Raw genomic sequence first — 57,275 nt, 5'->3', positions numbered from 1 at the left:
CGACCAGGCCGACCAGGTCGGCCAGCGGCACCAGGCGGTCACCCTCCACCGCGACCACCACGGTCGGCGGCAGGATGGCGGCGGGGTCCACGCGGTGCAGGTCGATCGATTCGGACAGGCGCAGGTAGGCGGTCACCGGCGTGCGCGCGACGTACTGCGCGCCGGCGGCGTCCAGATAGTCCTCGGCGGCGACCCGCACGCGGCCGTTGATCACTTCCGGCGCGGCGTCGAAGCGCTCGCCGAACTCTTCCGGGGTGCGGTAGCTGAGCATGGCGAACTGCCGGGCCAGCGCCAGGCCGTGGTCTTCGCCGCACTGCAGTTGGCCGAGGGCGACGGCGCGGCGCTGCAGTGCGCGCCAGGCCGCGGCATACGGGTGCGGACGATGCGCGCCGCTGGCCAGCACCAGCTGGCGCACCCGGGCTCGATGACGGATCGCGAACTGCTGACCGACCAGCGCGCCATACGAGTAACCAACGAAGGCCTTCAGCGTGCGGATACCCAGATGATCCAGCAGCAGTGCCAGCGCATCGGCCTGGTCAGCGGTATCGATCGGTACGTCCAACGCACCGTCGGCCCCGATGAAGTCGAACGCCAGTACGCGCAACTGCTGCGGATCCAGCGTGCGACCACTGCCGACCAGGTCTTCGGCCCAGCCCTTCTCGCTGAACTGTGCGTTGGACGCCACATGGCGATGGGCGGAAATGCCGCCGGCCAGCACCACCACCGGCGCATTGGCCGGGCCGACCCACTCATAGCGCAGGCGCACCGGGCTGGGGCCGGCGTGACGCATCGACAGCACCGCGGCGAACTCACCGCGCTCGGCATGCACGCGGTCTTCGACCGGCACGCTGACGGGGACAAAGGGTTCGGGGCGAACGGCGGCACTGGCAGCGAAGCTCATGGCGGGATCCGGTTGGGGAATCGGCCATCGAGCCTTCGCGGGGCTCGCGTTCGAGATGCACGTGCGGTGCATGGATCGAACCATCTTTCGGTGGACGCCACGGTCCCCGCAGGATTTGGCACCTACGCGAACGCTTTCGCATCCGCGGGCTGCCCCGGCTTCAAAGGGCCTGTCCCTCTGCCGGTCTCGATGGTGAGGCCACGATGCCAGCGCTTCCGGGCGCTGTCAATCCCTTCATGCGGATAAAGCGATGAATATTTTCGCAACAGGTATGCGAGAGGCGTCGCGGTCGCTCCGTTCAGGATCGGGTACAGTCCGGACGGTCCGTTTCCCTGAATCCGCTGATGCCACGCCTGCCCTTGACCTGCCTGCTCCTGCCGCTGCTGGCCAGCGCCTCTGCCGGCGCCAGCCATTGGCGCCAGGGCTGGGGGATGCTGCCGAAGGCGCCTGCCCCCGCCAGCGCGGACGCGAAGGCCCCCCTTCCGATGGCCCAGCTGCGCCTGCAGTCGATCGGCGAACAGTGGCAGGCCCGGATCGACAACACGCTGGCCGGGCCGTTGCAGATCGAACTGCGCGCCGCCCCTGGGCACCCGGTCGACGGCTTGCCGGTGCAGTCACTGATACAGGGCGACAGCAGTCTGGTCGTCGGCCACCTCCCCGCGCCGGTCAACGGCCGGATGCTGGACCTGCGCCTGCAGTCGGTACCAGGCAACCCCGCCGCACAGGCCGAGGATGTGGCCTACCGCCTGCCCTTCGATGATGCACGCCCGCGCGTGGACCAGGCGCCGCAGGGCCGGTTCAGCCACGACGACGAGGCAAACCGCGACGCGGTCGACTTCGCACTGCCGGAGGGCACACTGGTGCTGGCCGCGCGCGAGGGCACGGTGATGCAGATCCAGGATGGCTTCCGAGGCAACGGCCAGGACCGCGAACGTGATGGTGCCCGCGCCAACTTCATCCGCGTGCTGCACAGCGACGGCAGCATGGCCCTGTACGGCCACCTGCAGGCCGGCGGCATGCGCGTGCGTCGCGGCCAGGCGGTGGGCGCCGGGCAGCCGATCGGCCTGTCCGGCAACAGCGGCTTCAGCAGCGCACCGCACCTGCACTTCGTGGTGCAGGTCAACCGCGGCATGGGCCTGCGTTCGGTGCCGGCACGCATCTTCGCCGAGCAGGGCCAGCTGCAGTTCGCCCGCCAGGGCGAGGCCGAGGGCGGCATCGGGCGCTGAACGGCCCCGGCCGGTATAATCGGGCGCTTATCTCTTTGAAAAGCGCCCCGGGCGGGCGCCACTGCCATGTCCGAAGTCGCCAACGAAGCGTCGCGTCGCCGCACCTTCGCCATCATTTCCCACCCTGACGCCGGCAAGACCACGCTGACCGAAAAGCTGCTGCTGTTCGGAGGCGCGATCCAGATGGCCGGTTCGGTCAAGGGCCGCAAGGCCGCCCGCCACGCCACCTCCGACTGGATGGCATTGGAAAAGGAACGCGGCATCTCCGTCACCTCTTCGGTGATGCAGTTCCCGTACGAAGACAAGATCGTCAACCTGCTCGACACCCCCGGCCACGCCGACTTCGGCGAGGACACCTACCGCGTGCTGACTGCGGTGGACTCGGCGCTGATGGTGATCGACGTGGCCAAGGGCGTGGAAGAGCGCACCATCAAGCTGATGGAAGTGTGCCGCCTGCGCGATACCCCGATCATGACCTTCATCAACAAGCTCGACCGCGAGGGCAAGGACCCGATCGAGCTGCTGGATGAAGTGGAAACCGTGCTGGGCATCCAGTGCGCGCCGGTCACCTGGCCGATCGGCATGGGCCAGCGCCTGAAGGGCGTGGTCCACCTGCTGACCGGCGAAGTACACCTGTACGAGCCGGGCCGCAACTTCACCCGCCAGGACTCGACCATCTTCCCGTCCATCGACGCCCCCGGCCTGGCCGAGAAGATCGGTGCGCAGATGCTGGCCGACCTGCGCGACGAGCTGGAACTGGTGCAGGGCGCCAGCCATCCGTTCGACCTGGAGGCCTACCGCGCCGGCAAGCAGACCCCGGTGTTCTTCGGCTCGGGCGTGAACAACTTCGGCGTGCAGCCGCTGCTGGACTTCTTCGTCGAGCATGCGCCGTCGCCGCAGGCACGCTCCACGACCGGCCGCGAGATCGCCCCGGAAGAGAACAAGCTGACCGGCTTCGTGTTCAAGATCCAGGCCAACATGGACCCGCAGCACCGCGACCGCGTCGCGTTCATGCGGGTCTGCTCGGGCCGCTTCAGCGCTGGCATGAAGACCTTCCACGTGCGCACCGGCAAGGAAATGAAGCTGGCCAACGCACTGACCTTCATGGCCAGCGACCGTGAGATCGCCGCCGAAGCCTGGCCGGGCGATGTGATCGGCATCCACAACCACGGCACCATTTCCATCGGCGATACCTTTACAGAAGGCGAAGCGGTCACCTTCACCGGCATCCCCAACTTCGCCCCGGAACTGTTCCGCCGCGCGCGACTGCGCGATCCGCTCAAGCTCAAGCAGCTGCAGAAGGGACTGGCCCAGCTGTCCGAAGAAGGCGCGACCCAGTTCTTCCGCCCTCTCACCAGCAACGACCTGATCCTGGGTGCGGTGGGTGTGCTGCAGTTCGACGTGGCGGCCTATCGCCTGAAGGACGAGTACGGCGTGGAAGCCACCTTCGAGCCGGTCAGCGTGACCACCGCGCGTTGGGTCCACTGCAGCAACGAGAAGAAGCTGGAAGAGTTCCGCGAGAAGAATGCGCTGAACCTGGCACTGGATGCAGCCGGCCACCTGGTCTACCTGGCACCGACCCGGGTCAACCTGCAGCTGGCGCAGGAACGCTCGCCGGACGTGCGTTTCTCGGCCACCCGCGAAGCGGCGCATACCGTTTCGGTGGGCTGATGCCACGGGGTCGGATCCCTTTCCGGCAGGAAAGGGCTCTGACCCCAGCCAACGCAAGGCCGGCATTCACCCACCATACGGTGACCGGCGTGCACGCATCGCCCATCGCGGCGATGATAAGGGGGTGCGGGTCCCCCTCCCCGCGAACAATGCCTACGCCATGTCCACGACGTCCATTGCTTCGATCCGTGAAGAAATCGCCAGCGCCCTGACCCATGGCCTGGGCGCGGTATTCGCCCTGGCCGCCAGCGCGGTGTTGATCACCCTGGCTGCGATCTACGGCGACGGCTGGCAGCTGGCCAGCGCGATCGTGTTCGGTATCGCGCTGTTGCTGCTGTACACCGCCTCCACGCTGTACCACGCCATCCAGCATCCGGTCGCCAAGGGCCGGTTGAAGGTATTCGACCACTGCGCGATCTATGTGCTGATCGCGGGCACCTATACCCCGTTCACCCTGATCGGCCTGCGCGGTCCGTGGGGCTGGGGCCTGTTCACCGCGATCTGGGCGCTGGCGCTGGGCGGCGTGGTGTTCAAGCTGTTCTACACCGGCCGTTTCAAGGTGCTCTCAACGGTGATCTACATCGCCATGGGCTGGCTGGTGGTCGTGGCGATCAAGCCGATGTGGGCCTCGATCGATGGCGGCACCCTCACCTGGCTGTTCGCCGGCGGCCTGTCGTACACGCTGGGGACCTACTTCTACCACCGTGAATCGATCCCGTACTCGCATGCCATCTGGCACCTGTTCGTGATCGGCGGCAGCGTCTGCCACTTCGTCGCGGTCACCATGCAGGTGCTGTAAACGGCCGCTCGAGGGCGGCGTGTGCACGCCATGCACATGGTCGCTTCGCGCCCTGTCCACGAACAGAGGGCAACCATGGCAGCGTGAATGCTGCCGCCTCCCCTGCCGCAAGGCGCACGCCCCGCTGGCGCCTCCGCCGCCCCGGCCCACGAGGCCGGCGCTGGCTCACGATCCTGGTTTTCCTGCTGGCGGCGATCCTGGTACTGCTCGCGTTGTGGGACTGGAACTGGTTCAAGGGACCGGTGGAGCGCGCGGTGCAGGCACGCACCGGCCGAGTGCTGCACATCGGGAACCTTGATGTCGACCTCGGCCGCACCAGCACGATCCGCGCCGATGCGATCACCTTCGCCAATGCCAGCTGGGCGAAACAACCTGAGATGGCCAGCGCAGACCGCGTCGAGATCGACGTGCGGGTCTGGCCCCTGCTGCGCGGCAGCGTGCAGCTGCCCGAGGTGCGCCTGACCCGGCCGGACGTGCTGCTGGAAACCGCCCCGCGCAAGGGCGAGCCGGGCAACTGGGACTTCCTCGGTGACAGCGCCGGCGGCACAAGCCCGCAGCTCAAACGCCTGCGCATCGACGATGGTCGGCTGCAGTTCATCGATGCATTGGGCCGCACTGACATCCGCGTGGGCGTGCGCAGCGGTCAGCCGAAACAGGCCGATGCCTCGCCGCCGCTGCTGGTGCAGGGCAAAGGCCACTGGCAGGGCAACCCGTTCACCCTGCGCGGTGGAACCGAATCACCGCTGGAACTGACCGACAGCGACCACCCGTTCCGCATCCACCTCGACGGTCGCGCCGGCGCTACCCACGCGGTGGCCAGTGGCACGCTGACCAATCCGTTCCAGCTGCGGGTGTTCGACCTGCAGTTCGCACTCAGCGGGCAGGACCTGTCGGACCTGTACCCGCTGCTCGGCATTGCCATCCCGCCCTCACCGCCCTACGCCTTGGACGGACGGCTGAAGCGCGACCACAACGTCTGGCGCTACGACAGCTTCACCGGCAAGGTCGGTGACAGCGACCTCGCTGGCAACCTGCAGTTCGAGGTGGGACGCGACCGTCCACGGCTGACCGCGACACTGGAATCCAGGCGCCTGGACTTCGATGACCTGGCCGGCTTCGTGGGAGCGCCACCGAAGACCGGCGGCGGCGAAACCGCGAACGCGGAACAAAAGGCACAGGCCGCCCGCATCGCCGCCAGCAGCCGGGTATTGCCCGACACGCCCTACAATCTGGGCAAACTGCGTGCGATGGATGCCGACGTGCGCTGGAAGGCCCACCGCATCAACGCGCCCTCGTTGCCACTGGACGACATGGACGCGCACCTGCTGCTGGATGACGGCGTGCTGCGGCTGGACCCGCTGAACTTCGGCGTGGCCGGCGGCGATATCCGCAGCACGGTCCGCATGGATGCACGCCAGGCGCAGATTCGCACTGCGTTGAGGGCCAGCGTACGCGGCGTGCAGCTGGGCCAGCTTTTCCCGGATGCGAAGCTGGCCGAGCAGGCCAAGGGCGGCATCGGCGGCGAAGTGGACCTGAGCGGGCACGGCAACTCGATCGCCGCCATGCTCGGCAGCAGCAGCGGCAAGGTCGGGCTGGCGATGGGCCGTGGCCATGTCGGCAACCTGGTGATGGAACTGGCCGGGCTGGATATCACCGAATCACTGAAGTTCCTGGTGACCGGTGACAAGCAGATTCCGCTGCGCTGCGCCTTCGCCGACTTCGGTGTGCAGGACGGCCTGATGACCAGCCAGGCACTGGCGGTGGACACCACCGATACCATCCTCATCGGCGAAGGCACGGTCAGCCTGCGCGACGAGACCCTGGACCTGCTGCTGAAACCGCGCCCGAAGGACAAGAGCATCCTGGTACTGCGGTCACCGTTGCATATCAGCGGCACGTTCAAGGACCCGTCGTTCCGCCCTGACTTCAAGGCGTTGGGTATTCGCGGCGCGGTGGCCCTGGCACTGGGCAGCATTGTCCCGCCGGCAGCGCTGCTGGCTACGATTGAACTGGGGCCGGGCAAGGATGCCAACTGCGGTGGGCAGTATGCGAAGTAGGGTTACAGCGTTGTTCGCGGCGCCTCCCTTCCCGCGCGTAGAGCCGGAGCAAGGCGACAGGCAGGACACGCCGTAAATACGTCCCTGTAGGCTCGGTCGGCGCATCCATGCGCCTCACGGTCCTGCCTGCCGCCTTGCTCCGGCTCCGGACAGTTTCCTGCGCGCGCGGAACGAGAGCGAAGTTCAAAGTCAAAAGAAAGAGCAGAATCAAAAGCCAATGCCAACCAAGGTTGGCATCTACCAGGAGCGGGGGATCGGCACTGAAACGCACCGCGCTCGTGGGAACGTGTCCAGAGGCGGAGGCCCCTGCCCAGCCGCACCCTCCGCCTCCCAACGTATCAGGAAGGCGCTGCTTTGGCTTTGAGCTTCGAAAAGCGGGCCGGCGGGCCGCAGGCCCGCCAGCGAAAAACTCATCCCGCCACGATGTACTGCTGCAGCTGATCCAGCTCCCTGCGCTGCGCATCGATCACCGACTTCACCAGGTCGCCAATGGAAATCACCCCCAGCACCTGCGCGCCCTCCACCACCGGCAGGTGGCGGATGCGGTAGTCGGTCACCAGCTGCAGGCAATGCTCCACCTGTTCGCCCGGCGACACCGTCACCACCTGCTTCGTCATGATCTCGGCCACCGCCGTATCGCGCGAAGAACGATCACGCAACACGATCTTGCGCGCGTAATCGCGCTCCGAAAGGATCCCGACCAACCGCGGCCCGTCCATCACCAGGACCGCGCCAATGCCCTTTTCCGCCATCAACCGGATCGCATCGATCACCGCCGCATCCGGCGCGACCGCATGTACTTCAGGAGACTTGCCGTCCAACAGTTGCCGTACCGTGGTCATCTGCCTGCCCTCCGAGGGTGGGTTGCAGGGCCGAGTCTGCCACGGCGGATGCTAGCCACGCGTCAACCAGGTACAACGGCCGCTGCTTGGACTCTTCGTACAGGCGCCCCAGGTACTCACCGATCAGGCCCAGCGCGATCAACTGCACCCCGCCCAGGAACAGGATCACCGCCATCATCGTCGGCCAGCCCGCCACCCGGTCGCCGTACAGCGCGGCCTTGACGATCACCCACATGCCGAACACGAAGGCCACCGCCGCGGTTGCCAGCCCCAGGTAGGTCGCCGCGCGCAGAGGCACGGTCGAGAACCCGGTAATGCCTTCCAGGGCGAAGTTCCACAGCCGCCACAGGCTGAACTTGCTGGTGCCGGCCACGCGTGCGTGGCGGTGATAGGGCACCGCCACGCGCTTGAAACCCACCCAGCTGAAAAGCCCCTTCATGAAACGATGGCGCTCACGCATCTCGCGCAGCGCACTCAGCGCGCGTGGTGACAGCAGGCGGAAATCCCCGGTATCGGCCGGGATCGGCGTACGCGAAAGGCGCCCCATCACGCGGTAGAAGATCGCCGCCGTGGCACGCTTGATCCAGGCCTCGCCATCGCGCGCCAGGCGCGTGCCATAGACGTTGTCATGGCCCTCGCGCCAGCGCGCGACGAACTGCGGGACAATCTCCGGCGGGTCCTGGCCATCGGCATCCAGGATCATCGCCGCCCCTTCGCGCACCAGGTCCAGGCCAGCGGTCAGTGCGGCTTCCTTGCCGAAATTGCGCGACAGCTTCAGCGCGGAGACCCGCGCGTCGGATTGGGCCAGGCGGGCGATCACCTCCCAGGTCCCGTCATGGCTGCCGTCGTCCACGTACAGAATGTGGCCGTCGATGTCGGGCAGCGCGTCGAGCACCGCGCACAACCGCGGATGCAGCAACGGCAGTGCCAGGGCCTCGTTGTAGGCGGCGATGACGAAAGTGAGCCGTTCGCGGGTCATGCCCGGATTGTACGTTGCCGCCGGCCGTAGATCAGGCGGCGCGCGCTCACTCTTCCGAAAGGTACGCGGCCCCGCCCAGCTGCCGTGCCTGCCGCTGGATCCAGGCGGCGCGCCGCTGCACGTACGGCCCTGGCTTTGCGGCGTTGTAGCGCCGCGGTGCCGGCAGCACCGCCGCCAACCGCGCGCTATCGGCCGGGCTCAACCTGGCCGCGTCCTTGCCCCAGAACTTCTGCGCCGCCGCCTGAGCTCCGTACACGCCATCACCGAACTCGGCGATGTTGGCGTACATCTCCAGGATGCGCTCCTTTGGCCACAGCGCTTCGATCAGCACGGTGTACCAGACCTCCAGCCCCTTGCGGATCCAGCTGCGGCCCTGCCAGAGGAACAGGTTCTTGGCCACCTGCTGGCTGATCGTGCTGGCGCCACGCAGTCGCCCGCCCTTGGCATTGTGGTCGCGGGCCTTCTCGATGGCCTGCAGGTCGAAGCCGTTGTGGTCGGGGAAACGCTGGTCCTCGGCGGCCACCAGCGAAATCGGCAGGCTCGGCGCCATCTGGTCAAGGTCGCGCCACTGGTAATGCAGGCGATAGGACCAATCGGCCTCGCCCAGCGCCTCGCCATAGCGCCACAGCATCACCATGGACACGGGCGGGTCGATGAACCGCAGCACCAGGACCTGCAGGCAGCTGAAAGCAGCCAGCAGCACCGGCAGCCACAGCAGCCGTTTCCAGCGCCTGCGGCGCGGGCCTTCTACGACAGCTTCCACCTTGTGCTGCTCTCCCCCTGCCCCCATTACTGGTGCATCCTTCTTCTATCTGGTTGTCGGCGCATTATCCGGCAACTGCCCCCGTTTACGCGCGATGTGAGCCGATGACCGCCAACTCCGATTCCCTGATCCGCTTCCTGCTCCCCGACGCCGGCGTCCGCGGCGTCCACGTGCGCCTGCAGGCTACCTGGCAGGAGATCCTGTCCCACGCCGAGTACCCGGATACCGCCGCCGAACTGCTCGGCGAGGCCTGCGTGGCCTCGGCGCTGTTCACCGGCCATACCAAGATCGATGGACGCCTGTCGATCCAGCTGCGCAGCAGCACTGCCCTGCGCACCCTGTTCGCCGAATGCACCGCCGCCGGCACCCTGCGCGGCATCGCCCAGCTCAGCGAAGGCGGCGACGCGCCGCGCGACCTGTCCAGCCTGGGCGATGACGCGATCCTCGCCATCACCATCGAGAACCCCGGCCTGGACCCGCGTGAACCACAGCGCTACCAGAGCCTGGTCGGACTGACCGCGCCGGAACTGGACGAGGCCTTCGAGGACTACTTCCGCCAGTCCGAGCAGCTGCCGACCCGCCTGCTGCTGGCGGCCGACCGCAATGGTGCCGCCGGCCTGCTGCTGCAGAAGCTGCCGGGCGACGAGGGCGACGAGGACGGCTGGGCGCGCGCCAGCGCCCTGTTCGAGACCCTGGGCAAGGCTGAACTGCTGGCCACCCCGGCCGAGCAGCTGCTGCACCGCCTGTTCCACGAAGAGAGGCCGGCGTTGATGGGCGAAAAGCCGCTGTCCTTTGCCTGCTCCTGTTCCCGCGAGCGGGTGGCGGCGATGCTGCAGTCGCTCGGTGAGGAGGAGGCCCGTGCAGCGGCTGCAGACACCGGCGCCGTCGAGGTCCGTTGCGAATTCTGCGGGCGTGAGTATCACTTTCCATTGACGGAGTTCGGCATACTGTTCCACGGCGCCCAGGGGGCTGTACCGGCGCCTGAACGGCTTCAATGAACGGCAGTCTTGTACCTGGGGAGGATCAAGGCTTGTTAAGAATTCATAAACACCCTAGGATCAAGTTCCCGTCCCCACGGGAACTTCCGTTGTCCGTCCCTGTCTGAACTGGTCCGATGCGTACCTTCCTGCGTCTACCGCTGGCCATGATGATCGCCCTTGGCGCGATCACGGGCGTGCATGCGCAGAGCAAGGACACCCGCACCGTGCTGCCGGTATGGAACAAGGGCAGCGGCAAGGTCGAGGCCCTGCTGTACCTGGAGCCGACCGGTGAGCAGGCGGCCGGGGCGCGCTGGCATTTCGGCCGCAACTCGCTGGATGCGGCCTTTGGCCTGTCCTCCGGCGATTCGCTGGGCCTGCTCTGCAGCAGCAGCGGGACCAGCATGAGCGGCCTGGCCAGCCACTGCATGCTGGCCAGCCTCGGCGACGAGGACGACCTCAACAGCCGGCGTTTCACCGGCACCGCCGCATTGAACCGTGGCAGCAGCCGCCTCGGCATCACCGCCGGCACCGGCCGTGAAACCCTGCCGGCATGGCTGGCAGGCCCGAACAAGACCCCTTCGCTGCGCGCCGAGCAGAATGACCTGACCGTGTTCGCGCAGAAGAACATCGGCCGCGAAGGCTTCGTGTCCATCGCCGGCACCTACGCCAAGGCCCGCCTGGTGCCGCTGGCCGACGCCTCGCCGGCCATTGCCGACCGCTGGGACAGCAAGAGCCTGAGCATCGGCGCCGGCTACGGCAATTTCACCGGCAGCATCATCGGCCGCGTCATCGACGTGCCCGGCAAGCCCGGCAAGTGGGAAGGCCTGGGTATCGGCCTGACCTGGCGCACGCCATGGTCCGGCCAGCTCACCGTGGGCGCCGAGAACGTGATCAGCCGCGGCAAGAATCCGTTCTCGCCACGCAACGAAAGCAACGACGACGGCACCGTGCCGTACGTGCGCTACGAGCAGGACCTGTAAGCTCCCTGCTGCCTCACCGCGACGTTTCCGCGCGCGCTCTCTTCGCCCATCCCCGTAATGACACCTCGCCGCCACCACGCGGCGATGCGCAAGCGCCTGTGCGCGGCCTGGTCCAGCACGGCTGCGCAAAGGCCTGCGCCATCAAGCCTGGCTGCCCCATGAAAAAAGCCACGCCCCTTTCGGGGCGTGGCCATGTCACACATACATATTACGCCGCGATCAGAAGCGCTGGGTGTACTTCATGTACAGGAAGCGACCGATGTCGAAGCCACCGTAGTAGGAGACGTTCGCGCTCGGCTGGCTGTACATGGTCGGGCCCACGCGGCCGAACACGTTGTTGGCACCCACGGCCACGGTCGCATTCCACGGTGCGTTCCAGCGCAGCTGGACGTCGTTGAACACGGTCGCGCCACGCTGGTTGGTCGCGCTGCCCACCGCCACGCCCTGGTTGTTCGGCGAAGCGTAGTTCGGCAGGTTGCACTCTTCCGGGAACGTCACGGCACTCAGGCACGCTTCCTTCATGCCGGAGAAGTAACGGACGGTCCAGCTGGCGCCGAAGTCACCCATTTCCCAACCCAGGTTCAGGTTCGAACGCACGCGGAAGGCGTAGCCAGCCCAGCCCACGCCGGTGCGGGGGTTCGGGTGGGTGACCGCGTTCTTGGTGGTGACCAGGTCATCACGCGAGGTGTAGGTGCTGGTCCACTGCGCGCTGAAGTTGCCGAAACGATCGGTCGGCAGGCGGTAGCTGACATCCAGGTCGAAGCCTTCCACCTCGCGGTAACCGGCGTTGATGCCGGTGCGCTTGAGGTTGTTGACGATGCCGGTCACCGGGTCACGCGTGAACGCCGAGCAGCGTGCCGCGATGTCGTTGATGTAGCAGTCGTTGAGGATCAGGTTGGCCGTGTCCGAGATGATGGTGTTCTCGACGCGGATTTCCCACCAGTCCAGCGACATGTTGAAGTTCTGGATGAAACCCGGGCTCCAGACGAAGCCCAGGGTCTTGGACGTCGAGGTTTCCGGGGTCAGCTGGTCGTTGGAGCCGGAGACGAAGGCCAGCGGGGTCTGCGACGATGCAGCGGTGGTCGGGGTGAAGCCCTGCTGCTGCTGGCGGAAGTTGGCTGCATTTACGCCGGCCGGCAGTGCGGCGGCGCAACGGGCACGCACCGCAGCGTTGGTGCGCGAAGCACCGTAGACCGAATCGCACGGATCGGTGAAGAAGTCGAACGACTGCGAACCGCCGCTGTACAGGTCGGCGATGGTCGGGGCACGGAAGCCTTCCGCCCAGGTACCGCGGATGAGCAGCGAGTCGATCGGCTTCCACTTGAAGCCGAACTTGCTGTTCAGCGTGGTGCCGAAGGTGTCGTAGTCCGAATGGCGGGTGGCCGCGTTGAGGCTCAGCTCGCGGGCGCCCGGCAGGTCGGCCAGGATCGGCACGTTGAACTCGGCATAGACTTCGTCAACCTTGTAGCCACCACCGGTGGGGAAGTTGGCCAGGCCGGAGGTGTTGCCCGACTGCACCAGCGCGTCCGGGCTGAAGCTGCCGGTTTCCTTGCGGTGCTCGACACCCACGGCGAAGCCCAGGTCGCCGGCAGGCAGGGTGAACAGGCTGCCGGCCAGGTTGGCGGTGATGACCTTGGTGGTGGTCTCGGCGGTGGAGTGCGCGGACGGGAACAGCAGGTTCTGCAGGGCGGTGTTGCCGGTCAATGCGCCGTTGGCGCCGTTGCTCTGGATGCCGGCGTGCAGGAACGGGTTGTACGGCACGCACTGGTTCAGCCCGATCGGGTTGGCCACGGTACCGCACTGCGCCACGCCGCTGCTGTTGATGAAGGACGGACCCACCGCCGCACGCAGCGCGGTCAGGTTGAGGTCGCCGGTGCTGGTCTGGACCAGCTTGTTGTTGTTGTACAGGTAGCCGACATCCCAGTCGAACAGGCGGTCGGAGAACTCGAAGCTGCCTTCCAGGCCGCCGCTGAAGCGGAAGGTGGTCAGCTCGGCGCGGGTGTTGCGCGGCACTTCCGAAGTACGACGCCACCAGTTGGCGATGTCAGCACCCAGCGGATTGAACGCACTGCTGGCCGAAATCGGCGAACCGAAGGCCAGTGCGCCGTACGGGTAGCCGGCGATCTGGCGGTTCGAATCGCGGAAGCTGTACAGCATGTTGGTGCGCAGGCGCACGTTGTCGGTCAGGTCGTAGATGCCATCGACGAACACTGCACGGCGTTCCTGCGGGGTACGCAGGTCGGTCTGCAGGTTGGTGTTGGTCTTGTCCTTGGTGGAGAAGCTGTTGACGTTCTGCGCGACGTAGTCGGCCTTGTTGTTCGCGTTGCCACCCTCACGCAGGATCACGCGCACTTCGCGGTTCGGGTTGGATGCGCTGGCGGCCGGATAGGTGACGCCCGGCAGGCCATCGGCCGGACGGCTGACGAAACCGCCGAACTCACCGACGGTGGTCCAACCGAAGTCCGGGTGGTTGGAGCTGCGCGGGAACGCACCGTACGGACGATCGGCCGCCCGCACCTTGTCTTCCTTGGCGTACTCGGCACCGATGGTCAGCGAACCGCGCTCACCCTTCACGCCCATGGTGAAGTCCATGGTGCGGGTGGCACCGTCGCCTTCACTGTACTGGCCGTAGTAGACGCTGCCGGTGGCGCCTTCGAAGTTGGTACGGGTGATGATGTTGATGACGCCGGCGATGGCATCGGAACCGTAGATCGACGAAGCGCCGTCCTTCAGCACTTCGATGCGCTCGATGGCCGAGACCGGCACGGTCGAGATGTCCTGCAGGCCACCGGTGGTGATGCCCAGGCGCTTGCCGTTGAGCAGCACCAGGGTGCGGGTGGCGCCCAGGTCACGCAGGCTGATGTAGGTGCCGCCGACGGCTTCGCCCGAGGACAGCGGCTGGGCACGGCTGATCGGCGGCGTACCCACGGCGCTGATGTTCTGCAGGATGTCAGCGACCGACGAGAAGCCCTGCTTCTCGATGTCAGCGCGGTTGAGGGTCAGGACCGGCTGGGCGGTTTCGACGTCGACGGTACGGATGCGCGAACCGGTGACTTCGATGCGGTCCAGGTTGGTGGCGGTCTGGGCAGACGCCACCCCGGTACCGGCAACGGATGCGGCGCTGGCGGCCAGCGCAACGCACACTGCATCGCGCAGCTTGTTGCTGTTCAACTTCATGGGCTCTCTCTCCATGGATCTTGGGTTGTGTGCTGAGTCCAACCGACGTGCCCCAAAAGGGAGGCACAAAAAACGGCTGGTGACCCGATAGTAGCCACACTTGATCTGGAATTAAAGAGTCGTTAAGAAAATGCCCAAATCGCGTGAAACCAGCCTCACCACGACATACGTTGGCGCATTGAGGTCGCCTGCAAGGCGCATTCGGCACTTGCAGGGCGCCATTCTCCCATTCAGCTGGGAATGAGCGTCTCGATCAGATGCTCGACATAGGCCTCGAAATCCTCGCGGGCCTGCTTGGGTTGCTGCAGCTGCAGCGACAGCTGCAGGAAGCCGACGTAGGCGGCATAGGCCAGGCGCGCGCGATGCCGTGCATCGGTGGAGCTGAGCCCGGCCTGGCGGAACGAAGCAACCAGGTAGTCGAGCCGGCGCTGCGAAACGCGGTCGATCACCGGGCGCACCATCGGGTGGTCCAGCGCCTTCAGCAGTTCGCTGTAGATGATGTGCGGCTGCACTTCGTGCGCGACCATCTGGAACAGCTGGCGCAGGCGCACGCGCGGATCCGGCACGTCCTCCAGGCTGCCGAACACCTGTTCCTGTTCGAACAGTTCCCAGCGTTCCAGCGCCGCCTGCAGCAGTGCATCACGCGAGGGGAAGTGCCAGTAGAAACTGCCCTTGGTCACACCCAGGCGCCGCGCCAACGGTTCCACCGCGACGGCCCCCACACCTTGTTCAGCAATCAGATCGAGAGCGGCCTGGGCCCAGTCTTCGGCACTCAGGCGGCTGTTGCGGCCGGCGCGCGGTTCGCCGGCGGAAGCGTCAGGTTGATTCATGGGCTGATTTAACCATACGCCGGGGTTCGTTGCAGTACGCGGTTGCGGCCGAAACCGTCGCGACGCCCGCCTGGGCACCTGCCGCAGCGCACCATACCGTGCAGTATTGACTTCCCTCACAAGCGATCCATACTAGCAAGTATGGTTACGTCCCCTACTCCCGCTGCGTTCCATGATCTTCGCCTGGAGGCCGCCCATGGCGCACGCCTGGCCGCAACCGCCAGCGACCACGGTCGCCGTGGCCGCGTGTTGTTCGCACATGGCTTCGGCCAGACCCGGCGCGCATGGAACGCGACCGCGCGGGCCCTGTCTGCGGCGGGGCTGCAGACGCTGGCCTACGACGCCCGTGGCCACGGCGATTCGGACTGGAATTCTGCCGAACTGCCCTATCACGGCGAGCAGTTCGCTGATGACCTGATCGTGCTGGCCGGGGAACAGCCACGCCCGCCGGTGCTGGTCGCAGCCTCGATGGGCGGCCTGTTCGGCCTGCTGGCCGAATCGCGCTGGCCGGGCCTGTTCTCGGCGATGGTGCTGGTGGACATCACCCCGCGTTGGGATACCGCCGGTGTTGAACGCATCCTGGCCTTCATGACCACCCATCCCGACGGCTTTGCCTCGCTCACCCAGGCCGCCGATGTGATCTCGGCCTACATGCCGCACCGTCCGCGCAAATCCGAGCAGTCGCTGCGCGCACTGCTGCGCGAGGACGGCCACGGCCGCTGGCGTTGGCACTGGGACCCGCGCCTGGTGGCCGAACTGGCGCGCGACAGCGAGCAGCACCAGGATGCGCTGGCCGAGGCCGCACGCCAGGTGAAGTGCCCGCTGCTGCTGGTCAGCGGCGGCCGAAGCGACCTGGTCACGCCACAGACCGTGGCCGAATTCCTGGCGTTGGCACCGCACGCGCGTCATGTACAGCTGCCGCAGGCCACGCACATGGTCGCCGGCGATGACAACGACGCCTTTACCGCTACTGTGTTGGACTATCTGGACGTGTTGCCCGCAGCGGATGCTGCAGCTTCGTCCGCCACAAACGAGCACGTCACCGGAGCACGCTCATGAGCATCGTTCTTCCCTTCCTCGCCCTGCTGCTGGCAGGCGCGTTCGTCGCCTACCACCGCATGCGGCTGGTTACCTGGACGCTGATCAGCGTGGCCCTGCTGGTCGCCTGCTGGTTCATTCCCTACGTCAACCAGACCGCCACGATCGTGGCTGCCGCCGTATTGGCCGTCATCGCCGTGCCGCTGCTGCCGTTCATCCGCAAGCCGCTGCTGACCGGCCCGATGATGAAGGTGTTCCGCAAGGTGCTGCCGCCGCTGTCGCAGACCGAGCGCATCGCGCTGGAAACCGGCTCGGTTGGCTTCGAGGGCGAACTGTTCACCGGTGATCCGGACTGGAACATCCTGCTCAATTACCCCAAGCCGCAGCTGACCGCCGAAGAACAGGCCTTCCTCGATGGCCCGGTCGAAGAGCTGTGCACGATGGTCAACGACTGGGAAATCACCCACGTCCACGCTGACCTGCCGCCGGAGCTGTGGGCCTTCATCAAGAAGAACAAGTTCTTCGGCATGATCATCCCGAAGGAATATGGCGGCCTGGGCTTCTCTGCGCTGGCCCACCACAAGGTGATCCAGAAGCTGGCCTCGGTGTCCTCGGTGGTCAGCTCCACCGTCGGTGTGCCCAACTCGCTGGGCCCGGGTGAACTGCTGGTGCATTACGGCACCCAGGAACAGAAGGACCAGTACCTGCCACGCCTGGCCGATGGCCGCGAAGTGCCCTGCTTCGGCCTGACCGGTCCGTTCGCCGGCTCCGACGCCACCTCGATTCCGGACTACGGCATCGTCTGCAGGGGCGAGTGGAACGGCGAGCAGGTGCTCGGCGTCAAGCTGACCTTCGACAAGCGTTACATCACCCTGGCCCCGGTCGCTTCGCTGATCGGCCTGGCCTTCCGCATGTACGACCCGGATGGCCTGATCGGCGACACCCGCGACATCGGCATCACCCTGGGCCTGCTGCCGCGCGACACCGCCGGCGTTGAAATCGGCCGTCGCCACTTCCCGCTGAACTCGACGTTCCAGAACGGCCCGATCCGCGGCAAGGACGTGTTCATTCCGCTGACCCAGCTGATCGGTGGCGCGGCCATGGCTGGCAAGGGCTGGAACATGCTCAACGAGTGCCTGGCCGTGGGCCGCTCGATCACCCTGCCGTCCACCGCCAGCGGCGGTGCCAAGGCCGGTGCCGCCGTGACCGGCGCCTATGCACGCATCCGCAAGCAGTTCGGCCTGTCGGTCGGCCGCTTCGAAGGCGTGGAAGAAGCGCTGGCCCGCATCGGCGGCAAGGCGTACAAGATCAGCGCGCTGTCGCAGGCCACCGCTGCTGCAGTCGACCGTGGTGACGTGCCGTCGGTACCGTCGGCCATCGCCAAGTACCACTGCACCACCATGAGCCGCGAAGTGATCTCGGACATGATGGACGTGATCGGCGGCAAGGGCATCATCCTGGGGCCGCGCAACTTCGCCGGCCGCAGCTGGCAGGCCGCGCCGATCGCGATCACCGTGGAAGGCGCCAACATCATGACCCGCAGCCTGCTGATCTTCGGCCAGGGTGCGATCCTCTGCCACCCGTGGGTGCTGAAGGAAATGAAGGCCGCGCAGGATCCGGATACCCGTGCCGGCCTGCAGGACTTCGACCGCAGCCTGTTCGGCCACATCCGCTATGGCATCTCCAATGCCGTGCGTTCGTTCTGGTTCGGCCTGACCGGCGCGCGCTTCGGCGCCGCCCCGGGTGACGCCTACACCCGCCGTTACTTCCGCAAGCTGGACCGTTACTCGGCCAACCTGGCGCTGATGGCCGACATCTCGATGATGACCCTCGGCGGCAAGCTGAAGTTCAAGGAATCGCTGTCCGGCCGCCTGGGCGACGTGCTGAGCCACGTCTACATGACCAGCGCCATGCTCAAGCGCTACCACGACGAGGGCGCACCGCAGGCCGACCAGCCGCTGCTGGCCTGGGCCTTCCATGACAGCGTGCACAAGATCGAGGAATCGCTGTCGGCGGCCCTGCGCAACTTCCCGATCCGTCCGATCGGCTGGCTGATGTGGGCGCTGATCTTCCCGCTGGGCCGTCGTGCCGAGGCCCCGGGCGACCGCCTGAGCCGCCGCGTCGCCGCCCTGCTGATGGCGCCGAACGAAGCCCGCGACCGCCTGGCCAGTGGCGTGTTCCTGACCCCGTGCGAGAACAACCCGGGTGGCCGCATCAACAGCTACCTGAGCAAGGCGATCATGGCCGAGCCGGTGGAGCGCAAGTTCCTGAAGGCGCTGAAGAGCAAGGGCATCGAGGCGCTGGACTTCAAGAGCCAGCTGGACGAAGCCGTGGCCGAGGGCGTGATCACCCAGGACGAGCGCAGCCTGCTGGAAGAGCTGCGCACGCTGACCCTGGATACGATCACCGTGGACGACTTCGACACCCACGAACTGCGCGCGGCCAGCTACTACGACCGCCAGCACAAGGATCCGCATTCGCAGGCCGCCTGATCGCCCGCGATACGCGTTGCCTTCGACGGCGGGCCTCGGCCCGCCGTCGCTCTATCCGACGACCGGAACACCGACCATGTCCACGCCTCTGCTCTCGCTCTACCACCGGCTGCAACGCTGGCCTGCCGGCACCTGGCTGTTCTCGCGCGCGGTCTGCTTCAAGGCGCCCTACTTCGCCAGCATCGCGCCGCGCATCACCCGCCTGGAACACGGCCGCTGCGAAGGCACGCTGGCCGACCGCCGCAGGGTGCGCAACCACATCGGCACGGTGCACGCGATCGCGATGTGCAACCTGGCCGAACTGACCGCCGGGCTGATGGTCGACGCCTCGCTGCCGAAGGGCATGCGCTGGATTCCGAAGGGGATGCAGGTGCAGTACCTGGCCAAGGCACGGGGCATGCTGCAGGCGGTGGCATTGCCGGCCCAGCCGATCGTGGCCGCTGCCGAGGGCTATGCACTGCCGGTGACGGTGAGTGTGCGCGACCGCGCGGGGACGGAGGTGTTCAGCGCGGTCATCGACATGTGGATGTCGCCGGCGAAGTAGTGTTCCCGCGAACGGCGCAGCCCCTCGTGGGTGGGTCGCGAAATGCGGTTTATCGGCTGGGCCGGAGGGGTGGGGCCGGGCGGGGACGCCGCAAGTACGTCCGTGTAGGCTTAGCCGCGCCATCCATGGCGCGGATACCCCGCCCGGCCCCCCCCCCCGACCTCTGACAGATCTCTGTGGCGTCCACCCACGCAAGAGAAAAAAGAAGAGCAAAAGCAAAAGCAAAAGCAAAAGCGGCCCTTCGGCCGCTTTTTTCATGCGCGCAGAACCCACGAGCGCAGCGACCCGCTGTTGCTCTTGATCTTCTTTTTCTTCTCCGTGGGCTGGCCGCACACGGAACCTGTCAGGGGCCGGGCGGGTTGGGTTCGCGGGGGTGTCCGCGGCATGGATGCCGCGGCCAAGCCTACACGGACGTACTTGCGGCGTCCCCCGCGAACCCAACCCGCCCGGCCAACCCCATGACAAGCATTACGCGACCAACCCACGAGGGGCTGCGCCGTTGGCTGGAAATCACGCCACCGCGCGAAACACCAACGCCAGGATCGCAGGCACCGCCTGGATCATGAAAATGCGCCGGCTCACGCTGTAGGCGCCATAGCACCCTGCCACCACCACGCAGGCCAGCGAGAACGTCACCAGCACCGGCTGCCCGATCACCAGCCCCACCACGATGCCTGCTGCCAGGAAGCCGTTGTACAGGCCCTGATTGGCCGCCAGCACCCGCGTGGTCTCCGCCTTCTCCGGCGTGTTGCGGAAGGTCTTCAGGCCCAGCGGGCGGGTCCACAGGAACATCTCCAGCACCAGGAAATAGACGTGCAGCAGGGCGACGAGCAACGTCAGGGTGAGTGCGATCCAGTACATGGGCAGTTCCTTGGACAGGGATGGGGATCGGGCCCCGGAAAATCAGCGGTCGCGCGGCAGTTTCTTTTCTTCGCGCAGTACACCGAACGCGGCTGCGGTCATGCACGCGGCCACCAGCATGCCGCCGATGAACACCACGTGCGAGCCGAACAATGAGAGGCCCTTGTGCACCCAGGCAAAGCTCAGGTCCGCACCGCGGTAGACCACGGTGTCGATCGCTGCGCCGGCCTTGTAGCGCCACTGCCGGTCCACGCGCGTGTAGATGGTCTCGCGCGCCGGCTTGGCCAGTGCAAATTCGCTGGCGCGGGTCATCACCTGCACCACCGCGACCATCAACGGCATCGGCGAGGCTGCCAGAACCGAGAAGCCGATCAGGATCGCGAAACCGGGAATCAGCAGCGCCGGCGCGATGCCGTGGCGCGACAGCAGCCAGCGGGTCAGGCCCACCTGCATCAGCAGCGCCAGCGCGTTCACCGCCAGGTCGATGCGCGAGAAGAACGCGGTACTGGCCGCCGGGTCAGTGAACGCCGCACGCACGATCGCAGCCTGCTGGTTGTAGAGCAGCGTCCCCACGCCCACGCCGAACACCACCATGATCGCCAGCCAGCGCAGCAACGGCTCGCGCACGATCAGTTTCAGGCCATCCAGCACGCTGCCGCCCATCGGCTTCTCACCCGACACCAACTGCTGCTCCTGCTCGCGCAGCACCGCCCAGTGCCGCAGGCGCCAGATGCAGAACAAGCAGATCGCCAGGAAACCGGCTGACACCAGCATCAGGTTGGCGATGCCCACGCGCTGCACCAGCGCACTGGTGATGACCGGACCAAGGAAGGCACCGACGGTGCCCGCCGCGCCGATGTAGCCGTAATACGCCCGCGCCTGCGCGTTGGAGAAGACATCGGCCATGAAACTCCAGAACACCGCCACCGCGAACAGGTTGAAGACGGTGATCCAGAAGAAGAAGGCCATGCCGCGGCCAGGCACGCCGCTGTCGAACATCATGTAGAAGCCAAGCAGGGTCACGATGAAGAACCCGTACACCGCCGGCAGGAACACCCGTCGCGGGAAGCGGCTGACCAGCCAGCCGTACACCGGCTGCAGCACCAGCATGATCACGAACACGCAGGAGAACAGGAACTGCAGGACGAAGTCCTTCAGCGCGATGCCGTGACTGGCGAACCAGGCAATCAGCATTGGCGGGAACACCGTTTCCAGGTCCGCCGAGGCGGCCATGGCTTCACGCACCGGACGCAGCACGTAGTAGCCGCTGAGCAGGCAGAAGAAGTACAGGAACGACCACCACAGCGCCGGGGACTCGCGCAGCGCCGCCATCAGCCCCTGCAGCGGGCCCTTCCCTCGTACCGCGCTCACGCGGCGTCCCTCGCCAGATGACGGCGGTTGGACAGCGGCATGGCAGGCTCCGGGGCGGTGAAGCGCGTACGTTATCCAATGCACTGCAACATCGCCAGCAGGTGGCCGTTTGAAGGCCGCAACGCGGTGTCATGACCGGGTCCGGATGACACGTTCCGATACACGCTTTCGAGGCGTCAAAATCCCAACTTTTTCAACGAGATGCGCATTCATCTTCGCTTTGTTTGTGCACAGAGGAAAAGCGGCGCTAGAATCGCCATCAGCAGTCGCGCACGGGTCCCACCGATGAAAAAGAACAGCCTGCGTCGTCCGATCCGTTCGGCGGCCACCGGTTTGCTGGGCATGTTGATGCCCGTTGCCTTGTCCACCACCGCGCAGACCCCGCCGCCGTTGCCGCCGATGCCGGCCAACATCGAGTCCGCTGCGGCCACCGCCGTTGCCCACACCCAGCCGGCGGCCTACCGTACCGGGCTGGTGCCGCAGGTGCAGGCGCCCGCCGCAGGCTTCAACGTCGCCAATATCGAATCGATGGCGCAGCAGCTCACCTATGGCGAGCGCGTGCCGGGCATGGCCGTGGCCATCGTGCAGGGCGGCCGCATCCTCAGCGCGCGCGGCTATGGCGTTACCGACGTCAACAATCCGCTGCCGGTCGACGCCCACACCGTGTTCCGCCTGGCTTCGCTGTCCAAGGCCTTCGCCGGCACCATGGCCGGACTGCTGGTCAACGACGGCACGCTGCGCTGGGACAGCAAGGTCACCGACTACGTGCCGGGCTTCCGCCTCAACTCGCCCGAAGCCACCGACCGCCTGACCGTGGCCGATGTGCTCAGCCACCGCGTCGGCCTGCCCTACAACGCCTACGACCGCGACATCGAAGGCAACGCCGAGTACTACGCGCTGACCCAGAAGCTGGCCAACACCAGCCTGAAGTGCCTGCCGGGCGACTGCTACGCCTACCAGAACGTGGCCTTCAGCCTGATCGGCGACGTCGTCTATGCCGCCTCCGGCAGCTTCTACGAGCAGTCGGTCGAGCGCCGCATCTTCAAGCCGCTGGGCATGAACGATGCCAGCCTCGGCCTGGCCGGCATCCAGGCCAGCTCGCGCTGGGCGCGTCCGCACGTGCGCAGCCGCAACGGCTGGGTGTCGCTGACACCGAAGCCGACCTACTACCGTGTTGCCCCGGCGGCTGGCGTCAACGCCAGCGCCAGCGACATGGCGCAGTGGCTGCTGGCGCACACCGGCCATCGCCCCGATGTGCTGCCGGCACCGCTGCTGGCCACCCTGCATTCGAGCCTGATCAACACCCCCGGCGAGATGCGTTCGGGCTGGCGCCGCGAGCGCCTGCACTCGGCCGGCTACGCGCTGGGCTGGCGCACCTTCGACTACGCCGGCCACGACGTGGTGTTCCATGCCGGTGCCGTACAGGGCTACCGCGGCCTGGTCGCGCTGGTCCCCGAACGCGATCTCGGCATCGCCATCATGTGGAATGGCGAGAGCGGCCTGCCCAGCGGCCTGCTGCCGACCGTGCTCGATTCCGCGCTCGGCCTGCCGGCACAGCGCTGGCTGGATGTGGACACCGACTTCGGCAGCGACAACCTGATGGCCGAAGGTGCAAGCCCGGCGCAGCAGGACAAGCGCAAGGGCAAGGGCGCTTCGAGCAACCGCGCGGTGGCGTCGCCGCGCTGATCAGGCGGGCGCGACCGTGAGCATGAAGGGCGGCCTGCAGGCCGCCCTTTTTGTTGGCTGTTGTGGAATCGAGCCGCGCTCGACTCTACAAACGGAGGGCTAATGCGCGAAGTAGTGCATGCCGCCGTCCACCGGAATCACCGCACCGGTGATGTAATCGGCCAGCGGCGAGGCGAGGAATGCCACCAGCGGCGCCACTTCTTCCGGCTCACCGAAGCGTCCGATCGGGATGTTACTGGCGATGAACGCGCGTCGGCTTTCCTCGGTGGGATGCAGGCGGTCCAGGATCTGCGGGCTGTTGATCCGACCCGGCGCAATGGCATTCACCGTGATGCCCTGCTCGGCCACCTCCGACGACAGCCCCTTGCTCCACAGATGCAGCGCTGCCTTCGCCGCGGTGGCGGCATTCACCGAACGGGGCTCCATCGAACCGCTGAAGTTGATCACCCGCCCCCATCCCTGCGCCTGCATCGCCGGCAGCAGTGCCTGGGTCAGCCGTCGTGCGGCAGAGAAGTTCAGCGCCAATGCCTCCTCCCAGATCGTGTCGGCTGCATCGACGGTCGTTGGCCGCGAACCGCCAGCCGCGTTGACCAGGATGTCCACACGCTGCAACGCCGCCAGCGACGCGTCAGCAATGCGTCGCACGTCCCCGGCGTCAGTGACATCGCCCAGCAGGATGATCGGCGCGGGTGCGCCCGCCGCTTCGATCCCTGCCGCCAGCGCCTGCAGCGGTGCCTGCCGCCGTGACGAGATGGCAACACGTACGCCCTGCGCGGCCAGTTGCCTGGCGACAGCGGCACCGATGCCACTGCCCGCCCCGGTGACCAGCGCTGTGCGTCCCTCAAGATTCAAATCCATCGTGTTCTCCTTTCAGCACGGCCGGTGGATCCGGCCCCTGCAGTGCATGCTGTTTGATCACCCGTGATTGATAAACTCCGCAAAAGTTTCAGCATTCAACACCCGGAGTGTCAGATGAACCTGCTGGAAAGCATGCAGGTGTACGTGCTGATCGTGGACAAGGGCAGCCTCAGCGCTGCAGCGGCAGCACTGGCCATCTCCCCGACGATGGCCGGCAAGCACCTGCGTGCGTTGGAGGCGCGGCTGGGCATGCAGTTGCTCAGTCGTACCACCCGGCGCCAGCACATGACGCCGTTCGGGGAGGACTACTACGCCCGCTGCCGGGAGATCCTGCGGCTGGTGGAGGAAACCGATGCTCAGGCCCAGTACCAGCACCTGGCACCCGCAGGCACGCTGCGCATCAGCGCGCCGGTGATCTTCGGCACGCATGCGCTGGTGCCGGCGTTGGCCGATTACATGGCGCGCTACCCCGACGTGCGTGTCGACGCGGTGCTGACCGACCGCGTGGTCGACCTCGCAGAGGAGGGTTTCGAAGCAGCCCTGCGCATCGGCACGCTGGCCGACAGCAGCGTGCTGGTGGCACGTGCATTGGCACCGTATCGCTTGATGATGTGCGCCTCGCCCGGATACCTCGCCCGGCACGGTACGCCCTCCGACCTGCTGGCGCTTGCCCGGCACCAATGCCTGTCCTTCGAACCCAGCGCGCTGGCGCAGTGGCTGCAGGCCGATGCTGGCGGGCTCGGCCATGTGCCCACAGGTCGACTGCAGATCAACAACGGCGAAGCGCTGCGTACAGCGGCGCTGCATGGGCTGGGCATCGTGCTGCAATCGGCACTGCTTCTGGCCGCGGATGTCGAGGCTGGGCGGTTGGTGCAGCTGTTTCCCGAACACGGCCACGCGGGGCGGCCGATGCACGTGGTCTACGCCCACGACCGCTACCCCTCGACCCGCCTGCGCAGCTTCATCGATTTCCTGGTGGAGCGCTTTCCACCGGCGCCGCACCGCTAGCATCGACCGTCAGCAAGGCGGTCGAGCATGGCTCGACGCTGCCAATGGCCCCATAAAAAAACCCCCTCCCCGCTGGGCAGCCAGGGAAGGGGTTTCAGGATGCGGCTATCGGGAAGTACTTAGATCAGCGGCGCCGGGGTTGCCGGCAGAGCGACCGGAGCGGCCTTCTTCTTGCGGGCGGCCGGCTTGCGCTTGGCAACCTTCTTCGCTGCCTTCTTCGGGGCAGCCTTCTTGGTGGCCTTCTTCGCGGTCTTCTTCACTGCCTTCTTGGCGGTCTTCTTGACGGCCTTCTTGGCAGTCGCCTTCTTCGCGACCTTCTTGGCCGGCTTGCGGGCCGTTGCCTTCTTGGCAGTCTTCTTGGTGGCCTTCTTGGCTACCTTCTTCGCGGTCTTCTTGGCAGCAGACTTCTTGGCTACCTTCTTCGCCGCCTTCTTCACTGCCTTCTTCGCAGTGGCCTTCTTGGCGACCTTCTTCGCAGCCTTCTTCACTGCCTTCTTGGCGGTCGCCTTCTTCGCGACCTTCTTCACTGCCTTCTTGGCAGCGGCCTTCTTCGCGACCTTCTTCACCGCCTTCTTGGCGGCGGGCTTTTTCTTCGCAGCTTTCTTGGTTGCCATGGGATGGCTCCTCGTCAGTGATAGGGAGTTGAAACGCCCAGGTGGATCAAACCCGCGGATGCTGCGTGCGGGGACCGCCGGCGCGTCAAGCGCGCCGTTACGGATGCGGCAATGCCCGCCTCGATCGGCGGAGCGGGCATCGGAACGGGAGGTGCCTTGCATTTCTCCGGGGGAAGCGGGGCCATGTCCACCGTCATCTGGGTCGCGGTGGTCTTGAAGGGGCTGCTTCGCATCGGACGATTGATTCTGCGCACTCGGTTTGGCAGGCAAGGTCTGCTGAGGCGAAACCTAATCACGGTTTTTTTTACTGTCAACAACCCCCGCGAAAAATTTTCACATCCGCGCCATCCGCGGTGTTGCCTGCAAGGTCGCGACGCTCCGCCCTCGACGACCAACAAAGCACCACGCACGCGCGTTGCCTGCAGCAACAACAACGCAAGCGTTGAACAAAAACCACTTGAAATAGGCACTCTGCGCAGATGCATGCATGTTGACGGCCACTGCATGCACGCAACGCCGGCACCGGCCGGCGCCGGCATCAGCGCCAGCACAACGGCACCGCAACGGGGGGCGAAAAGTTTTCACATCCGGACGCGTCGGCGCGGGGCGGAAAAGCGGATTTGCGCAAAACTGCGCACGCCCCTCGGTACCGTTCGCGGGTCTGCTGATGCCGCGTCGAGGGCGCGCAGCAAACCCTGCGTCATGAGCCGACGTACTCGCCAAAACAAAAACGGCCACCCGAAGGTGGCCGTTGCAGAACCCGTAAACGACGACTCAGTGGTCGTCGTTCTCCAGGGCTTCGGCGTACGCGTCCGGGTCCAGCAGCTCGTTGACCTCTTCAGCGTTGGTCAGTTCGACCACGAACATCCAACCTTCGCCGTAGGCATCTTCGTTGATGGTTTCCGGCTTGTCGGACAGGGCCGAGTTGACCTCGACAACCTTGCCGCTGATCGGGCTGTAGACGTCCGAGGCGGCCTTCACCGACTCGACGACGGCGATCTGTTCGCCGGCCTTGGCGTCGGCGCCGACTTCCGGCAGTTCGACGTAGACCAGGTCACCCAGCAGGCCCTGGGCATGGTCGGAAATACCGACGGTGACGCGGCCATTGCCTTCGACACGGGCCCACTCATGGGACTTGAGGAACTTGAGGTCGCCGGGGATCTCGCTCATGGGACTGCTCCAGAGATATGCAGGGGGGAAAAAACGGGGCTAGTGTAACCAACCGGCCGCCACTGCTGTCAGTGACGACCGGCGTGTCCGGATCAGGCGTCGGCGAGCACGCCGGGCTGGGCCTGGCCTTCGCGCACGAACGGGAACTTGACCACGCGCACCGGCACCTGCCGGCCACGGATGTCGACGGTGACCTGGCCCAGTTCACCGGCGGGTACGCGGGCAAAGGCGATGCCCTTGGCCAGGGTCGGCGAGAAGGTGCCGGACAGGATCTCGCCCTGGCCGCTGGCCGTGGTCACTGCCTGGCCATGGCGCAGCACGCCCTTCTCGTCCATCACCAGGCCGATCATCTGGCGCGCGGTGCCTGCGTTCTTCTGCGCTTCCAGCACGTCGCGGCCGATGAAGTCGCGGCCTTCGTCCAGCGACACGGTCCAGGCCAGCGCCGCTTCGTACGGGCTGATCTCTTCGTCCATGTCCTGGCCATACAGGTTCATGCCAGCTTCCAGGCGCAACGTGTCGCGTGCGCCGAGACCGGCCGGCTTCACGCCCGCCGCCAGCAGGCGGTTCCAGAACGCGACCACCGCGTCCTGCGGCAGCAGGATTTCGAAGCCGTCTTCGCCGGTGTAACCGGTGCGGGCGACGAACAGCTCGACGCCGTCGTCGGACTGCACCTGCAGGGCGGCGAAGCGGCCCAGCTTGGTCAGCGCCTCGCGCTCGGATTCGCGGGCCAGGCCGATCACGATCGCGCGCGCCTGCGGGCCCTGCACGGCCAGGATGGCCAGGTCCGGGCGCTGCTCGACGCTGACGCCGAACGGCGCGGCCTGCTCGCGCAGCCAGGCCAGGTCCTTTTCGCGGGTGGAGGCGTTGACCACCATGCGGAAGAAATCGTCGCCCAGGTAGTAGACGATCAGGTCGTCGATGACGCCGCCGCGCGGATTCAGCATGCACGAGTACAGCGCCTTGCCGGTGACCTTCAGCTTGTCGACCGAGTTGGCCAGCAGGCGGCGCAGGAACGGCTTGACCTGGTCACCGCGCAGGTCGACCACGGTCATGTGGCTGACGTCGAACACACCCGACTCGCGACGCACGAGGTGGTGCTCGTCCAGCTGCGAGCCGTAGTGGATGGGCATGTCCCAACCCCCGAAATCGACCATCTTGGCGCCAAGGGCGCGGTGGGTATCGTTGAGCAGCGTCTTCTGGGTCATGACCGGGTCCGGCAGCAGAGGAAACAAGAATGCCCATTATCCCAGATCGGTCGCCCGCAGGCGTGCCGCAGCGCAGCGGCCATCTGCAAGCACACCTCATGCGACCGCGCCCGCTGGCCTTGACGACCCGCGGACGCGGCCAAACCACCGCAGCCTCAGCCCTGGGCCACCGCCTCGACCACCAGCACCGTGCCCTGCACGCTGCGCACCCGCACCCACGTACCTGCAGGCAACTCCGGGCCGCTGACCTGCCAGTACGCGTCGTCGATGCTGACCCGGCCCTGCCCACCAACGATACCCTGCTGCAACGGCACCACCCGTCCGACCAGTTGTTCGGCGCGGCGGTTGAGCAACGGTGCATCGCTGGGTCGCGCCCTTGCCTTGCCCCAGCGCCGGTAGCACTGGATCGAGACAACGCTCAGCACGACGAAGGCAACGACCTGCCACAGCAATGGAATGCCGCTGAACACCGCAACCAGTACGAACACCGCCGCCGCGCCAATGCCGATCCACAGCATGAACGCCCCGGGCGCCAACGCCTCGGCGGCAAACAGCAGCAGCGCCAGCGCGCCCCAACCGACGACTTCCCAGCGCATGTCAGCCTCCGAGCGGCGGCGGCCGCTTGCCCGCGGCCTTGTTGTCCTGGCTGGCCAGCGCCTGCTTCGCCAGTTCGGCCACGCCGGCGATCGAACCGATCACGCCACTGGCCTCCATCGGCATCAGCACCAGCTTCTGGTTCGGCGAACTGGCCAGCTCCTTGAACGCTTCCACGTACTTCTGCGCAACAAAGTAGTTGATCGCCTGCACGTCGCCCTCGGCAATCGCCGCCGACACCACCTTGGTCGCCATCGCTTCGGCCTCGGCCAGGCGCTCGCGCGCCTCGGCATCGCGGAACGCGGCTTCGCGACGGCCTTCGGCCTCCAGCACGGTGGCCTGCTTTTCGCCATCGGCGCGCAGGATCTCCGACTGGCGGGAACCCTCTGCCTCTAGAATCTGCGCGCGCTTCTCGCGCTCGGCCTTCATCTGCCGCGCCATCGCATCCAGCAGGTCGCGCGGCGGCTGGATGTCGCGGATCTCGATGCGGTTGACCTTCACACCCCACGGGTTGGTGGCATGGTCGACCACGCTCAGCAGCTGGGCATTGATCACCTCGCGCTGGCTGAGCGATTCATCCAGGTCCATCGAACCGATCACGGTACGGATGTTGGTCTGCACCAGGGCGATCATCGCCACTTCCAGGTTGGCCACCTCATAGGCCGCCTTGGCGGCATCCAGGACCTGGAAGAACACCACGCCGTCCACGCGCACGGCGGCGTTGTCCTTGGTGATCACTTCCTGGCTGGGTACATCCAGCACCTGCTCCATCATGTTCACCTTGCGCCCGACCCCGTACACGATCGGAATCAGGAAGTGCAGGCCGGGGGTCATGGTGTGCGTGTAGCGCCCGAAGCGCTCGACGGTCCACTCGTAGCCCTGCGGCACCATCCGTACCGCCTTGAACAGGATCACCACGGCCACGAAGGCCAGCACCACGGTAAAGAACATGGTCGGGAACATCTTGCTTTCCTTATCTATGACGTCCAGGCCCCAGCATAGCGCGTGAAGGCCGCATTCACAGCGGAGCTACCAGGGCATGCGCCCGCGCAGGATGTCGGCGAACATCACCCAGTCGCCCATGAACGAGTACAGCGGGTGCTGGAATGTCGCCGGGCGGTTCTTCTCGAAAAAGAAGTGACCGACCCAGGCGAAGCCGTAACCGCAGACCAGGGCGGCCAGCACGAGGATGGCTTGCCCGCGCAGGATTGCCGCCGCAACCAGCAGCAACACCCCGCAGCTGCCGATTAAGTGCAGCCGGCGCGATACCGGGTGGCGATGCTCGCTGAGGTAGAACGGATAGAACTCGCGGAAGCTGGCGAAGCGGGACATGCGCGTGCTCCGGGAACCAGGGGCGTCGCCATCATGCACCATCGCTGACCTTGTGGCGCCGAGCCATGCCCGGCTTGCGCGCGCCAGCGCGGTCGGAAGGAGGCGCAGCCACGCACGGCCCGGCGCTACCCTGATGAGGTGCGCGGCCCGAACATGATCACCGCCATGCCGGCCAGGCACAGCGCAGCGCCCAGCAGGTCCCAGCGGCTGGGGCGGATGCCGTCGACCAGCCACAACCAGAACAGCGCGGTGCCGATGTACACGCCACCGTAGGCCGCATAGACCCGCCCACTGGCGGCCGGGTGCAGGGTCAACAGCCACGCGAACAGGGCCAGGCTGGCCGCGGCCGGCAACAACAACCAGACGCTGCCGCCCTTGCGCAGCCATACCCAGGGCAGGTAGCAGCCGACGATCTCGGCCAGCGCGGTCAGCAGGAACAGGCCCAGCGTCTTCACGCTTTCTCCGCCGCCTTGGCCTGCTGCCACAACGCTTCCTGCGCATCCAGGCCCATCGCAGCCAGCGCCCCACCCTGCGCGTCGGCCTGCGCTTCCATCGCGCGGAAGCGGCGTTCGAACTTGTGGTTGGCCCCGCGCAGCGCCGCACCCAGGTCGATGTCGGCATGGCGCGCCAGGTTGGCGCAGACGAACAGCAGGTCGCCCAGTTCTTCCTGCAGCCGCGCCTTGTTGCCGGCGATATCGCCGCGTTCGAACTCCTCGCGCAGTTCCTGCAGTTCCTCGGCCGCCTTGTCCAGCACCGGCAACGGGCCGGGCCAGTCGAAGCCGACCTTGGCCGCACGCGACTGCAGCTTCACCGCCCGCTGCCATTCCGGCAGCCCGCGCGAAATGCCGGCCAGCGCGGAGGTGTCCTGCTCGCCCTTGGCGGCACGCTCGGCACGCTTGATCGCATCCCAGTTGCGCGTCACGCCTTCGGCATCGTCGACGCTCACGTCGGCGAACACGTGCGGGTGACGGCGCTGCATCTTGTCGCTGATCGCGCGTGCGACCTCGGCGAAGGCAAAGGCCCCCTGCTCTTCGGCCATGCGCGCATGGAACACCACCTGCAGCAGCAGGTCGCCCAGCTCGTCACAGAGATCGTCGAGATCGCCACGGTCGATCGCATCGGCCACCTCGTAGGCTTCCTCGATGGTGTACGGCGCGATGGTTGCGAAGTTCTGCTCCAGATCCCACGGGCAGCCGCCCTGCGGGTCGCGCAGGCGCGCCATGATCGCCAGCAGGCGCTCCAGCTCGTGGGCGGCGGCGCTGCCGGTGGTGGGGGTGTCGTGCGCGCTCATGCGGCCTCCAGGGTCAGTCGGACAACCAGTCGCGCCACGGCAGGCTGGTATCACCAAGGGCAATGAAATCGCCGTTCAACAGGGTTTCGCGGCGGTTGTAGCGGAACGGCTTGCCGGTCGCAGCCGACAGTACCGCACCGCCGGCGGCGTGCAGTACGCACTGGCCGGCGGCGGTATCCCATTCGGAGGTCGGGCCCAGCCGCGGATAGACATCCAGGCCACCTTCGGCGATCCGGCAGAATTTCAGCGACGAGCCCTGCGCGATGGTCTCGATGCGGCCCATCCTCGCCAGCAGCGCCTCGGTTTCCGGCGAGCGGTGCGAGCGGCTGGCGGCGACGCGCAGCGGGGCGGTGGCCGGCGTGCGGGTGCGCAGCACGGTGTCGTGCAGGCCCTGCCGGCGATAGGCCAGCTCGCCACGCATGGCATGCCAGACGATGCCGGTCACCGGGGCCAACACCACGCCGAAGGCAGGTGCGCCCTGGTAGATCAGCGCGATGTTGACGCTGAACTCGCCATTGCGCTTGACGAACTCGCGGGTGCCGTCGAGCGGATCCACCAGCCAGTACGCGCCCCAGTGGCGGCGGTGCTCCCACGGCACCTGCGCCGATTCCTCCGACAGGATCGGCAGGTCCGGGGTCAGCTGGCGCAGGCCCAGTTCGATGACCTGGTTGGCGGCCAGGTCGGCGGCGGTGACCGGGCTGTCGTCGTCCTTGATCTGCACCTCGAAGCCATCGGCGTACACCTGCATGATGGCCTGTCCGGCTTCCTGGGCGATGGCGATGGCGGTCTCGCGCAGGTCCGTGGTCAGTTTGATCATCGCGTTCCCTGCAGCCACTGGCGAGCGATGAACAGCGCCGCCAGCGAGCGTCCCTCGGAGAAGTCCTCGCGCAGCATCAGCTGGTCCAGTTCGGCCAGCTTCCACGGCACCACCTCGAGTTCTTCCGGCTCGTCGCCGGCCAGCTTTTCCGGATACAGGTCGCGTGCCACCACCAGCCACGACTGATGGCTCATGTAGGTGGGGGCCAGGGTCATCGCGCGCAGCACGTCGACCCGGCGTGCACCGTACCCGGCCTCTTCCTTCAGCTCGCGGTCGGCGGCCTGCCCGGGGGTTTCGCCGGCGTCGATCCGGCCTTTGACCAGGCCCAGTTCATAGCGGTGCATGCCGGCGGCGTATTCACGAACCAGCAGCACCGTCTCGTCATCGAGCATCGGCACCACCACCACCGCACCATGGCCACGGCTGACCAGGCGTTCGAAGCGGCGGCGTTCACCGTTGGAGAACTCCAGGTCCAGGTGCTGGCGCTGGAAGGGGCCGTTCTCCTCATCGGTGATCCGATGGATGATCGGCAAGCGCCGGCCGGCACGGTCATCGTTCATGCGGAATCTCCGCGGCGGCCGGCGCCAGCGCCGGGGCCGATAGAATGTGCAGGCAGCAACATGTTCATGAGCCCGAAATGCTAGCAGACCCAACCCCCTCCCCGCTGGCCCAGCACTGGCGGCAACGCGACCTGCAGGTGCTGTGGCATCCGTGCACGCAGATGCGTGAGCACCCGCATACCCTGCCGCTGGTGCCGATCGCCCGTGGTGAAGGCGCATGGCTGATCGACCACGACGGCAACCGCTATCTGGACGCCGTCAGCAGCTGGTGGACCAATCTGTTCGGCCATGCCGAGCCGCGCATCGGCGGCGCCATCGCGGCGCAGGCCGGGCAGCTGGAACAGGTGATGCTGGCTGGCTTCGGCCATGAGCCGGCGATCACCCTGGCCGAGCGCCTGCTGGCGCTGGCGCCACGCCAGCCCGGCCGCGAGCCGCTGGCCAAGGTGTTCTACGCCGACAACGGCTCGGCCGGCGTTGAAGTCGCGCTGAAGATGGCCTTCCAGTATTTCCAGAACCGCGGCGAGCCACGGCGCACGCGCTTCATCGCGCTGGAGAACGGCTACCACGGCGAGACCCTTGGAGCGCTGGCGATGGCGGACATTCCGCTGTACCGCCGCGTCTACGCGCCGCTGCTGGCCGAAGGCCTGTTCGCGCCCTCGCCCGATGCCTACCTGGCCGAGCCGGGCCAGAGTGCGGCTGATCGCGCACGCCAGGCCGCTGATGGTCTGGCCACCCTGTTTGACCAGCATCCCGGCGAGATCTGCGCGGTGATCCTGGAGCCGCGCCTGCAGTGCGCCGGCGGCATGCGCATGCATGACCCGGTGTACCTGCAGCGGGTGCGCGAACTGTGTGATGCGCACGGCGCATTCATGATCGCCGACGAGATCGCCACCGGCTTCGGCCGCACCGGCACCCTGTTCGCCTGCGAGCAGGCCGGGGTGATGCCGGACCTGATGTGCCTGTCCAAGGGCCTGACCGGCGGCTTCCTGCCGCTTGCCGCGGTGCTGGCCACGCAGGCGCTGTACGACGCCTTCCTTGATGACTCTCGCGAGCGCGCCTTCCTGCATTCGCACAGTTACACCGGCAACCCGCTGGCCTGTGCGGCTGCGCTGGCGACGCTGGACATCTTCCGCGACGACGATGTGATCGCCCGCAACCGTGGCATCGCCTCGGTGATGGGCGCGCTGGCTGCGCCATTGAGCGACCATCCGCACGTGGCCGACGTCCGCCAGGCCGGCATGGTGGTGGCCTTCGAGCTGTCGCGTGATGGCAACAAGCGCACGCCGTTCGATCCGGCGCTGCGACTGGGCCTGCACGCCTACAAGGCTGCGCTGAAACGTGGCGTGGTGCTGCGTCCGCTGGGCGACGTGCTGTACTGGATGCCACCCTACTGCGTGGATGACGAACAACTGGAGCTGCTGGCACATACCACGCTGGCGGCGATTGACGAGGCGATTGCATGCGCGTGACCCGCTGCCCCATCGACCTGGCGCTGCACAGCGGCCAGACCGTGACCCTGCCGGAAGAGACGGCCAACCATCTGGTGCGGGTGATGCGCCTGCGCGAGGGTGATACCTGCGTGCTGTTCAACGGCGATGGCCACGACTACAGCGCCACGCTGACTGCCGCCGGCAAGCGCGAGGTGCAGGTGCGCATCGATGCGGTGCAGGCGGTGGACAACGAATCGCCGCTGGCGATCACTCTGCTGCAGGGCATTGCCCGAGGCGAGAAGATGGACCTGATCCTGCAGAAGGCCACCGAGCTGGGCGTGAGCGCCATCGTTCCGGTGAATGCCGAGCGCACCGAAGTGAAGCTGGATGCCGCGCGCGCGGAGAAGCGCGTAGCGCACTGGAACAACGTGGTGACCTCGGCCTGCGGCCAGTCCGGGCGCGCGCGCATTCCGCAGGTGGGCTCGCCGGTGTCATTGGCGCAGGCGGCGGCGACGCTGCCGGCCGATACGCTGCGGCTGACGCTGGACCCGCACGGTGCCCATCGCCTGTCGACGCTCGACGCGGCGCCGACGGGCGGCATCGTGATCGCGATCGGCCCGGAAGGCGGCTGGTCGCCGCGCGACCGGGATCAGCTGGCAGCGGCAGGATTCCAAGGCCTGCAGCTCGGCCCGCGCATCCTGCGCACGGAGACGGCCGGCCTGGCCGCGATCGCGGCATTGCAGGCGCGGTTGGGCGACCTGGGGTAAGGTTGATTGGTGGTAGTGCCGGCCGCTGGCCGGCATCCAAGGGATCATGAGGTTGCCGGCCAGCGGCCGGCACTACCGGGAACCCGACCGGCGGATTGCCGATCAGGCCGCCAGCGAATCCAGCGCGGCTTCCAGCGCATCCAGGTTCGGCAGCAGCGCGCTCTGCTCACCCAGCAGCACGCGCATGTGCACGATCTGCGGCAGGGTTTCCTCGGAAGCATCGGCCAGCAGGCCATCGCGCGGCACCGAGATCAACTGCGGGAAATTCTGCGTCAGCAGCGCGTAGTACGGGCGCTGCGCGTTGCCGCTGAGGGCCTTCAGCACGACGACCTTGTTGTGGCCGCCCACGGCTTCCTCGCCCAGGCCGGAAAGGCGCGCGAACGACACCAGCGGCACCTGCCAGCCGTGCCAGCCGATTTCGCCGACCAGCCAGCGCGGGGCGTCGGAAACCGGCTGCACCGGCACCCGCGACATCATTTCGGCCACGGTGGCATTGGGCAGCAGCACGCGCTCGTTGCCGGCCTGGATCAGGACGCCGCGGATTTCGTCATTGCTGGCATAGCTCATGGTGCCTCTCCGTTATCGTCTTCCACGCCCCAGCGCGAGGCGATGGCCTGCGCCAGTTCCTGTGGCTCACCCGCCACCATGCCAGCGGCGACCACCGCCGTGGCTGCGGCAGGGTCATAGCAGCCCTCGCCGACCTGCCCGGCCACCCAGGCACCGGCGGCGGCCAGATCCAGCGCCGGACCCACATGCGCAAGGTCGGCGCCGCTGAGCAGGACCAGCGCAGTGTGGTCGGCCGGCAGCCCGGCAATCGAAATGCCTTGCGCGTCGCTGACGAAATACAGGCCGTCGCTGGCTGCCTGCACGCCGATGTCATCGGCCAGCACGTGCACTTCACCGGGTGTTGCACGCTGGCCGGCTTCGGCCAGCTGCACCGGCAGCGGCGACACCCGTGCCATCTGCTTGACCAGGTTGCCGTAGCGGCCACCGTCCAGGCGCATGTGCACCAGCACCGGCACGCTCAGCGACGACGGCAGCGCACCGAGCAGGCGGCGCAGCGCATCCGGGCCACCAATGCCGGCCAGCACCAGCAGCGAGCCGGCACGTGCGCCCGCAGGCGCCGCAGTGTCCAGGTCCACCAGGCTGAGGTGATCGGTATCGAAGGACGGCAGCGGGGCTTCCATCGCGGCGCTGTACCCGGTGGCTGCGGGTGCGTCTGCTACGTCCTCGACCAGTGACCACGCGGTGTGGTCGAAGGACACCGGCGGCGTTGCCGGTGCGGCAACCGGCTGCATCGGCGCTGCCTCCAGCGGCTCCGGCACCACCGGCTGCAGCGCGGCCAGTGCCTGCTCCAGCGCGATCGGTTCGTGCAGGTGCGCCGGTGGCGCATACAGGCTGTCCGCCGGTACCTCGTCGGCCCAGCTCAATGCCTGGTCCAGATGCGGCTGGAGCGCTTCTTCCCGTGGTGCCGGCGGCGGTGCCGGGTGGCCCGGTTCCAGCTGCAGGGCGGGTTCGTCTTCCGCACCCGGCGGCAGCACCTGCTGGTGGCCGTGCAGCTTGGCGGCCAGATGGCGGCCCCAGCGCTGTGCCTCCCAGCCATCACGGCGCGCCGCCAGCTCGGCTTCGTCGAAGACCAGGGTCAGGCCTGGTGCGGACAGCACCGCTTCAAGCCGCTCCAGAGCATCCTCGATGGCCGCTTCCAGCGCGATCACCACGAACTGTGGACGCGCGTCCTGCAGCAGCTGCGGCTCCAGGCCGTTGGGGTCGTCTTCCAGCACCAGCTGCACATCGGCATGCGACAACGCCTCGCGCAGGCGCTCGCGCGCCGCGCCAGGACGGGCCAGCAGGGCGACGGCCGGGGCCGCCTGGGCTTCACTCACGGACACGGGCGATCCCCAGCAGGTCGTACACGTTACGCATCAGGTCCAGCTCCTGGTACGGCTTGCCCAGGTAGCGCTGCACACCGATCTCGAAGGCGCGCTGGCGGTGCTTGTCGCCGCTGCGCGAGGTGATCATCACGATCGGCACGTCCTTGTAGCGCGGGTCGGCACGCATCGCGGTGGCCAGCTCGTAACCATCCATGCGCGGCATCTCGATGTCCAGCAGCATCAGGTCGGGCACGCGTTCTTCCAGGCGCTCCAGTGCTTCCACGCCGTCGCGGGCGACGCTGACCTCGAAGTTGTGGCGTTCGAGGATGCGCCCGGTCACCTTGCGCATGGTCAGCGAATCGTCCACCACCATCACCAGCGGCACCTGGCGCTCCTGGCGTGGCGCGTTGGCCAGCACCGGCAGCGTCGGGTTGGCGAGGAAGCGGCGCACCAGCGGCGCGACGTCCAGGATCACCACCACGCGGCCATCGCCGGTGATGGTTGCACCGTAGATGCCCGGCACCGACGCGATCTGCAGGCCGACCGGCTTGACCACGATTTCGCGGTTGCCCAGCACCTGGTCGATCGCCACGGCGGCACGCAGGTCACCAGCACGGACCAGCAGCAGCGGTACCTGGTCCTGGCCATCGGCACGCGCCGGGGCCTGCCCGACCAGGCTGCCGAGGTCGTACAGCGGATAGTCCTCGCCGCTGTAGCGATAGCTGCTGTCGGCCGCTTCGAAACGCTCGCGCGACAGGCGGCCGATGCCACTGACCGATGCGACCGGCACCGCAAAGGTGGTTTCGCCGATCTGCACGAACACCGCCTGGGTGACCGCCAGCGTCTGCGGCAGGCGCAGGGTGAAGCGCACGCCCTGGCCCCGCACTGACTGGATATCGACCGAACCGCCCAGCTGGCGCACTTCGTTGCGCACCACGTCCATGCCCACGCCACGGCCTGCCAGCTGGCTGACCTGGTCAGCGGTGGTGAAACCAGAGGCGAAGATCAGGTTGTCCAGTTCCTGCTCGTTCGGCTGCGCATCGGCAGCCAGCAGGCCACGGTCGATGGCGCGGCGGCGGATCGCCTCGCGGTCCAGGCCGGCGCCGTCGTCGGCCACTTCCAGCACGATTTCCGAGCCTTCGCGGTGCAGGCGGATGGCGATCTCGCCCTCCTCCGGCTTGCCGGCGGCGCGGCGCTGTTCCGGCGCCTCCAGGCCATGCGCCACGGAGTTGCGCAGCATGTGTTCCAGCGGCGCGACCATGCGGTCGAGGACGTTGCGGTCCAGTTCGCCGTGGGTACCTTCCAGGGTCAGGTGGACCTGCTTGCCGGTATCCATGCCGGACTGGCGGACCACGCGGCGCAGGCGCGGCACCAGACCGTCGAACGGCACCATGCGCGCGCGCATCAGGCCATCCTGCAGTTCCGAGCTCACGCGCGACTGCTGCTGCAGCAGGGAGTCGTACTGGCGCGACAGATCGTCCAGGACGCCCTGCAGGCCGCCAAGGTCGGCGGCGGACTCGTTCAGCGCACGGCTGAGCTGCTGCAGGGTGGAGAAACGGTCCAGTTCCAGCGGATCGAACTTCTGGTCCGCCTGGTCCTGCTCGCGCTGGTAGCGGGCGACGATCTGCGCCTCGGTTTCCAGGTCAAGTCGGCGCAGCTGGTCGCGCAGTCGCGCATTGGTGCGCTCCAGTTCGGCCATGGCACCACGGAAGGCACCCAGCTGCTGTTCCAGACGCGAGCGATAGATCGCCACTTCACCGGCATGGTTGACCAGGCGGTCGAGCAGGTCGGCGCGCACCCGCACCTGCTCCTGCTGCGGACGCGCCAGCGGATCTTCGTCGGCCACGCCTTCGGCCGGCAGTGGTGCCGACAGCGGGGCATCGGCCGGCGTCGTCAGCGGGCCCACAGCCTGTGCCGGCACGGCCTCGGCCTCGCTGGCCGCACGCGCGGCCGCAGCGGCCGCCGCGATATCGGTGGTGGTGCGGACCTCGAAGGCCTCCACCAGGTCCTGTGCAGGCGCCACCACGCGGTGGGCACCGGTCCGCGTCAGCAGCTGGTGCAGGCGGTCGAAGCCGCGCTCCAGCAGCTGCACGTCGCGGCGTTCGATCTCGGTGCGGCCGGCCGCCACGGCTTCCAGCAGGGATTCGATGCTGTGGCCAAGATCGCCGATGGCATTGATGCCGGCCATGCGTGCGCCACCCTTCAGGGTGTGCAGGTCACGCTGCAGGCCGGCCAGCACCTCGCGATCCTGCGGCGCATTGCGAAGCTCGCTGATCAGGCCATCGCAGTGGTCGAGCAGGTCCTTGCCTTCCTCGACGAAGATGTCGACCAGTTCGCGGTCGTACACACTGAAGTCGAGCGCATCGGCGCCATCCGCGGTGTCTTCCAGGGTGGAGGCTTCATCGTGGAGCGGCGCCCGCTCTCCGGCGTCGGCCTCGGCAGGTTCGGCATCGGTGTTGGCCGTGCCCTGCCCCGGCGCTTCTTCCAGTTCGAAGAACCGCACCGGCTCGGCGGTGGCCTGCAGTGCTTCGGCAGCGCTCACCTCGTTCACCGTCGCCGGGGACGGCTGATCGGCGCTCTCTCCTTCGCCGACCGCCGCCTCCCCGCCGACGTCCGCATCCTCGGCAAAGGCTTCCGCCTCGCCCGGCGCGAGTTCGCTGGCCTGGAGGCCGAGCACGGGCCATTGCCCGTCGTCGTCCAGGGTCTGCTCGTCTTCGATCACGTGCAGGCCGGCCTCGAGCGCGGCTGCCAGCGTGACCGGTTCTGCAAAACCCGGCGCAGCCATTTCATCCTGCAGGCTCGACAGCCCGCTGTCGAGTGGCAGTGCAGCAGCGGCGTCGTCGAGGCTGGCGTCGGCATCGCCCAGATCAGCGGACATCGACGTATTCAGGTCGATTGCGTCAACCTCCGCGGACACCGGCATCTCATCGGCGTCGCGGTCATCCACCGGCAGCGCGCGGGCGTCGAGGTAGGGCGACAGATCGTCGGCCATGGTCAGATCAGCGTCGTCGACCGTCGTGATCGTGGGCACGGCATCTGCTTCGGCCACTTCGACAACAGGCGCACTCTCGACCGGCTGGATCGATTCAATCGCGCCGGTGTCCGCCACGGCAGGTTCACCTTCGCCCGGCGCCGACGGCCAGCCGGCGTCGAAGTAACGCGAAAGATCGTCGCTGGCGGTCAGCTCGCCCACGTCCAGGCCGCTGTCGGCCGCGATGTCCAGCGTCTGCGGGTCGGTTGCAGCTGGAACCGGTTCCAGCGCATCTTCGGCAAGCGGCTGCGGCTCGGCAATGAGATCGGGCGCCACATCGAAAGCGGACGCCATGCTGGTTTCGTCCAGCGTGTCCAGCCCGGCCAGCGGCGCTTCGGCTTCGGATGCCTGCCCGGCATCAGGCGCCAGCTCGATGCCCTCTTCATCCTCGTCCTCCAGCCCGACCATCGGCCAGCGCGCTTCCGGCAGTTCACCGGCCAGCGCCTGCAGGCGCTGTACCAGCGCTTCCTGTGGCGTGATGCGCGGCTGCTCGGCCTGCAGCGCTTCCATGGTCGCGGTGATCGCCTGCGCGGTCGCATCCAGCGCGGCCACGCCCTCGTCGCCCGGTACCACGTCTGCAGCCAGCGCGCGCTTGATGTAGGACTCGGCACCGCCGGTAACGGCAGTGATTTCCGGCACTTCGGTCATCGCGAAGGCGCCGTTCATGGTGTGCACCGCGCGCAACAGCGCGTCGCTGACCGGCTGCGGCGCCTGCTGTGCCAAGCGCAGCCAGTCCTGCAGGGTCGCCTGGTGGACTTCCACTTCGGCTTCCAGGATCTCGCGCAGCACGCTGTCGATGTTGGCCGGCGTGCCCAATGCTTCGGGCGCCGGGTCCGCATCGGCTTCAGCCTGCACCGACGCCAATGCTTCGGCTTCGAGGATGCGGCTGATCTCGTCCTCGCCATCGGCTTCGACCACCGGCGCGGCGGGAGCGGCCGCAACCGGCAGCGGTACGTAATAGGTTTCCTCACCCGCGCCGACGCGATCGGCAATGGCCTGCATCGCCTGCAGGTCCACGCTGATCCGCTGGCCATGACGCAACGCGGCGTTCAGCTGCGGCAGCGCGGCATGCGCGTTGTCGACCATGGCCAGCACGGCTGGCGTCGCCGGGCGGCTGCCGTCGAGCACGCGGTTGAGCATGCCCTCGATCTTCCACGCAAATTCGCCCAGGGTGCGTGCACCGACCAGTCGGCCACTGCCCTTGAGCGTATGGAAGATGCGGCGGATGGGACGCAGACGGTCCATGTTGTCCGGCTGCATGCGCCATGCCGGCAGCAACGTTCCGAGGTTGGCCAGTTCGTCGTCGAACTCTTCCAGGAACACCTCGCGGATGTCCTCGTCGATGTTCTCGGCATCGTCGTCGAAGCCGGCCTCGAAGCCGGCGTCTGCATCTTCCGCGCTGCCCACGGCGACTGGCGCTTCCGCATCGGCCGGCGTCGGGGTCGCCTGCGGATTGAAGTCTGCGGCGGCAGCGCTCAGCTCGGCAAAGAACTGCGCGTCGGCTTCGCTGAAATCAATCGGTGCGATGGTGTCGATGTCGATCATCGACACCGCCGCTGCCGGCACATCGGCAAGCGGTGCGGGCGCTTGCACCGGCACATCCACGGGGGTGATGTCCGGCTCTGCGGCAGCCGGGCTCTCTTCCACCACCGCAGGGGCAGTGGCATCGACGCTCTCCAGCGACGGATGCAGCCCGGCAGCGTCCTCCAGCGACAATGCCTCCATCGCATGCAGCGACAACACGTCGTCGGCATTGTCCAGCGCATCGGCATCGAAACGGAACACGACGTCGTCACTTGCAGAAACCGCGTCATGTTCGGCGGCCACCGGGTCGAACCCCGGTGCGGCATGCGCGCCGGTCTCGATGGACAGCGAGGCGTCGGCGGCGTCCTCTACGTCCAGGCCGGTTGTCGCATTGGACTGCACTGGCAGAGCCGCCTCTGACAGTGTCCACTGGGTGGCGGCGCCCTGCCCTGCATCGAGCTGTTCGAAACTGACCGGATCGAAGCTGGCAAACGTCGGACTGCGCTCATCGTCCGCTGGAGCGAGCGGATCGGTCTCAGGATGGAACGGTGCCAGATCCCATTGCGGGACCTCGGGTGCAGGTGCACTGGAGGCGGCAAAGACCAGCGGTGCATCCGACTCGTCGCGCAGCGACAGCGGCGCGGAGGCGACGGATCCCAGCCCACCGAACATCAAGCTGTTGTCCGCCGCTGCCGGCAAAGGCGTGGCCGGTGGCGGATCGAAGGTGAAGTCCGGCAGCGGTACCGGCACCTCACCGGGTGCCGGCGCGGCCGACTGTACCGGGATCTCGATGTGCTCTGGCTGCAGTGCCTCGCCCTGCAGCACGACCGGCTCACGCTCGATCGACTGCGGCACGGACGCTGCCGGCTCAGCCGCATCGTGGTTTGGCAACGGCCAGTAGCGCAGCGCCTCAAGGCTGCTGCGGGTGATGTCGAGGATGTCCTCGCGACCCGGACGACGGTCGCGCAGGGCTTCCAGGTAGTACTCCAGGCTGGCCATGGCGTCGGCCAGCGTGTCCAGCTGGCGGCCACTCGGCACGCGCTGGCGACCGATCAGCTCGGCTTCGATGTACTGCTGCACACCGCGCAGGTAATCGGCGGCGGTACCCAGGTCGAGCATGCGCAGCGCACCGGACACATCGCCCAGCAGGCGCGGCACGTCGTGCAGCTCGGCATGGTTCCAGCTGGTTTCAATGAACGCGACGAAGTGCTCGCGCGCGGCGGCGAAGTTGGCGATGGCCTCGTGCGCCAGCACCTCTACCGTGCGCCGGTTCTCCACTGCGCTCGGATCGTCCTGGCCACTGCCGCCGGCGCCCAGGTGGGCGACCTGGTCATCCAGCGACGCATCCACGTAGAGCAGCGCCCCGGCGATATCCAGCAACAGGTTTTCGTCGATCTGCTGGCGGCCCTCGACCACGCCACGCAGGGCATCACGTTGCTGCACGACCACGCCGCGGGCCACGCCCAGGCCCATCATGCCCAGCGTATCGGCGACCGCACCGAGCTCGTTGGCCTGGGTCTGCAGCTGCTCCGGCGCACCGCCGGTACGCAGGTGCAGGTCCAGCGCATCCTTGATGCGCAGCAGTTCTTCCTTCACTGCACTGCCCACGGTATCGAGCAGCTCGCGGTTGCGCCCGCTCAGGCTGCCACGGGCATGGTCCAGCTCGGCCTCGGTGGCGGTGATGCTGTCCGGTGCGAATGCCAGCAGCACGCTGTCATGCACGCCCTCTTCGCCACGCGCGGCACGGATCTCGTTCAGCAGCGGCATCAGCACGATCGGGATGTCACGGTGACCGTTCTGCAGGCGCTCCAGGTAATCGGGCAGCAGCACGCTGCCACGCATCAGGGTCGCGCAGGCTTCATCCCGATCGGCCACGCCACCGGCGCCGATGGCATTGGCCAGCTGTTCCAGCTCCTCGGCCACCATGGCCGGGGCGTACAGCTCGACCATGCGCAGGGTGCCCTGCACCTGGTGCAGGTAGCCGGCGCAGATGCGCATGCGGCTGGCGTCGGTCGGGTCTTCCGCGTAGTACTCGACTTCGTTGCGCACCTGGCGCAGGGTCTCGTCCAGCTCGGGCTTGACCCAGCCCAGCGCTGCGTGGCTCATCGCATCGCGCAGACTGCTCATGGACGCGCTCCGTTCGCCGCCGCGCGGAAGCCGCGCGAGTTCTGGCGTGGGGAATGGAAATGCTTCATCGACTGGTTCCTTGCTCGCCGCCCTGCCCGCGTCACGCCGGCAGCTTGAAGTCGGCGACCGAACGACGCAGGTCGGCCGCCAGCTGCGCGAGGTGGCCGATCGATTCGGCGGTCTGCCCGGCACCCTGCGAGGTCTGGCCGGTGATCTGCCGGATCACGCCCATGGTGCGGGTGATGTCCGAGGCCGCAGCCGACTGCTGCTGGGCGGCGATGGAGATGTTCTTGATGAGGGTGTTCAGTGCATTGGACACCCGCTCGATCTCGGTCAGCGCGGTGCCGGCATCCTCGGCCAGGCGTGCACCGGACACCACTTCGGCGGTGGTCTGTTCCATCGAGGTGACCGCTTCGTTGGTATCGGCCTGAATGGCCTGCACCAGGTTCTCGATGCGTCGGGTCGCGCCGGAGGTACGTTCTGCCAGGCGCTGCACTTCGTCGGCCACGACCGCGAAACCGCGGCCCGCTTCACCTGCCGAGGCCGCCTGGACCGCTGCGTTCAACGCCAGGATGTTGGTCTGTTCGGAAATGTCGTTGATCAGTTCCACGATCGAGCCGATTTCCTGCGACGACTCACCCAGGCGCTTGATGCGCTTGGAGGTTTCCTGGATCTGGTCACGGATCTGGTCCATGCCTTGGATGGTCTCGCGCACCACGCCGGCACCTTCGGCGGCGATCACCACCGAACGTTGTGCCACGTCGGCCGACTCGGCCGAGTTGCGCGACACCTGTTCGATGCTCGCCGCGATTTCGCCGATGCGGTCCGACGCCGAGGTGATCTGGTTGGCCTGGTGGCCCGCCGCCTCTGCCAGCTGCATGGCGGTAGCCTGGGTTTCCTGGGTGGACAGCGCGACCTTGGCCGAGGTGTCGTTGATGGTGGTCACCAGGTGGCGCAGCTCGTCGACGGCGTAGTTGATCGCGTCGGCGATGGCGCCGGTCATGTCCTCGGTCACCGAGGCCTTCACCGTCAGGTCGCCCTCACCCAGCGAGGAGATTTCGTCCAGCAGCCGCATGATCGCCTGCTGGTTGCGGCTGTTGAATTCCACCTGGGTCTGGTAGCGCAGTTCCTGCTCGCGCGAGCGGCTGCGCACGTTGGTGGAAACGAAGCCGATGATCGCGATCAGCGACAGCGCACCGGATACCACACCGATCCAGAAGTTCGGGAACAGGCGGGTGTCAGACACCGAGCCGAACGAAGAGAACGCATCGAACAGCTTGCGGCTGTCATCCAGCATGTGGGCCGAACCCTGGCCCAGCGCGGTGGCGGCGGACTGCGCCGCGAACAGCTGGCGCGAGCTGGCCAGGATCGCGTCAGCGTCCTGCTTCATCGCTTCCCACTTCTGCTGCGACTGCTCCAGTGCGGCGACGGCGGCGGCACCGCGCACGGCGGTGATGCCCAGTTCCTCGTTGCCGTTGCGCAGGCCGTCGAGCACCTGCGAGAACACGGTGATGTCGCGTGCCAGTGCATCGCCGGACGTCGCTGCGGCGCTGCCACCGGCGCGCATTTCGGTCACGCGACGGGCCATCGAGCCAGCCACCACGACCTGCTGCAGTGCGCTGTACACCTGCGACGACGGCGCGCCGGAGGCCGACATCGCACGCACCAGCTCGTTCAGCTGGGCCTGCAGGCCCGGCACCGCACCGGTGAAGTTGTTGGCGTTGCCAGCCAGCGCCAGCACCGCCGGTTCACTGGCGACCAGCTGCCCGGCCTGCTTGCCCAGCGGCGCCCAGGTCTCGCCCAGGGTGGCGATGGCACCGGACACGCCCGGCTCCTTGCCGTAGCGCCCCTGCAGTGTCGACACGTTCTGTTCGATCGCGTTGCGGGTCGCCTTGAAGGCGGTGAACGCCTGCGCGTTGCCGCCCACCGCGTCACGGCCCTGGTTGGCCAGCTGCTGCGACAGCACCTGCAGGTCGGCCGCCTTGGAACCGGCATCGGCCAGGCGACTGCCCTGCCAGGTGGCGACGCCGGTGTTGACGCCGAACAGGATCATCGATGCCAGCAGCAGGAACAGCCAGAGGTTGCTGCCGCCCAGCCGCAGCTTGCCGGTCTTGGTGGCGTCCGAAGCAGTACTCATCGTTCAACCTCGATCTTCAATGCAGGGGGCGATGCCCGGCCTCAGGCCGCGGCTTGCCGGAATTCAGGGGTACGCGACAGCAGCGAGAGGGAGAACACGCCCCAGTCGTGGCCGTCGGCGTGGAAGGCGCGATCGACGAAGTGGCCGTAGCGCCCTTCGGCCAGCGTGCCGGCCGCGATCTGCTGGTCCAGTTCAAAGCTGCGCTGGCCGAACAGTTCATCGATGGTCAGGGCGACGTCGCCGCCGGCCTGGCGCATGATCAGCACGCGCTGGCCTTCCTGCTGCACGGTACGCGTGCCTTCCAGGAAGTACTTCAGGTCGACCACCGGGAACAGGTTGCCGCGCAGATTGCCCACGCCCAGCAGCCACGGCTGCGCGCACGGCACCGGGGTCACCGGCGGCATCGGCACGATTTCCACCACTTCGCGGAAATCGGACACCAGCCGGCGCTGGCCGACGCGGTAACCCACGCCACGCCAGAGGTCCTGGGCGAACTGCCGCTCGGGCAGCTGCACCGCATGGGCCAGGCTGCGCCGTTCGTAGGCTTCGAGAATGTCGAAGGGCGAGCGCATCAGGCCACCAGTTCGTTGATCCGCGCGATCAGTTCATCCTCGCGCGGCGGCTTGACGATGTAATCGGCCGCGCCCTGGCGCAGGCCCCATGCCTTGTCGGTTTCCATCGCCTTGGTGCTGACGATGATCACCGGGATGTGCTTGATCGCTGCATCACGGGCCATCGCGCGGGTGGCCTGGAAGCCGCTCATGCCGGGCAGGACCACGTCCATCAGCACCAGCTGCGGCACCTGGTCGCGGACCAGCTGAAGTCCATCCTCGGCATTGTCCGCTTCCATCACCTCGTGGCCGGCACGGCGCAGCCACTGGGTGAACACCGCGCGGTCGGTCGGTGAATCCTCGATCAGAACGATACGAGCCATTGTGCCTTTCCCCCCTGGTCAGGCGTTGACGTATGTGCGGATGGCACCCAGCAGTTCTTCACGCGTGAAAGGCTTCGTCAGGTACTGCTCCGAGCCGACGATGCGTCCCCGCGCCTTGTCGAACAGGCCATCCTTGGACGACAGCATGATGACCGGGGTCGCCTTGAACAGCTGGTTGCCCTTGATCAGCGCACAGGTCTGGTACCCGTCCAGGCGCGGCATCATGATGTCGACGAAGATGATCTGCGGCTGCTGGTCTGCGATCTTCGCAAGCGCTTCGAAGCCGTCGGTGGCGGTGACCACCTCGCAGCCTTCGCGCTTGAGCAGCGTTTCCGCAGTCCTGCGGATGGTCTTCGAATCATCGATGACCATCACCCGGAGTCCTGCGAGTTCCCCGCCCGCAGTCGTGTTTTCAGTCATTGCCTATCCCCAAGCGCACGGCCCGATCTCTGGCGGGGGCCGCTACGAAAGCGTATCTATATCGCACTTTCCGCGCCCGCTTCAAGGCCGCCCCATGGCGCGGGGCATGGCACCCTCCTGAACGTGACGGGTTTCGCAATGCGTGCGCGACCGCCGGGCGGACGCTGCGTTGCAGGACGGCGGGGAGGCGCGCGAGCGGCGTTGCCGCTACCATCAACGCCTTGCCTGACAGGTGCGCCCATGCCGTTGAACGTCATCGTGGTGATGGATCCCATCGCCCACATCAAGATCGCCAAGGACACCACCTTTGCCATGCTGCTGGAAGCCCAGCGCCGCGGCCATGCCCTGCACTACGTGCGCCCGGGCGGCCTGGCCCTGGAGGGTGGCGTAGCGGTGGCCCAGACCGCGCCGCTGCAGGTGCGCGACGACCCGGCCGGCTGGTATGAGCTGGGCGCGTTCAGCCGCACCGAGTTCGGCCCCGGCCAGATCGTGCTGATGCGCAAGGACCCGCCGGTCGACGCCGAATACATCTACGACACCCAGGTGCTGGACGTGGCCGCAGCGGCTGGCGCCTGCGTAGTCAACAACCCGCAGGGCCTGCGCGACTACAACGAGAAGCTGGCCGCGCTGCTGTTCCCCCAGTGCTGCCCGCCGACCCTGGTCAGCCGCGACGCGAAGGTCTTGAAGGCCTTTGCGCTGGAGCACGGCCAGGCCGTGCTGAAGCCGCTGGACGGCATGGGCGGCCGCTCGATCTTCCGCAGCGGCCAGGGCGATCCGAATCTGAACGTGATCCTGGAAACCCTGACCGACGGCGGCCGCAAGCTGGCGCTGGCCCAGAAGTTCATTCCCGACATCACCGCCGGCGACAAGCGCATCCTGCTGGTCGATGGCGAACCGGTGGACTACTGCCTGGCGCGCATCCCGCAGGGCGATGAATTCCGCGGCAACCTGGCCGCCGGCGGCCGCGGCGAAGGCCGCCCGCTGAGCGAGCGCGACCGCTGGATCGCCGCCCAGGTCGGCCCGGAGATGAAGCGCCGCGGCATGCGCTTCGTCGGCCTGGACGTGATCGGCGATTACCTGACCGAGGTCAACGTGACCAGCCCGACCTGCGTGCGCGAACTGGACGCGCAGTACGGCCTGAACATCGCTGGCACCCTGTTCGACGCACTCGAGGCCGGCCTGCGCTGATGTCTGCCGCACCTGCCGTCCTGCCCCCGCCGCCGCGCGAAGCGCAACGGCTGGGGGCGACCATCGCGCTGTCGGTGCTGGTCCACGCCCTGCTGATCCTGGGCGTGGGCTTCGCCGTGAAGGGCGATGCGCCGCTGGTGCCGACACTGGAAGTCATCTTCAGCCAGACCCGCACCGCGCTGACCCCGAAGCAGGCCGATTTCCTGGCCGCGGCCAACCAGGAAGGCGGTGGCGAGCACGACCGCGCACAGCGTCCGCGCGACAACCAGGCCGGCATCGTGCCGCAGGCCCAGTCCGGAATCAGCCCGGTTCCACAGCAGCAGCAATCGGCCGCGCCGGTTCCGCCGCCACAGGCACGGGTGGTCAGCAGCCGCAATGGCGAAGAGGTGGTGGCGCAGGCGCAGTCCCGCCCCACGCCGGATCAGCCCGAACCGGATGCGCCCTTGAGCGCACGCGAACAGCGCGACGTGGAGATGGCGCGGCTGGCTGCCGAAGTACATCTGCGCTCGGCGCAGTACGCCAAGCGCCCGAACCGCAAGTTCGTGTCGGCCAGCACGCGTGAGTATGCCTATGCCAATTACCTGCGCGCCTGGGTCGACCGCGCCGAGAAGGTAGGCAACCTGAATTACCCGGATGAGGCGCGGCAGCGCCGCCTCGGCGGCCAGGTAGTGATCAGCGTGGGCGTGCGCCGCGATGGCAGCGTGGAGAGCAGCCGGATCCTGCGTTCGAGCGGGACGCCATTGTTGGATGAGGCCGCCCTGCGGGTGGTGCAGCTGGCCCAGCCGTTCCCGCCATTGCCGAAGACTGAAGACGAAATCGACATCCTGCAGGTCACCCGTACGTGGGTGTTTCTGCCGGGCGGCACCCTGCACGACGACCGGTAGGGTTTTGTTGCCCGGGCCTGCGGCCCGGGACCCGCTGGAGGCAACAGCAACAACTGAAGCAACAGCAACAGCGGCGGTTGGGCTGTGGGTTTGGCGGGGCGGTGTGGGCTTGCAGGACACGCCGTAAACCCGTCCCTGGGGGCTCGATGGCGCCTTGCTCGTGTGCGCTGTCCTGCGCACACGGCAAGACCGGGGTTGGGCGTCCTGCCCAACCCGCCCGAGGCGTGCCTCGGGCCCATGGCGCAACGGTCCTGCAAGCCCACACCGCCCCACCTCTGACAGATCGCGGCGCATCACGTCCCGCTCCGCTGTTGATAGGTGTCGACCTTGGTCGACACATATCCACGCTACGTGTGGATGCGAGCGAAGCGATCCGCTTTTGACTTTGATTCTCTTTTTTGATTTTCCGTGGCGGACGCACACGGAAACTGTCAGAGGCCGGGCGGGTGGGCTGCGCAGGGGCGTGAGCCGCATGGATGCGGCGACCGAGCTTACAGGGACGTACTTGCAGCGCCCCCTGCGCAGCCCACCCGCCCGGCCAAACCACGGCTTTTGATCTACGCGACCAATCCCGCCACGAGGGGCTCAGCCGTTGGCCTTCGCCTTCGCCTCGCGCGCGGCCTGCTGCTCGACCAGGGTCAGCGCCACATTGTCACGCAGGTACGCCGGCTCGACCTTCTCCGGTGCAATGGCTTCGCCGCGAGCGAACGCCGGCACCGCCAGTGCCAATACATCCGACGCCCGCGGCAGCGCCGTCGCATCAAAGCCGCGCAGGCCGGTGCCCAGCTGGGTCACCAGTGCCCCCTCGGCTGCACCGAAACCGGTGCCGACACCGTAGGCCGACATCCCTTCCGGCAGCGCAACCGCAGCGGGTGCGCACACGCGCTCGGCATCGCGTGCCACCGGTAGGCCGTCTACACGTTCGAAGCGCGCGACATACAGCTCCCCCATCCGTGCATCGATCGCCGACAGGATCTGCGTTTCGTCCGCCGGTGCCCGCAGCGCCAGCACCTGCAGCGTCGAGACCGGCAGCAACGGCCGATCCAGTGCCAGCGCAATGCCTTGCGCGATGGCGATCGCCAGGCGCACGCCGGTGAACGCACCCGGGCCGCGGCTGAGCGCGATACCGTCCAGCTGGCGGCGGCTGATGCCTGCTTCGGCCAGCAGCGCCTCGGCCCACGGCAGGCTCAGTTCGGCATGCCGGCGCGGGGCGATCTCGAAGCGTTCCAGCACCTGCCCATCGACATGCAGGGCAACGGAACAGGCTTCGGTGGCGGTTTCAAAGGCGAGCAGTTTCATCGGATCGGGTCAGAACAGGGGGAACGTGGCACCGGGCGCCGGCTCGGGGCCGGTCGCAACGGCGGCCGGGGCAGCCGCATGATCGGCCACGGGCGCCCATTGTGGCGTAAAGAAGGCCTGCACATCGGCCAGACTGCGGGTACGGCGGAATGGCGGCAGTGAATCGAGGAAGACCCGGCCATAACCACGGTTGAGCAGCCGCGGGTCGCACAATACCAACACACCACGGTCGCTCTCACTGCGGATCAGGCGACCGACGCCCTGTTTCAGCGCAATCACCGCCTGCGGCAGCTGCTCATCGCGGAACGGATTGCCACCCTGGCTGCGGATCGCCTCCAGCCGTGCCTCGTACACCGGATCGTCCGGCGCCGCGAACGGCAGCTTGTCGATCATCACCACGCTCAGCGCCTCGCCCACCACGTCCACGCCCTCGCGGAAACTGGCCGAGCCCAGCAGCACGCCATTGCCCGATTCGCGGAAGCGCTGCAGCAGCGTCGCGCGCGGCGCCTCGCCCTGCACGAACAACGGCCATGGCCCATCACGCAGTGCCTCGGCGGCCTCGCGCAATGCACGGTGCGAGGCAAACAACAGGAATGCCCTGCCCTGCGAGGCCTGCAACACCGGCCGCAGGGTCTGGATCAACGCAGTACCGAAGCCCCGCGCAGCCGGATCAGGCAGGCCTTCGGGCAGGTAGCACAATGCCTGCTCGGGCCAATTGAACGGACTCGGCTGGACCAGCGTGTGCGGATCGTCCAGGCCCAGGCGGGTGGCGATGTGGTCGAAGCCACCGCCCACGGTCAGCGTCGCCGAGGTGAAGATCCATGCCGCGCGACTGCGTTCGCGATGCTCACGCAACGGGCCGGACACATCCATCGGCGTGCGCTGGCAGCGAAAACCACGTGGCGTGAGCTCGTACCAGAGCACATCAGCGGCAGTGGCGGTTTCCGCCGGGTCGGTATCGAAATCGAGGGCAGGTTCGTCATCGCCCAGCCAGCGGCTGAGCCGCGAGACCGCTTCGCGCGCCCGTGCATGGCAGGCATCCAGGCCCGCCGCGGCTTCGCGCAGCGGCTGCAGTGCCTGCTCCAGCGTCACCAACCCCGCCATCACCGTATCGAATCCATCGCGCACCTGCGGCATCGCCAACGCGCGCCATTGCGTGCCACGCGGCGGCAGTCCCTCCATCGCCGAACGCAGGGCCAGCAGCGCCTGCTGCAACTGGTCGACCGGTTCCTGCAGCGCGGACTGCGCGCCGCCGACGCCACGCGCTTCGGCCAGGCAGTCGCGGCCCAGTTCCTGCCACGGGCGCATGCCGAAACCTTCGCCGAAGAACTGCGCGGCCAATTCGGGCAGCTGGTGTGCCTCGTCGATGACGAAGGCCTGCGCCCCCGGCAGCAGTTCACCGAAGCCATCCTGCTTCAGGGCCAGATCGGCCAGCAGCAGGTGATGGTTGACCACCACCACATCGGCCGCCTGCGCACGCTGCCGCGCGCGCACCACGAAGCAGTCATCCCAGAACGGGCAGTCGGTACCCAGGCAGTTGTCGACAGTGGAAGTGACCATCGGCAGCAGCGGCGAATCATCGGCCAGGCCTTCCAGTTCGGCGATGTCACCGAACTCCGAACGACCGGACCAGGCCAGGATGCGCTGGAACTGCGCCGCCTGTTCGGGGCTGGAAAAACGCGGCTCGCCGCGCGCCTGCTGCAGGCGATAGCGGCACAGGTAGTTCGCGCGCCCCTTCAGCAGCGCACTGCGCAGGCCGACACCCAGCGCCTGACGCACCCGTGGCAGATCGCGGTGGTAGAGCTGGTCCTGCAGCGCGCGGGTTCCGGTGGAAATGATGGTACGCAGCCCGGACAGCAGCACCGGCACCAGGTAGGCAAAGGTCTTGCCAGTGCCGGTACCGGCCTCGGCCAGCAGCGGGTCACGCTGCTGCAGCGCATCGGCGATGGCTTCGGTCAGGTGCAGCTGTGCCGGACGCGGGACGAAGGCATCCAGGTGCGAGGCGAGCGCGCCGCCGTCGCTGAGGGCTTCGCGGCTGGCATGGACAAGGTCGGACATCAGAGGGAAAGGATACCCGGCCGGGCGCTGCCCGGCACCCGTTTCAAGCCAGAGCGCAGGCAAAGGCAACAGCAACAGCGTGGTTCATGGCTCTGGGTTGCTGCGTGTTTGGCGGGGCGGGAGGGGCAGGCAGGACACGCCGTAAACCCGTCCATGGGGGCTCGATGGCGCCTTGCTCGTGTGCGCTGTCCTGCGCACACGGCAAGACCGGGGTTGGGCGTCCTGCCCAACCCGCCCGAGGCGTGCCTCGGGCCCATGGCGCCAACGGTCCTGCCTGCCCCTCCCGCCCCGCCTTCGACAGTTTCCCGGTGACGGATGGACGTGCTTCGTGGCGTCGCGCTTGCTCGACTGGATTCAGAAGCGGTGGGTCGAACGGAAACAATAAGGGGTCGAGTGCGCGCAGCGCGCGACCCGCTTTTGATTTTCTTTTTCTTTTCCGTGGCTGGACGCACACGGGAACTGTCAGAGGCCGGGCGGGGTGGCTTCGCGGGGGTGTCCGCGGCATGGATGCCGCGGCCAAGCCCCCAGGGACGGTTCACGGCGTCCCCCGCGGACCCACCCCGCCCGGCCAAGCGCGGCTTTTGCTTTACGCGGCCAAGCAGCCAGCCACGAGGGGCTGTTCCGTTGGCTGAAAACTCAGTACCGCTTGATCCCCGGCACCGTGCAGCCTTCCAGCTGCGCATGCGCCGACACCGCATTCTCCTTCTCGCCCCGCGCCAGGCGAGACTGCTCGATCGTCGCCCAATGCCGGCGGCACAGCGGCCCTGTCTTCGAGCCCAGGTCGACCGCCTTGCGCGCGAACGCCTCCGCCTGCGCCCACTGCCCCTGCAGCAGCGCCAGCTCGGCGCGCTCCTGCAGCACCGCCGGGTCGCCGGCGACGATTTCCAGCGCGTGGTCCAGGCTGCTGGCGGCACCGGCCAGATCGTTGGCTTGGCGTTGCGCCTGCGCGGTCACCCGCAGATCTTCCACCTGCGAGTCACGCAACGGCTGCACCGACAGCTCCTTGTCATCCGGGCCAGCGGCTGCGTCAACTGCGGCCAGGCGCTGCGCCGGCGTGGTGGTATCGACCGGTTTGACCACCGGCGGTGCACTGCTCACGCAGGCGGCCAGGGACAGGCTGAGGCCGGTCAGGGCCAGGGGCTGCAGCAGGGATCGCATGTTCATCGGCATCATCGGCTCGGGGGAGGAGTGGCAGCGGGCGTCGCGGCAGGTTCGGCAGGCACTTCCGGCTTGCGGTCCAGGCCGAACCAGCTGCGCCAGCCACCACCCTCGCCTTCGGCCTCACCCTGCCCGTCCGGCGACACCGCCGGTGCACAGGGCGCATAGGCCGGCGCATAGCCGACCACGAACGGGAAGCGGCGCGCTCCCGGGCAGCCTTCGTCGGTCGTGTTGAGGCCGCTGGCGGCCACCGACTGCCAGTCCAGGCCCTTGTTGCTGACCCGCAGCGGCGCACTGGGAAGACGCTGGAAGATACCCGACCAGACCCGCATCGCGCCGGTAGCACCGTACAGGCCAGCCTGCTCGTTCTGGTCGTTGCCGATCCAGATCACCGCCAGGTGATCCCCGGTGTAACCGGCATACCAGCTGTCACGACCATCATTGGTGGTACCGGTCTTGCCGGCCGGCTGCAGGCGGCTGAGGCCATCGGCGTTGAGCCGCTGCGCGGTGCCGCTGGCAACCACCTGCTGCAGGCCGACACTGATCAGGTTGGCGGCAATCGAATCGCCTTCCTGGGCCGGTGCCGGGGTCTTGTCGTAACGCTTGAGCAGCTTGCCCTGCGGATCGAGCACGCCACGCACCGCATGCAATGGCTGGATTTCGCCACCGGACGCGAGGAACTGGTACAGCTGTGCCATCGCGTATGGGCTCTGGTCGGTCGAACCGAGGATCACCGCCGGATTCGCTTCGGCCTTGATGCCGGCCAGCACGTGGATCAGCTGGGTCACACGCTCGGGGCCGACCTGCATGCCCACGCGCACCGTGGCCTGGTTGTAGGAATGCGCCAGCGCGTCGATCAGGCGCACGGTGCCGTGGCTGCGGTTGTCCGCGTTGCCCGGGCTCCAGTTGCGGCCACGGCCGAGCTGCACCGTCACCGGCGAATCGTCGACCCAGCTGGCCAGCGAGTAGCGGTCCGGCTGCGCCAGCGCCAGCAGGTACACGAACGGCTTCAACAGCGAGCCGACCGGGCGCTGTGCTTCGATCGCTCGATTGAACCCCACCTCGGACACCTCACGGCTGCCGATCACCGCCAACACGTCACCGTTGTGCACGTCGGTCAGCACCATGCCGGCCTGCAGTTCGGGACGGCGCTTGCTTTCCAGCGACTTGATGGTGCGGGTCACCGCGCCTTCGGCATAGGCCTGCGCAGACGGCGACATGCCGGTCATCACGCTCAGGCCGGCGCCCTGCAGCGCCGATTCCGGATAGTCATGGCCGAGCTGGCGGCGAACCAGGTCCACATAGGCCGGGAAGCGGTTGGCCGCCACCAGGCCCGGCGTCTTGGGCACGCCCAGCGGCGCCTTCAACGCACGCTGGTACTCGGCATCGTCGATCAGCGTCGCCTCATGCAGCTTGCCCAGCACGAAATTACGGCGATCCAGCGCGCGTTCCGGGTTGCGCCGCGGATCGTAGTAGGACGGGCCCTTGACCAGGCCGATCAGCAGCGCGATCTGCTCGGTTTCCAGCGATTGCAGGTCACGGCCGAACCAGAACTCGGCGCCGGAAGACATGCCGTGGATGGCCTGGCTGCCGCGCTGCCCCAGGTACACCTGGTTGAGATAGGCCTCGAAGATGGTGCGCTTGTCGTAGCGCGCCTCCATGATCAGCGCGTACAGCACTTCGTTGAATTTGCGGGTGACCGTCTGTTCCTTGCCGATCCCGAGCAGGCCGCTGCGGGCCAGCTGCTGGGTCAGCGTGGACGCCCCCTGGCGACTCTGGCCACCGGAACGGACCGTCACCCACACCGCGCGCGCGATGCCGGACAGATCGATGCCGTGGTGACGGTTGAAGTCCTTGTCCTCCACCGCCTGCAGGCCGGTCACCAGCAGGTCCGGCGCCTCGTCCATGCGGATCAGGCGGCGTTCTTCCTGCTTCTGCCCGTACAGGGTGGCAATACGCGCCGGGTCCAGGCGCGCAGCCTTCAGCGCCTTGCGGTTGTCGGCATCACGCAGCGACGCGACCGCACCGTCTGCCAGCGACAGTTCCAGCCGACGCGGTGCGACGCGGCCATCCACATCGTTGTAGCCACGGCTGGAAATGACAAAGCGCCCGCCGTTCACCGCATAGGTCGCCGGCTCCTTGCCCTGCCCGTCATCGCGGTAGGCGGATGCGGCGAGTTCGGTCTTCAGGGTCGCCGCGTCCATCGCCTTGCCGGGTGTGAGCACCAGCGGCCGCGCATATACCCGGGTCGGGATCTGCCAGCGCAGTTCACCGAAGCGCTGGGTCACCTGTTGGTTCAGGTACAGCGTATAAGGGATCAGGAAGCCCAATCCCAACGCGACCGCAGCCATGCTCCAGGTGATCAGGCGACGCCGCCACAGCGGGCTGTCGTCCTGCTGGTCGTCGTCGAAATCGTCGATGTCGTCGGAATCGTAGCGTCGGGGCACGGGCATGCAGGCAGGTAGGGTCTGGCGAGTCTAACGCAGGCGCCGCGGTGGCTGGCAGGCGATGGCCCGCGGTTTCACTGCAGTTCAAGCAGCGCGCGGCGCCCGCCACCCGGCCCACGCACCCGCAAGCGCTGCCCAGCCCCCTTTCCAGCCGCCCCCCGCCAGGCAGACGTTGGCCAGGCGTGCGATCAACCGCGGCGCATCATGGGCGATCCAGCCTGCCGGCACATCCACGCGGCGATACAGCTGCAGGCGCGACCAGGCCATGCGCCAGGCGAGCGCGTGAAGTCCCTGGAAGCGCTCCGGCGCCACCACCACGCCGCGCTGTCCCAGCAGATCGGCCAGGGCCAGCAGGCGCCCGGCCGTGCGCTGGCGCGCCTGTGAATCGAACAGATCGAGATGGCGCAGGCGTTGCAGGAAACCGCGGCGACTGGCACCGATCTGGTTGTTGCCATGCTGCCGGTAGTCGATGGTCGGTTCGGCCAGCATGTCCAATCCTCCACGCAGCGATGCGTGGACCGCCAGCCATTCGTCGTGGCTCCAGCCCGGCGGGACCGGCAGCGATCCGGCCAGCAGCCCGCGGCGCAGCGCACAGGTGGCACCGGTGATGAAGTTGCGCAGCAGGATCGCGTCGATCGCAAGGCCCGAGCGTTCCAGCTCGACCTCGGCCGGATGGACCACCAGTACCTCCAGCAGCCGCTGGCCAAGCGGCGCGCCCTGCGCGTCCACCAGCCATGCATCGCTGTGCAGCAACAACAGGCCCTGATCGGCCTGGAAGCGCTCCACATAGCGGCGGACACGCCCCGCATGCCAGACATCATCCTGGTCGCACAGGAACAGGATGTCGGCCTGGCAACGCATCAGTGCATCGGCGAAATTGCGCACATAGCCGAGATTGCGCGCGTGCTGGACGATCTCGACACGGATGCCCAGCGCCTGTGCACGCGGCACGAAGGCCTGCAGCAGCTGCAGCGTCTGGTCGCTGGAACCGTCATCGCCGATCATGACTTCGTTCACCGGAAGATCCTGGTCGAGGATGCTGTCCAGCTGCGCCTGCAGGTAGCGCGCACCGTTGTAGGTGCACAGCGCGACGCCAATGCGCTCGGCAGGGGCCGATCGGGATGGCGCGTCAGGCATCGAACGTACTCGCGGAAACAAGGGCCGGGGGATGGTAGCAGAGCCCCCAAAGAGGATGGATACGGTGGCTGGCTAGCTGTGATCTCTCTGTACGTTGTTCATCCGGGACATCTTTGGAAAATGGTGGTTACCACACCTCTCCAGACCCCAAAGAGCCCGGATGAACCACTATAAAAATGCCCGTTTGACCGTCCATAGTCGAGCACTTCTTATTCGC

At 67.3% G+C, this 57,275-nt stretch carries 46 protein-coding genes and 1 riboswitch (1 of these 47 running past the window's edge); of the genes, 15 read left to right on the top strand and 31 right to left on the bottom strand.

Translation table 11 applies throughout. The features are described from left to right. Positions 1 to 901, bottom strand: the 5' portion of a protein-coding gene (gene metX, locus AC5P60_RS17885) for a homoserine O-succinyltransferase MetX (protein WP_033834027.1). Its footprint begins 131 nt before the window's first position; 901 of the gene's 1,032 nt are visible here — the first part of the coding sequence; its start codon is at positions 899 to 901; its stop codon lies beyond the left edge, outside the window. A gap of 77 nt (positions 902 to 978) precedes the next feature. Further along, positions 979 to 1,097: riboswitch (SAM riboswitch) on the bottom strand. 148 nt (positions 1,098 to 1,245) lie between these two features. Here metX and AC5P60_RS17880 point away from each other — a divergent pair. From AC5P60_RS17880 to AC5P60_RS17865, 4 genes are all read left to right on the top strand, one after another. Further along, entirely contained in the window at positions 1,246 to 2,127 is an 882-nt protein-coding gene (locus AC5P60_RS17880; RefSeq protein WP_049453688.1) for a M23 family metallopeptidase, read from the top strand. 66 nt (positions 2,128 to 2,193) lie between these two features. Next, complete coding sequence (locus AC5P60_RS17875) at positions 2,194 to 3,798, top strand: peptide chain release factor 3 (protein WP_005410681.1); 1,605 nt, start codon at positions 2,194 to 2,196, stop codon at positions 3,796 to 3,798. A 160-nt stretch (positions 3,799 to 3,958) separates the two neighbouring features. Further along, positions 3,959 to 4,597, top strand: a complete 639-nt coding sequence (gene trhA / locus AC5P60_RS17870; protein WP_005410682.1) for a PAQR family membrane homeostasis protein TrhA — start codon at positions 3,959 to 3,961, stop codon at positions 4,595 to 4,597. Between the two features lie 83 nt (positions 4,598 to 4,680). Continuing rightward, positions 4,681 to 6,654 carry an AsmA family protein gene (locus AC5P60_RS17865; RefSeq protein ID WP_483693807.1) on the top strand — a complete coding sequence of 658 codons (1,974 nt, stop codon included), beginning with the start codon at positions 4,681 to 4,683 and terminating at the stop codon, positions 6,652 to 6,654. 410 nt (positions 6,655 to 7,064) lie between these two features. Here AC5P60_RS17865 and AC5P60_RS17860 read toward each other — a convergent pair whose 3' ends face one another. From AC5P60_RS17860 to mtgA, 3 genes are read right to left on the bottom strand one after another with little or no spacing between them, the layout of a single operon-like run. Continuing rightward, entirely contained in the window at positions 7,065 to 7,496 is a 432-nt protein-coding gene (locus tag AC5P60_RS17860) for a CBS domain-containing protein (protein ID WP_049453692.1), read from the bottom strand. Beyond that, the gene (locus AC5P60_RS17855) at positions 7,456 to 8,475 is read right to left on the bottom strand and encodes a glycosyltransferase family 2 protein (RefSeq protein ID WP_012481027.1); all 1,020 of its coding nucleotides are present in this window, start codon (positions 8,473 to 8,475) and stop codon (positions 7,456 to 7,458) included. The genes AC5P60_RS17860 and AC5P60_RS17855 overlap by 41 nt, the downstream gene beginning before the upstream one ends. A 46-nt stretch (positions 8,476 to 8,521) precedes the next feature. Next, complete coding sequence (gene mtgA, locus AC5P60_RS17850; protein WP_049453694.1) at positions 8,522 to 9,265, bottom strand: monofunctional biosynthetic peptidoglycan transglycosylase; 744 nt, start codon at positions 9,263 to 9,265, stop codon at positions 8,522 to 8,524. 77 nt (positions 9,266 to 9,342) lie between these two features. On the opposite strand from mtgA, the gene hslO reads away from it, so the two are divergent. Further along, positions 9,343 to 10,236: an Hsp33 family molecular chaperone HslO gene (gene hslO / locus AC5P60_RS17845; protein ID WP_088470634.1), complete on the top strand. Its 894-nt coding sequence runs from the start codon at positions 9,343 to 9,345 to the stop codon at positions 10,234 to 10,236. Between the two features lie 149 nt (positions 10,237 to 10,385). Further along, on the top strand, positions 10,386 to 11,198 hold the full coding sequence (locus AC5P60_RS17840) for an XOO1806 family protein (protein ID WP_024956328.1): 813 nt from the start codon (positions 10,386 to 10,388) through the stop codon (positions 11,196 to 11,198). A gap of 219 nt (positions 11,199 to 11,417) precedes the next feature. Here AC5P60_RS17840 and AC5P60_RS17835 read toward each other — a convergent pair whose 3' ends face one another. Together AC5P60_RS17835 and AC5P60_RS17830 are read right to left on the bottom strand one after the other, a co-directional pair. Beyond that, positions 11,418 to 14,375, bottom strand: a complete 2,958-nt coding sequence (locus tag AC5P60_RS17835) for a TonB-dependent receptor domain-containing protein (protein ID WP_483693809.1) — start codon at positions 14,373 to 14,375, stop codon at positions 11,418 to 11,420. 230 nt (positions 14,376 to 14,605) lie between these two features. After that, positions 14,606 to 15,205: a TetR/AcrR family transcriptional regulator gene (locus AC5P60_RS17830; protein ID WP_005410690.1), complete on the bottom strand. Its 600-nt coding sequence runs from the start codon at positions 15,203 to 15,205 to the stop codon at positions 14,606 to 14,608. 141 nt (positions 15,206 to 15,346) lie between these two features. Between AC5P60_RS17830 and AC5P60_RS17825 the strand changes: the two genes are divergently transcribed. The 3 genes from AC5P60_RS17825 to AC5P60_RS17815 all read left to right on the top strand — a co-directional run bounded on the left by AC5P60_RS17825 (position 15,347) and on the right by AC5P60_RS17815 (position 19,279). Continuing rightward, positions 15,347 to 16,264, top strand: a complete 918-nt coding sequence (locus tag AC5P60_RS17825) for an alpha/beta fold hydrolase (RefSeq protein ID WP_483693810.1) — start codon at positions 15,347 to 15,349, stop codon at positions 16,262 to 16,264. Further along, positions 16,261 to 18,735 (top strand): acyl-CoA dehydrogenase, encoded by a 2,475-nt coding sequence (locus AC5P60_RS17820; RefSeq protein WP_495201793.1) that lies wholly within the window; start codon positions 16,261 to 16,263, stop codon positions 18,733 to 18,735. Before AC5P60_RS17825 ends, AC5P60_RS17820 begins: the two co-directional genes overlap by 4 nt. A 76-nt stretch (positions 18,736 to 18,811) precedes the next feature. Beyond that, a complete protein-coding gene (locus tag AC5P60_RS17815; RefSeq protein WP_005410693.1) occupies positions 18,812 to 19,279 on the top strand; it encodes a hotdog fold domain-containing protein in 468 nt (155 codons plus the stop codon). Between the two features lie 510 nt (positions 19,280 to 19,789). Here the strand turns inward: AC5P60_RS17815 and AC5P60_RS17810 are convergent. After that, positions 19,790 to 20,140 carry a DUF1304 domain-containing protein gene (locus AC5P60_RS17810; RefSeq protein WP_043034500.1) on the bottom strand — a complete coding sequence of 117 codons (351 nt, stop codon included), beginning with the start codon at positions 20,138 to 20,140 and terminating at the stop codon, positions 19,790 to 19,792. Between the two features lie 42 nt (positions 20,141 to 20,182). Continuing rightward, complete coding sequence (locus AC5P60_RS17805) at positions 20,183 to 21,472, bottom strand: NTP/NDP exchange transporter (RefSeq protein ID WP_172798068.1); 1,290 nt, start codon at positions 21,470 to 21,472, stop codon at positions 20,183 to 20,185. A gap of 324 nt (positions 21,473 to 21,796) precedes the next feature. Between AC5P60_RS17805 and AC5P60_RS17800 the strand changes: the two genes are divergently transcribed. Beyond that, positions 21,797 to 23,197 carry a serine hydrolase domain-containing protein gene (locus tag AC5P60_RS17800; protein WP_005410697.1) on the top strand — a complete coding sequence of 467 codons (1,401 nt, stop codon included), beginning with the start codon at positions 21,797 to 21,799 and terminating at the stop codon, positions 23,195 to 23,197. A 99-nt stretch (positions 23,198 to 23,296) separates the two neighbouring features. Here the strand turns inward: AC5P60_RS17800 and AC5P60_RS17795 are convergent, their stop codons facing one another. Beyond that, entirely contained in the window at positions 23,297 to 24,055 is a 759-nt protein-coding gene (locus tag AC5P60_RS17795; protein ID WP_483693812.1) for an SDR family NAD(P)-dependent oxidoreductase, read from the bottom strand. Between the two features lie 114 nt (positions 24,056 to 24,169). Here AC5P60_RS17795 and AC5P60_RS17790 point away from each other — a divergent pair, with 114 nt between their 5' ends. Further along, positions 24,170 to 25,063, top strand: a complete 894-nt coding sequence (locus AC5P60_RS17790; protein ID WP_005414244.1) for a LysR substrate-binding domain-containing protein — start codon at positions 24,170 to 24,172, stop codon at positions 25,061 to 25,063. A 119-nt stretch (positions 25,064 to 25,182) separates the two neighbouring features. Here the strand turns inward: AC5P60_RS17790 and AC5P60_RS17785 are convergent, their stop codons facing one another. From AC5P60_RS17785 to nudE, 10 genes are all read right to left on the bottom strand, one after another. After that, positions 25,183 to 25,677, bottom strand: a complete 495-nt coding sequence (locus AC5P60_RS17785; RefSeq protein ID WP_033834039.1) for a hypothetical protein — start codon at positions 25,675 to 25,677, stop codon at positions 25,183 to 25,185. Positions 25,678 to 26,451: 774 nt separating this feature from the next. Further along, on the bottom strand, positions 26,452 to 26,847 hold the full coding sequence (gene gcvH, locus AC5P60_RS17780; protein WP_005410701.1) for a glycine cleavage system protein GcvH: 396 nt from the start codon (positions 26,845 to 26,847) through the stop codon (positions 26,452 to 26,454). Positions 26,848 to 26,939: 92 nt separating this feature from the next. After that, entirely contained in the window at positions 26,940 to 28,052 is a 1,113-nt protein-coding gene (gene gcvT, locus AC5P60_RS17775; protein WP_483693813.1) for a glycine cleavage system aminomethyltransferase GcvT, read from the bottom strand. Between the two features lie 155 nt (positions 28,053 to 28,207). After that, the gene (locus tag AC5P60_RS17770; protein ID WP_005410703.1) at positions 28,208 to 28,648 is read right to left on the bottom strand and encodes an NfeD family protein; all 441 of its coding nucleotides are present in this window, start codon (positions 28,646 to 28,648) and stop codon (positions 28,208 to 28,210) included. A 1-nt stretch (position 28,649) separates the two neighbouring features. Beyond that, entirely contained in the window at positions 28,650 to 29,609 is a 960-nt protein-coding gene (locus AC5P60_RS17765; RefSeq protein WP_005410704.1) for an SPFH domain-containing protein, read from the bottom strand. Between the two features lie 66 nt (positions 29,610 to 29,675). Next, positions 29,676 to 29,978 (bottom strand): Mpo1-like protein, encoded by a 303-nt coding sequence (locus AC5P60_RS17760; RefSeq protein WP_483693814.1) that lies wholly within the window; start codon positions 29,976 to 29,978, stop codon positions 29,676 to 29,678. A 125-nt stretch (positions 29,979 to 30,103) separates the two neighbouring features. Continuing rightward, a complete protein-coding gene (locus tag AC5P60_RS17755; protein WP_033833430.1) occupies positions 30,104 to 30,433 on the bottom strand; it encodes a YnfA family protein in 330 nt (109 codons plus the stop codon). Then, positions 30,430 to 31,269, bottom strand: coding sequence for a nucleoside triphosphate pyrophosphohydrolase (gene mazG / locus AC5P60_RS17750; protein ID WP_483693815.1), 840 nt, complete (start codon positions 31,267 to 31,269; stop codon positions 30,430 to 30,432). The genes AC5P60_RS17755 and mazG overlap by 4 nt, the downstream gene beginning before the upstream one ends. Positions 31,270 to 31,282: 13 nt before the next feature. Continuing rightward, positions 31,283 to 32,086 (bottom strand): 3'(2'),5'-bisphosphate nucleotidase CysQ, encoded by an 804-nt coding sequence (gene cysQ / locus AC5P60_RS17745; RefSeq protein ID WP_005410708.1) that lies wholly within the window; start codon positions 32,084 to 32,086, stop codon positions 31,283 to 31,285. Next, positions 32,083 to 32,646, bottom strand: coding sequence for an ADP compounds hydrolase NudE (gene nudE / locus AC5P60_RS17740; RefSeq protein WP_033833433.1), 564 nt, complete (start codon positions 32,644 to 32,646; stop codon positions 32,083 to 32,085). The genes cysQ and nudE overlap by 4 nt, the downstream gene beginning before the upstream one ends. 77 nt (positions 32,647 to 32,723) lie before the next feature. Here nudE and bioA point away from each other — a divergent pair, with 77 nt between their 5' ends. Both bioA and AC5P60_RS17730 read left to right on the top strand, forming a co-directional pair. Then, entirely contained in the window at positions 32,724 to 34,115 is a 1,392-nt protein-coding gene (gene bioA, locus AC5P60_RS17735; protein WP_033833434.1) for an adenosylmethionine--8-amino-7-oxononanoate transaminase, read from the top strand. After that, complete coding sequence (locus AC5P60_RS17730; RefSeq protein ID WP_005414248.1) at positions 34,106 to 34,843, top strand: 16S rRNA (uracil(1498)-N(3))-methyltransferase; 738 nt, start codon at positions 34,106 to 34,108, stop codon at positions 34,841 to 34,843. Before bioA ends, AC5P60_RS17730 begins: the two co-directional genes overlap by 10 nt. Before the next feature lie 102 nt (positions 34,844 to 34,945). Here the strand turns inward: AC5P60_RS17730 and AC5P60_RS17725 are convergent, their stop codons facing one another. From AC5P60_RS17725 to pilG, 7 genes are all read right to left on the bottom strand, one after another. Then, positions 34,946 to 35,410, bottom strand: a complete 465-nt coding sequence (locus tag AC5P60_RS17725; protein ID WP_005410712.1) for a chemotaxis protein CheW — start codon at positions 35,408 to 35,410, stop codon at positions 34,946 to 34,948. Beyond that, positions 35,407 to 36,732 (bottom strand): chemotaxis protein CheB, encoded by a 1,326-nt coding sequence (locus AC5P60_RS17720; protein ID WP_049459284.1) that lies wholly within the window; start codon positions 36,730 to 36,732, stop codon positions 35,407 to 35,409. The genes AC5P60_RS17725 and AC5P60_RS17720 overlap by 4 nt, the downstream gene beginning before the upstream one ends. After that, positions 36,719 to 43,396, bottom strand: coding sequence for an Hpt domain-containing protein (locus AC5P60_RS17715; RefSeq protein WP_495201792.1), 6,678 nt, complete (start codon positions 43,394 to 43,396; stop codon positions 36,719 to 36,721). Before AC5P60_RS17715 ends, AC5P60_RS17720 begins: the two co-directional genes overlap by 14 nt. A 100-nt stretch (positions 43,397 to 43,496) precedes the next feature. Further along, a complete protein-coding gene (locus AC5P60_RS17710) occupies positions 43,497 to 45,533 on the bottom strand; it encodes a methyl-accepting chemotaxis protein (protein WP_005410715.1) in 2,037 nt (678 codons plus the stop codon). Between the two features lie 41 nt (positions 45,534 to 45,574). Beyond that, positions 45,575 to 46,105: a chemotaxis protein CheW gene (locus tag AC5P60_RS17705; RefSeq protein WP_005410716.1), complete on the bottom strand. Its 531-nt coding sequence runs from the start codon at positions 46,103 to 46,105 to the stop codon at positions 45,575 to 45,577. Then, positions 46,105 to 46,467 (bottom strand): response regulator, encoded by a 363-nt coding sequence (locus AC5P60_RS17700; protein WP_111203646.1) that lies wholly within the window; start codon positions 46,465 to 46,467, stop codon positions 46,105 to 46,107. Before AC5P60_RS17700 ends, AC5P60_RS17705 begins: the two co-directional genes overlap by 1 nt. 18 nt (positions 46,468 to 46,485) lie before the next feature. Continuing rightward, the gene (gene pilG, locus AC5P60_RS17695) at positions 46,486 to 46,887 is read right to left on the bottom strand and encodes a twitching motility response regulator PilG (protein ID WP_005418455.1); all 402 of its coding nucleotides are present in this window, start codon (positions 46,885 to 46,887) and stop codon (positions 46,486 to 46,488) included. 240 nt (positions 46,888 to 47,127) lie between these two features. Between pilG and gshB the strand changes: the two genes are divergently transcribed. Both gshB and AC5P60_RS17685 read left to right on the top strand, forming a co-directional pair. Then, positions 47,128 to 48,075 (top strand): glutathione synthase, encoded by a 948-nt coding sequence (gene gshB / locus AC5P60_RS17690; RefSeq protein ID WP_005410718.1) that lies wholly within the window; start codon positions 47,128 to 47,130, stop codon positions 48,073 to 48,075. Continuing rightward, complete coding sequence (locus AC5P60_RS17685; RefSeq protein WP_005410719.1) at positions 48,075 to 48,959, top strand: energy transducer TonB family protein; 885 nt, start codon at positions 48,075 to 48,077, stop codon at positions 48,957 to 48,959. Before gshB ends, AC5P60_RS17685 begins: the two co-directional genes overlap by 1 nt. A 585-nt stretch (positions 48,960 to 49,544) precedes the next feature. On the opposite strand, the gene tsaB is transcribed toward AC5P60_RS17685, so the two are convergent. The 5 genes from tsaB to AC5P60_RS17660 form a co-directional block, all read right to left on the bottom strand. Next, positions 49,545 to 50,258: a tRNA (adenosine(37)-N6)-threonylcarbamoyltransferase complex dimerization subunit type 1 TsaB gene (tsaB, locus tag AC5P60_RS17680; RefSeq protein WP_012481047.1), complete on the bottom strand. Its 714-nt coding sequence runs from the start codon at positions 50,256 to 50,258 to the stop codon at positions 49,545 to 49,547. A 9-nt stretch (positions 50,259 to 50,267) separates the two neighbouring features. Continuing rightward, positions 50,268 to 52,316: a DNA repair helicase YoaA gene (gene yoaA / locus AC5P60_RS17675; protein WP_049452989.1), complete on the bottom strand. Its 2,049-nt coding sequence runs from the start codon at positions 52,314 to 52,316 to the stop codon at positions 50,268 to 50,270. Between the two features lie 636 nt (positions 52,317 to 52,952). Then, positions 52,953 to 53,489 carry a hypothetical protein gene (locus tag AC5P60_RS17670; protein ID WP_049404693.1) on the bottom strand — a complete coding sequence of 179 codons (537 nt, stop codon included), beginning with the start codon at positions 53,487 to 53,489 and terminating at the stop codon, positions 52,953 to 52,955. Beyond that, complete coding sequence (mrcB, locus tag AC5P60_RS17665; RefSeq protein ID WP_049453541.1) at positions 53,486 to 55,921, bottom strand: penicillin-binding protein 1B; 2,436 nt, start codon at positions 55,919 to 55,921, stop codon at positions 53,486 to 53,488. The genes AC5P60_RS17670 and mrcB overlap by 4 nt, the downstream gene beginning before the upstream one ends. 84 nt (positions 55,922 to 56,005) lie before the next feature. Continuing rightward, on the bottom strand, positions 56,006 to 57,058 hold the full coding sequence (locus tag AC5P60_RS17660; protein ID WP_088470542.1) for a glycosyltransferase family 2 protein: 1,053 nt from the start codon (positions 57,056 to 57,058) through the stop codon (positions 56,006 to 56,008). Between the last annotated feature and the right edge of the window lie 217 nt (positions 57,059 to 57,275).

The sequence above is a fragment of the Stenotrophomonas sp. YJH_SMC_120 genome (assembly GCF_059368675.1).
Note: the sequence above shows the minus strand (reverse complement) of the source record. Positions and strands in the feature narration are given on the sequence as shown.

What these genes read in the sequence shown, in the direction of transcription:
- AC5P60_RS17880 (WP_049453688.1), top strand. Translation starts at nt 1,246, where the DNA reads ATGCCACGCCTGCCCTTGACCTGCCTGCTCCTGCCGCTGCTGGCCAGC.
- AC5P60_RS17875 (WP_005410681.1), top strand. Translation starts at nt 2,194, where the DNA reads ATGTCCGAAGTCGCCAACGAAGCGTCGCGTCGCCGCACCTTCGCCATC.
- trhA (WP_005410682.1), top strand. Translation starts at nt 3,959, where the DNA reads ATGTCCACGACGTCCATTGCTTCGATCCGTGAAGAAATCGCCAGCGCC.
- AC5P60_RS17860 (WP_049453692.1), bottom strand. Translation starts at nt 7,496, where the DNA reads ATGACCACGGTACGGCAACTGTTGGACGGCAAGTCTCCTGAAGTACAT.
- AC5P60_RS17855 (WP_012481027.1), bottom strand. Translation starts at nt 8,475, where the DNA reads ATGACCCGCGAACGGCTCACTTTCGTCATCGCCGCCTACAACGAGGCC.
- mtgA (WP_049453694.1), bottom strand. Translation starts at nt 9,265, where the DNA reads ATGGGGGCAGGGGGAGAGCAGCACAAGGTGGAAGCTGTCGTAGAAGGC.
- hslO (WP_088470634.1), top strand. Translation starts at nt 9,343, where the DNA reads ATGACCGCCAACTCCGATTCCCTGATCCGCTTCCTGCTCCCCGACGCC.
- AC5P60_RS17840 (WP_024956328.1), top strand. Translation starts at nt 10,386, where the DNA reads ATGATCGCCCTTGGCGCGATCACGGGCGTGCATGCGCAGAGCAAGGAC.
- AC5P60_RS17835 (WP_483693809.1), bottom strand. Translation starts at nt 14,375, where the DNA reads ATGAAGTTGAACAGCAACAAGCTGCGCGATGCAGTGTGCGTTGCGCTG.
- AC5P60_RS17830 (WP_005410690.1), bottom strand. Translation starts at nt 15,205, where the DNA reads ATGAATCAACCTGACGCTTCCGCCGGCGAACCGCGCGCCGGCCGCAAC.
- AC5P60_RS17825 (WP_483693810.1), top strand. Translation starts at nt 15,347, where the DNA reads ATGGTTACGTCCCCTACTCCCGCTGCGTTCCATGATCTTCGCCTGGAG.
- AC5P60_RS17820 (WP_495201793.1), top strand. Translation starts at nt 16,261, where the DNA reads ATGAGCATCGTTCTTCCCTTCCTCGCCCTGCTGCTGGCAGGCGCGTTC.
- AC5P60_RS17815 (WP_005410693.1), top strand. Translation starts at nt 18,812, where the DNA reads ATGTCCACGCCTCTGCTCTCGCTCTACCACCGGCTGCAACGCTGGCCT.
- AC5P60_RS17810 (WP_043034500.1), bottom strand. Translation starts at nt 20,140, where the DNA reads ATGTACTGGATCGCACTCACCCTGACGTTGCTCGTCGCCCTGCTGCAC.
- AC5P60_RS17805 (WP_172798068.1), bottom strand. Translation starts at nt 21,472, where the DNA reads ATGGCGGCGCTGCGCGAGTCCCCGGCGCTGTGGTGGTCGTTCCTGTAC.
- AC5P60_RS17800 (WP_005410697.1), top strand. Translation starts at nt 21,797, where the DNA reads ATGAAAAAGAACAGCCTGCGTCGTCCGATCCGTTCGGCGGCCACCGGT.
- AC5P60_RS17795 (WP_483693812.1), bottom strand. Translation starts at nt 24,055, where the DNA reads ATGGATTTGAATCTTGAGGGACGCACAGCGCTGGTCACCGGGGCGGGC.
- AC5P60_RS17790 (WP_005414244.1), top strand. Translation starts at nt 24,170, where the DNA reads ATGAACCTGCTGGAAAGCATGCAGGTGTACGTGCTGATCGTGGACAAG.
- AC5P60_RS17785 (WP_033834039.1), bottom strand. Translation starts at nt 25,677, where the DNA reads ATGGCAACCAAGAAAGCTGCGAAGAAAAAGCCCGCCGCCAAGAAGGCG.
- gcvH (WP_005410701.1), bottom strand. Translation starts at nt 26,847, where the DNA reads ATGAGCGAGATCCCCGGCGACCTCAAGTTCCTCAAGTCCCATGAGTGG.
- gcvT (WP_483693813.1), bottom strand. Translation starts at nt 28,052, where the DNA reads ATGACCCAGAAGACGCTGCTCAACGATACCCACCGCGCCCTTGGCGCC.
- AC5P60_RS17770 (WP_005410703.1), bottom strand. Translation starts at nt 28,648, where the DNA reads ATGCGCTGGGAAGTCGTCGGTTGGGGCGCGCTGGCGCTGCTGCTGTTT.
- AC5P60_RS17765 (WP_005410704.1), bottom strand. Translation starts at nt 29,609, where the DNA reads ATGTTCCCGACCATGTTCTTTACCGTGGTGCTGGCCTTCGTGGCCGTG.
- AC5P60_RS17760 (WP_483693814.1), bottom strand. Translation starts at nt 29,978, where the DNA reads ATGTCCCGCTTCGCCAGCTTCCGCGAGTTCTATCCGTTCTACCTCAGC.
- mazG (WP_483693815.1), bottom strand. Translation starts at nt 31,269, where the DNA reads ATGAGCGCGCACGACACCCCCACCACCGGCAGCGCCGCCGCCCACGAG.
- cysQ (WP_005410708.1), bottom strand. Translation starts at nt 32,086, where the DNA reads ATGATCAAACTGACCACGGACCTGCGCGAGACCGCCATCGCCATCGCC.
- nudE (WP_033833433.1), bottom strand. Translation starts at nt 32,646, where the DNA reads ATGAACGATGACCGTGCCGGCCGGCGCTTGCCGATCATCCATCGGATC.
- bioA (WP_033833434.1), top strand. Translation starts at nt 32,724, where the DNA reads ATGCTAGCAGACCCAACCCCCTCCCCGCTGGCCCAGCACTGGCGGCAA.
- AC5P60_RS17730 (WP_005414248.1), top strand. Translation starts at nt 34,106, where the DNA reads ATGCGCGTGACCCGCTGCCCCATCGACCTGGCGCTGCACAGCGGCCAG.
- AC5P60_RS17725 (WP_005410712.1), bottom strand. Translation starts at nt 35,410, where the DNA reads ATGAGCTATGCCAGCAATGACGAAATCCGCGGCGTCCTGATCCAGGCC.
- AC5P60_RS17715 (WP_495201792.1), bottom strand. Translation starts at nt 43,396, where the DNA reads ATGAGCAGTCTGCGCGATGCGATGAGCCACGCAGCGCTGGGCTGGGTC.
- AC5P60_RS17710 (WP_005410715.1), bottom strand. Translation starts at nt 45,533, where the DNA reads ATGAGTACTGCTTCGGACGCCACCAAGACCGGCAAGCTGCGGCTGGGC.
- AC5P60_RS17705 (WP_005410716.1), bottom strand. Translation starts at nt 46,105, where the DNA reads ATGCGCTCGCCCTTCGACATTCTCGAAGCCTACGAACGGCGCAGCCTG.
- AC5P60_RS17700 (WP_111203646.1), bottom strand. Translation starts at nt 46,467, where the DNA reads ATGGCTCGTATCGTTCTGATCGAGGATTCACCGACCGACCGCGCGGTG.
- pilG (WP_005418455.1), bottom strand. Translation starts at nt 46,887, where the DNA reads ATGACTGAAAACACGACTGCGGGCGGGGAACTCGCAGGACTCCGGGTG.
- gshB (WP_005410718.1), top strand. Translation starts at nt 47,128, where the DNA reads ATGCCGTTGAACGTCATCGTGGTGATGGATCCCATCGCCCACATCAAG.
- AC5P60_RS17685 (WP_005410719.1), top strand. Translation starts at nt 48,075, where the DNA reads ATGTCTGCCGCACCTGCCGTCCTGCCCCCGCCGCCGCGCGAAGCGCAA.
- tsaB (WP_012481047.1), bottom strand. Translation starts at nt 50,258, where the DNA reads ATGAAACTGCTCGCCTTTGAAACCGCCACCGAAGCCTGTTCCGTTGCC.
- yoaA (WP_049452989.1), bottom strand. Translation starts at nt 52,316, where the DNA reads ATGTCCGACCTTGTCCATGCCAGCCGCGAAGCCCTCAGCGACGGCGGC.
- AC5P60_RS17670 (WP_049404693.1), bottom strand. Translation starts at nt 53,489, where the DNA reads ATGATGCCGATGAACATGCGATCCCTGCTGCAGCCCCTGGCCCTGACC.
- AC5P60_RS17660 (WP_088470542.1), bottom strand. Translation starts at nt 57,058, where the DNA reads ATGCCTGACGCGCCATCCCGATCGGCCCCTGCCGAGCGCATTGGCGTC.